Below are 57,671 nucleotides of genomic sequence, written 5' to 3'. Positions count from 1 at the left end.
TCGTCTATGGGAGCCCATGTCTCCATCGTGCCCAATCACCAGACCAATCGTCTGACTCCGTTGAAGACGCGGGGTAATGTCGCCTTTTTCGGTTCCTTTGGCTATGAGCTGGATCTTAATCAGCTAAGCCCAGAAGAATTGGCTGAAGTCAGGAAACAGATAGCTTTTTACAAGCGCCATCGAGAGCTAATTCATAATGGAACTTTTTATCGACTGCAGTCGCCATTTAAGGAAGATGGGCAGACAGCTTGGATGCTTGTCAGTCAGGATCAGAACACTGCACTTTTAGGCACTTTCAAGATCCTCAACCAAGTCAATCGCTCTCATCAGCGTTTGCAACTGAAAGGGCTGGCTGCGGATAAGGTCTATCGGCTAGAGGGGCGTGTCTATACTGGGGCTGAGCTTATGCGAGTTGGGCTGGTTACCACGGACGCTTCCAGCGGTCAGCTTCTGGAGGATTCTGAGCAAAAGCCAAGCTATGACTTTGATTCTAAACTCTGGCTGTTTGAAGCAGAGGATGAGTAGATAAGATGGGGAACGAAAAGAGCAGAAGGAACAAGCTGATTAAAAGCTGTCCTTCTTGCTTTTTTTCTCTGAGAAAAAAGGATAGTACCATTATCTCTGATAATTCTATAGGAAAAGGCTTTTAAATAAGTATATAATAAAAGAAAACTAAATAACTTCACTAAAACAAGTTAATTTAGAGTGAGAACTATACAGATTTTACGTCAAAAACAAGAAAGAGAGAGCCTTATGACAAGAAAAATCATCTTTCTGGATGTGGACGGTACCATCATCGACTATGATAATCATATACCGGAGTCTGCTGTGGTTGCCATTCGACGGGCACGGGAAAAGGGCCATCTGGTCTATGTCTGCACAGGTCGTAGCAAGGCTGAGATGCCGCCGGAAATTTGGGATATTGGCTTTGATGGCATGATTGGGGGCAACGGCTCCTATGTGGAGCATGAGGGGGAGGTTATTCTGCACCAACTGATTCCGCGAGATGTCGCTAAAAGGCTAGTCGACTGGCTTCAGGAGCGGGGGCTAGAGTTTTACCTAGAGAGTAATAACGGTCTATTTGCAAGCAGGGGCTTCCGCGAAGCAGCACGACCAGTGCTTCGGACCTATGTACTTGGAAAAGGTGTCAATCCAGAAAAAGTAGTAAATATAGAGGCTGAAGAAGCTCTTCATGGCCTAGTTTATGGTGGGGAGATCTACCGGGACGACCTGAACAAAGTCAGCTTTATTCTCAGAAGCTATCAAGACCATCTGGACTCCAAACGGGCTTTTCCTGAGCTCAAGGCAGGTACGTGGGGTGGCAAGGGCGAGCATGCTCTCTTTGGTGACTTAGGAGTCAAAGATATTACCAAGGCGCATGCCATTGAGGTTCTGCTGAAGCATCTTCATGCTGACAGGGCAGATACTCTGGCTTTCGGGGATGCCAAGGTTGATATTCCTATGCTAGACTATTGTCAGGTCGGAGTTGCTATGGGAAATGGCGGAGCGGAAATCAAGGCCATGGCCGATCTGGTGACAGATTCGGTCAGCCAAGATGGTCTCTACAAGGCCTTTGAAAAGTTAGAACTCATCTAAAGGAGATGTGAATGATGGCAAAAACTCTTTATCTGATGCGGCATGGCCAAACGCTTTTCAACCTGCGCCACAAGGTGCAGGGCTGGTGTGATGCTCCTCTGACTGATTTTGGCATCTATCAGGCCAAGGTGGCAGGGCAATATTTTAAGGATGCCGGTATTACATTTGATGATGCTTATAGTTCTACTCAAGAGCGGGCCTGTGATACCTTGGAATTGGTAACAGACGGGAAGCTTCCCTATAAGCGTGTCAAGGGACTCAAGGAGTGGAACTTCGGGACCTTTGAAGGGGAAAGCGAGGATCTTAATCCGCCCCTGCCCTATGGAGATTTCTTTGTGACCTATGGCGGTGAATCACAAGATCAGGTGCAGGAGCGTATGGCAGCGACCATTCTCCAGCTCATGCAAGAGACGGATGGTCAGTCTGTGCTCATGGTCTCCCATGGCGGGGCTATGGCCAATTTTGCCAGAGCTTGGCGGAAAAACTGGCGTCTGGATGACCTAGGTCACATGACCAACTGCGGGATTTTGAAGTTTACTTTTGAAGATGACCAATTTTACCTAGAAGAGGCCATTGGCCACGATTTTAGCGAATGGGAGGGAAAATGAAAGATTTATATTTGATGCGGCATGGTCAGACTTTTTTCAATCAAGAGGGCTTGGTACAGGGAGCTTGCGATTCTCCTTTGACAGAACTGGGGCAGGATCAAGCCCGGCAAGCAGGAGCTTATTTGCAAGAGCGGGGCATTCGTTTTGGTCAGCTCTACTCCTCCACCCAGGAGCGGGCTTCTGATACTTTAGAACTTGTCTCCGGTCGGACCGACTATACTCGCCTTAAAGGCATTAAAGAATGGAACTTTGGTCTCTTTGAAGCCCAGCCTGAACGCCTGCAGCCGAAATTTCGACCAGGAGCCACCTCATTTGAAGACCTATTTGTTCCTTATGGTGGAGAAGGAGTGGACCAAGTCGGTGAACGCATGCTGGTCACTCTGACGGAGGTCATGGAGCAGGCAGGAGCAGAGCCAGTCTTAGCTGTTAGCCACGGCGGTGCCATGTGGGCCTTCTATCTCAAGATTGCAGCGCAAGCCTTGGATCCTAAGGTGCGCTTTGGCAACTGCGCCATCTGCCATTACCATTATGAGCCGGGACACTTTAAGCTGGCAGAAGTCATTGATCCGCTAACGGGTAGTGTGTATGAATGTGAATGAAGACTCAGAATGATTATCACTAGAATAAAAACCTCAGATTTTTCTGAGGTTTTTTGGTTTATACTTGGCTGTAGGTTTCACGACGACTTAGTTTTGTATCTTCTTTTTTGCTGGGTATTGGCTGTGCCTGGATTTCTTTATTCCACTCACTTCGAGTAAAGACCATGGAGAGTAGTGCCAGAGCCGCAAAGGCTGCTCCTACGTACCAGTAGGGCATATCCAGCGTCGTTGAGCGACCAGATAGGTTGACGATGCCACGGAAGAGCATGCCGGCTGTCATAATGGCTACAGCTGAGTTCCAGAGGTTGAGGCTGAGCCGAGAGAGATTAGGGATGCCCTTCATAAAGAGCAGGAGGAGGATGCCACCCACCAGAGGAATGGTGAAGAGATAGTGCATATGGCTAGATGTTTCGCCGAAGCTGAAGGATTCATAGATTCTGCTGAAAGCAAAGAAGAAAATAGTTAATAGGGCGTAGATAAGGGCTGTTTTTCTAAAACGCTTTTTGCTGGGATTAGTAACCGATGTAGACAATATCACTCACCGACCTTTCTGAGATAGTGTTTCCGTTGGTGGTAGGTTTGTTAATGACCTGACCGTTAAAGTAAAGTGTAGAGGAGCCGCCGCCATCAAGGTTGTAGGCGGTCTTGACACCGTAAGATTTCATGATTTCTGCCATCTGGTAGAGGGAAAGTCCCTCGCTTTCTGAGGTGCGTCCGTCTGAAACGATGATGATGTAGTGGTTTTCATCAATGATACCGATAGCAGTCCGGGGATTGGAAGACATAGACTGGCCGACTTCGGAGTTGGTATCAACGGCAATCTCACCATTTTCTACAAGAGATGGGCCGAAGGCCAAGAGATTGACCACACCGTCTTTGACCAGTTGATCGGCAGAGACTTGGTCTTCATAGATAATCTTGAAGGAGCCGTCTTTGTAAATAGCCAAATCACCATTGCTGGAGTCTTCTCGGACGGTATCGCGGTAGACGACGCCATTGCGGATGACATAGCCAGTCGTATTGGCTCCATAGTAGTCACCATTGACCGCTAGGATGGCATTGTTGTTGGCGGCCGTTTCTGAGGTCTTGGCGGTGACATTGTTTCCGTAAGTGTTTTGGGCAAAGGCTGTTTTCAGGTATTCTGATGAGCTGACGGTCACATCAGCGATGTAGACCTGGGTGTTGCTGACGGTCTTTTCAGTTAGCGTGACCGAGATGTTGTCGTCTGAATAGCTGGTATCCGTCACAGTTGCTGTTTCGGCAGCCTTGCTGGCAGCCTCGGCATTGGATGACGAACTTGCGCTTGAAACCGTGGAAATGGTCTCTGCGATGACAAAGGTTTTCAGCATGGAGTAGCTGAAAGAAGCTATTAGAAGCAGCCCGAAAATGGAGGCGTAGACATAGCGTTTCTTTAAAAATTTCATGATGCGGTGTGTGTCCTTTCCTTAAAAATAAATCTCTTTTGCACCATCCAGGAGACGGTAAAGAGCAAGATGCCGACAATGATTTTGACAATCAGAAGATTGAGGCCAAAGACAGCATAGAAGAGGCGAATCAGCAGTGTATCTAGGATAAAGAGCACTACAGCTAGGCTGAAATAGCCAGTTCCTGTCTTGAGTATACTGTCGTCGTTCTTAAAGACCAGCTTTTTATTGGTCGAATAGTTAAAGATTGAGCTGGTTACGCGGGCAATCCCATTTGCGAGAAGAATTCTCAGGCTGATTGGCACAGCAGTTAAAAATAAGAGAGCCAGTGCGTAGACGATGTAGTCCACGACGAAGCTGCTGAGAGAAGTCAGGGCAAATTTGAATATATTTTTATAAATCATGAGCCCATCCCGAATCGGCCGGAAGTGCGAGCCTTGATTGTCATTGATATAGACCGTCTCAATAGGCACTTCCAAAATGGGATATTCCTTGCTGGCTTCTAAGAGCATGTTCATTTCATACTCATAGCGCTGCCCCTCTACCTTTAGCATAAATGGAATCATGTTGGTCGTAAAGGCTCGCAAGCCTGTCTGAGTATCGGAGACACCCACGCCAGTCTGAAGCTTGAAGAGAGCCCGAGTCAGACTATTACCGAATCGGCTGCGTAGGGGCACCTTGCCAGTAAAGGCGCGTGCTCCCAGAATCAGCCGATTAGGATTTTCAGAAGCCTTGCTCGCTACACGGAAAATATCCCAGGCCTTGTGCTGGCCATCCGCATCTGCTGTTACAACCGTTCCATAGTTCTTCAGTGTCTGGATAAAGGTAAAAGCAGTTTTTAGCGCTTGCCCTTTGCCTTGATTGACCTGATGACGGAGCACGGTCGCGTATTGCTCTGCCTGTTCAAAGACTATCTGGCATTTGGAAGAGCTGCCGTCATCGATAACAATGATATGAAAATCACTTTTATGGTGAATTTTTTTTATCAGCTTAATAAGATTATAATCAGGCTCATAGGCCGGAATCACTAGATAATCCATATCCATACCTCTTTCTTAGATGATTTGTAGAAAGTATACAGACTGCGGCTTAAAATTTCCTAATATAAGTTAGTTTTAAGAAAATGTTAACATTTCTTTAAGGAAAGAGCATGGAAAGAAGAGGATTAGAGGTGGTTTTGCACAATGAATGTTAGAGTATGACAAAGGGGGTTATGGGGATATTTATAAAAGTGAAAGAAATTATATTGTAGCGAGCTATTAGCAGGGCTTATATGTAAAATATCAAGGTAATATATTTATACAATAAAAAACAACCATGAAGGTTGTCTTTAGGTCGATATTTAATTATTTTACATGTGGTATCAAAATATACAAAGTGAGTGTATTCTGTTATATATTGATTTTTAAATCTAAAGAAAGTCATCATTTAATGAAGATAATTTGGTTATTGATTATTTTCTTGATATAGTCCCAGAAAATCTTGATAAGATTTCAAGAGATGGTCTTGCTTATCAGATGAATAAAAACCATCTAATTTGACATTTGTATAAAGATCTGTCTCCCCTTCATAAGCCAGAAGACTTAGACTTTTTTCATAAGAATCATCACCAGTTATCATTAAGCTCCAACCGGTGCTAATTTTCTTTTCTACATCAGGTAATTCTTTACTTACTTTTAAGCTCTTGATATTTAAATCCTTTTCTCCTTCAATGAGAGTATAGTTATTCGGCTTATTAGCTAAGACCAGTCCGTACTGATTTAGTTTATCATCCAAATCAGTAGCATTATAAATAGGTCGCTTGTCGTGAACTGTCAGAGCTTTGAAATAGTGATTCAGAGAAAAAGTCTGACCATTTTCAATATTAGTATAGAGAGTCTGAATAAGAGTAGTTACTTTCGTTTGTCCCACCTAGTATATACACTTCAAAGGCAAAATATAATTGCCCATCTTGAGGGTCTTGATACAGTTGATGACTTACTTTACCTGGAATGGCTTGGCTATTTATTTTTTGAGTTAACTGAAGCAGGTCATAGTCTTTATAAGTCTCTTCAGACTGGTTTAAAAGACTAATTTTTATATGGTTATTCTTTTTCTCATCTTGGACAAATTTTTGGTAACTATCGTAGTAAAAAGTTGTGTCGGGATAATTCATTTCTTGTTGTAAGATATACTTATCAGACAAGATGGCCAAATTAGGATTTTTGACCGTATAGAGATTATCTCCTAGCTTCTCTATTTTAAATGTCATGTCCTTATCCAGCTTATTTCCATCGACTTCTTGCTGTTTGGTCTGATTTTGTTTAGAGTGTATAGTCGTTTTTTGCTTTTCAGTAACATAAGAGGCTAAAAACAAACCAATTGCAAAGGCTAAAGTATATCCACCAATATTCAAAAAGATTTTATTTCGGAACATTTTTTTTATTTTTGTAACTATCTGAATCACTTATTTTTCCTCCGGAACTTTTACTTGACGAAACTGACCATCTATAAGAACATAAACAATTCGTCCAGACTTAATCATTTCATCATGACTCAAGCTAGGAAGATTATTTGCCTGAAACTGCAGAGGAGGAAGAACCTGGTTGCCATTTTGAACCATTACAGGTGTTTCTCCTGCCACAAGATTGTCAGTAGTTGTAGCCTGACTAATCGTCATTTGTCTGTCTTCCAAACTAAATACAGAGAAGATTTTGTACAAGGGACCCTGCTCCACAATCCCCTTGACTGTATTCATGTCAGATTCAGATAAAGAGGTGTTTGGTTTATATTGGAGCCAATTAATATATAGTGGACCGGTTGTTTTAGTCTGTTTAGACTGCTCAATAAGATTTCTGTAGCTATTTTTAGAATGTATACCTAGCCCATAATTCTTGGACTGGTCGAAACTAGCTTGATTTAGTGAAGTGAACACAGACCGAAAATCAGATAGTTCTCCGATTGCTTTAATATGGCTATATAAGTCAAGATACTGTGTATAAACCGGACCTTTTTTAAAGTCAACAGTAACTATTTCCTCACTATCAATATCAAATCCAATCGGGATAAGTCCTTCTGTCCAATTGAGCTTACCTTCTTCTTTTGCATTCTTTATAAGCAAGCTATAAGTAAGTGGTGTTGAGAGATCTTTCTTCTGTTTTAAGGTTTGTTCTATTTCATAGTCTTGTTTCTTTTGAGCAGACCAAAAAGATTCTTCTCCTGGATAATTAAAGAGGTTCGCAAAAGCGGAAGCTTGTTGAGTTGGATCCTCATTGTATTTAAATAGCGGATAGATAGTAAAACTACCTTTCTTAGCCATTTCGAGGACATGGGGATATTCTTGTTAGAGATTGATTAGTTCCCCACCTTGATAAGGCCTCATCGTAATTACATCGTCTGGGGTTTGAGTTGCTTTTTTATCATAACTGTTTACACCCTTTTGATCTTCAACAACAAAGCTCAAACTCTTTAAACGTTCAGTAAAGACAGGAATCGTTCGAGCAATTGTTAATTCACTATTACCATTAGCAGTTAGAATTTCTTCTTGTGATGCTCCTAGATAGTGGGTAATCAGGCTCTTTAAAGTATTTAAATCAATAATCAGTGAAGATTTTTTTGTAATCACCTTCTATTTCTTCCAGCTCTATTTCTATATAGGGTGCATCTGGAGATGTGTCAAACACGTCTAATTTCGCTGTACTTTTAATGCTATATTTTTTCTTTTCTTTAAGAAGGAGAGTTCGTATATCAACCTTTCTTAATGACTGAATACCTTCGTCCTCTTTGTAAATATCAATCTGATAAAAATACTTCGTATTTTTTTTTATCATAAAAGACCTTCCCTTCGTCTGAATAAGAATCCTTAGGGAGACGGTAATTTTGGGCAATAATATAACCGTCTTTCCTCTGGACTTCTCCAGACTTATCGATTGCCAAAGCAAAATTACCAATTTTCTGAAAATCATTTACCTGACTAGAACCTATTCGATATGTAGATTCTTGCTCAGTCTGATTGATATTTTTGTTGTCCTCAAACTTCTTTACAGAATAGGGATTGAGGGCTTGATAGTATATAATGTAGGTCATCAGAGTCAATAAAAAGAAACTAGAAATTTTTATAATTTTTTTGAGAGGTGTTTGATTCATATTCGCTTCCTTTATAAAAATAGAATAACACCATTTTATCATACTTTTCTTTTACTTTTAGCAGAAATCTTATAAAAAAATGATATAATAGTCCATAATCTATCTAAAAGGAGAATAGGATGAAGAAGCTAGAGAATTTCTCTTGGCAGATGTGGCAGATTTATGCTTTAGCCGCACTGGTCATTTTTTTGGTCGCTGGTACTTGTTCTTTCTTTTTCACAAAAGAAACTGCTTATGTGGCAAAAGAACAAAATTATGTCTATAAAGGAAAGAATCAGCGTTTAACAAATTATACAACTATTGGTGAGACTGAGCCAGAATTCCCTATGATTGCTCTTTCTTTTAAAGAGAGTGACGGGTGGAGTTACTATGATTTCGCTGTCGGACGGAAATTTTTAGCATTTCAGGATTCCAAGCAGTATGGAGGTAGACTGAAAGCAAAGGACAAAGAAGAATACTTCCGAATTCGTTATTATAAACTGGGTCAGGAGCAAGGAGATGGCCAAACGATTGATGTCTTGAAACTCGTTCAAGATATGGGTTATGTCACCATAGAAGGCGAGATGGATAATCTTATGTATTCTGATGGAAAAGATGAATATGTAAAAATCCAGATAAAAGACAATGATGAAATCTATGTAAACCTAACCAGTAAAAAAGCAACAAAAAAACAGCCCAAAGAAGAAATTCGTTTTGGATATGGAGGGTTCTATCGAGTACTTTCAAGTCCAACATTTATTACAGAGGCATATAAGGATGATAGAAAAAATGTATCCATCTATTGGCCCACTTTGTTTAGTTATAAAAAGAACGATTACCAATCACGTTTAACGGATAGTGATAGTAAACCAGAGGATAGCCTGACACTTTCAATATTGAAGAAATACGGCTTTATAGTCGTTTTAAAAGAAAACATGACTCTCAACGATAGCATCACCCTAACAAAAATGTTCTTCCCCGATGCCGACTCTTTTTACTGGAGCATTGACGAGAAGTATACAAAGAGTGGCAAAGAAGAAATAATCCGTACAGAAGAGGACTTCAAGCAAGTCATTAAGGAGGAAGCCATTGAAAAAGAATTTAAAGATTGATACGGACAAGAGAAAAAGTTTCATGGTACTTGTATGTTTTCTAGTAGTCTCAGCTTTATTCTTCTATCGGAATCTAGAAGCTAATCTCAAAGGCTTTTACGCCAATCGTAATTTTTGGGGAGATGTTAAGATAACAGGATTTTCCTGGGCTGAACAAAATTGGGGCATAGATGTCAATTATATCTATACTGAAAAAATTAAGGACAAAACCATCTCTGTTCCTGTAAAAAAATCGGTCCGCTTCAAACAATTAGTCATGCCTTATTTCGACAAGATGGATGTAGACGAGAGGAAGGGCCCTATGTTTGAGTTAGGAGCGACTTATGATGAATCTATGAGAGTATATGCGCCAATTATTGAAAAAACTTTAGAAATCAATCCTGAGCGAATCAAGTTGGAAGAGTCTCTGACGAGAAAGTTAAATCAGGCTTCAGATTTAAGAGGGGTATCTGTTAAGTTAAGAAGCACTCTATCCGACCAAGATATGTTTGTTGAAGGTATACTCTGGTATAGCGATCGTATGAGAGATGCCGTTAGGAATAGACATTCTATTCTTAAAGAATTGTACGATTTGCCTTTAAATGATGCCTTATCACATAGCGCAGTTTATGTTCAAATTATCTTGCCAGAAGAAAGATACAAGGAACATTTTTCTATGAGAGACCAAATCCAACAGTTACTAGAACAATTAAGCTTACCTGATGGAGCCTATGTCTTTGGGACTATTGATGAAACTAACGGTGATTTTGTTGTGGTTGAACAAGGAAAAATTAGAGAAGGGAGATAAAGATGTCAGAGGAAAAAAACGTAGATAAATTAACATTTCCTTGGGAGATTGGACTATTGATTGTACTTTATTTGGCTATTGTTGGTCTACCTTTTTTAAATGATAAAACATCACAAGTTTATCTTTTTCAAAATAACAACTCTATTTTTGGAGGGAAAGAATTTGAAGGTTGGAGCAATTCCTATTTTAAGAATTCTTTTATTTTTCTCTCAGTACTTCCTTCATTAGCCGTTTTATTAAAATTCATTTTAAAAAATAGAGGATATCCTTTTTTAGCTAGTTTACAATCTTTTCTATTTTTCTTAACTAGCTTTACTTTAATGATTTATACTATATTCTCCATCACGATTCAGATAGATATTTATAAACTAGATTGGGGATTTTACTTGTGTCAAATTATTTTTCTTATATACATTTTTAAGGAATTGCATTTTTTAAAAGAAAGAGTTAAGAGAAATAATTAATGCTTTATATCAAAAAGAATATCTTGGATGTCTACTGCAGTGATTGATGATAAAGTTTTTATGTCAATCTCAGATTTGAAATCAGTTGATAGTATTAATCATTCTAATCTGGACTTGCTAGTATCGATGTCATGGTCAATCTCGCTTGTTTTGGTGTTGTTATTTATTCTGAAACGTATTCTACTGCACAAGAACTTAGAATTTTTAGCATTTCTGCAAATGTTTCTTTGTATGATCTATTGCGTCGTGGCTCTCTTCTATTTTAAAAATATTTTTAAAGTATTATTGCATTATAACCAGATTGGTTTATTGTACAATGCCCGTCATTTATGTTTATTAGCCATTTTAATTGTAAATTATCGAAGTTTGAGAAACTTGCATAAACAAGAGAATCAGTATACTAGTTTAGTAGACATGCTTCACCGCATCCTATTTGCTGAAAAATAGTATTGGATAAAGACGTATTTATAATATGTACCCAAAAAACGACCATAACGGTCGTTTTTTTGATCTTACTCCACTTCCAATTCATCTTGGTCAATTTTATGGGCTGTTCGGTAGGCTTGGTAAAAGATAAAGACAGCTAGAGCCGTCATAGCCGGTACAATGATTGGGATATCTGTTTCGATAGCAGTCAGCGGTGAATTCCAGAAGAAGTGGAGAACGAAGGCTGCTAGGAAGTAGAAGAGTCCCACTCGGAAGTAGTTTTTCTGAGTCTTGGCATAGCGCAGCATGAGTGCCAGGCCGAGAGTGGTCAGGGCGGTGTATAGCCAGTGAGAGGCAACGCCGCCAGTAATGCGGCCTAGGATACCAGAGATAGTGAAGGAGAAGCCTTCGGGCAGGTCAGAGAGGATATAAGAGAAATCCTCGCTAATCTGAAAGCCCATGCCAGCTGTAATACCCAGCATCAAGAAGGATTTGAGCTTTTTGACGGGGACTAGATAGACAGCGAAGGCAACTGCCAACAGCTTGAGGGGTTCTTCAACCAGCGGAGCTGCGATAGCATTTTCTAGGTCACTGAGCAGAGTATTGGGGAAGCTGGTGCTGACCCATTCGTGGATATAGGTATTAGCCAAGCCAGAGGTCCAGCCAGAAATGAAAAGGCCACCTAGCAGAGCTACCCCAAGGCTAAGTGCAGGCGTCTGCCATTTTTTACCCAGTTGGCGAATCAAGAGCAGGGCAGGGACGATATAGAGCAGAGCCAAGAGGGCTGACAGTCCGACAATCCCATAGGAAGTACCTGACATACTGCCAGTAGTATAGGCTTGTGTCTCGTATTCTAAGCCAATCGCGCTCAGAAGGAGAAAAATGAAAAGAACAATATTTTTCTTCATAAGTAACTTTCTAAAATTTTATTTTCATCCTAGTATAACAAAAAAATCCTAAATAAAACCAATTTAAAAACTGGAAATTAAGGGCTGGTATAATACTTTACTTGCCAAACTGTCTCTTTTTGTTTATATTAGTTCTATAAGGTTTCTTGGAGGCGTTTGCATGTCGAAAAATCTGTTGAGGTTGAAATTGCTGGGAAGTCCGAGTGTCTTTCTCAATCAAGAGGAAGTCTTTTTTCCTTTTGCCAAAATCAATGCTCTGCTTTACTATCTTCATATCAATGGTGCAGTCAATAGAGAAGAGATTGCAGGAATCCTATGGGAAAATAAGGATAATCAGACCGCCAAAAAGAATCTGCGCAATACAATTTATCAGGCTAACAAGCTACTAGGTGGGGAATGGATTGTCGCTCCTAACCGGACTGTGCTGTCGCTTAATCCCGAGTGTGCGATTGAAAGTGATGTAGAACTTTTTACGGATCATCCTGCAGAGCATCTGTCGCTCTATCAGGGTGATTTTCTGCAGGGCTTCTATCTCAAGGATAGCGAGGCTTTTGATTACTGGGTGTCTAAGATGCGGACCCGATATGAGCAGCTTTATATCCAAGCCTGCTACCAGCAGCTGGAAACAGAAAAAGACCATCTGGATTTGGAAGAGGCTGAGCGGAATTTGCGCCGTTTAATCAGCATTGATGAGTTTGATGAGAAGAACTATCATCTGCTCATGAAGCTCTATCAGGATCATGATCGGCCTGGCAAGGTGATAGAGACTTATTATAAATTGGTCAATATTTTGGATAAGGAACTGGGTATTAGCCCTACAGAACCTATCCAGCAACTATACCATGAGGTGCTAGCCAAGGACCGGAGCGAGCGTAAGACCAAGCAGTTTCTGCGCAATACGGACCACTTTTTCGGGCGGGTCGATGAAATCAAGCGTTTGGAATCTTATTTCTCTAAGGTGATAGAGGCTCAGGAAGCGCGTGCTCTGGTCTTAGTCGGCGGTACTGGTATTGGAAAGCGGACAGTGACTCGTCAAGTACTGGCCAATCAGACCAAGTATTTCCAGATTGTCATGGCTGAGTGCTTCAAGGAAGAGATGAAGGCAGAGCTGCAGCCTTGGCGTGGCTTGCTGGACGGCCTGGGCGACTTGGTCATTCAGCACCAGATTCTTTCTATCAGCCAGTGGCAGGTCATTTTGGAGAGTTATTTTCCCATTTTGACAGGAGGCACTTCTGGTCGTCAGTTAGATGCGGACAAGCTGGCTCAGTTTGTGGTGGATATTCTGCAGAAGATTTCTAAGAAAAAGGCTTTGATTGTCTTAATTGAGGACTGTCACTGGATGGATGAGGCTAGCGTTGCTGTCTTGGAGCAAGTTATGAATCATTTGACTGGCTATCCTGTGGCCTTTGTGCTGACCAAGCATCTGAGCACCCCTTCTTATTTGGAACATTTTTTCAATCACCTGCTGGTACGCAATAAGCTAGGCTTTATTGAGCTGCAGCCGCTGAATTTTAAAGATAGTGTGGCTTACTTGCAAGCCCAGACAGGTCAGTTAGCCATACCTGAAGAACGCCTTGAGGATATTTATCGGGTCAGTCAAGGTATCCCTTTCTTCCTATCGGAATACGCTGAGCAGCTCCTGCGAGGAGAAAAGTTTTATCCGCTGACTTCGGCCATCAAGGCCAAGCTGTCTCTGAAGTTGGATTACCTGAGCAGCCAAGAGGAAGAGTTGGTGGACTATCTGGCTTGCTTTAGGGCTCCTGCCTCGGTTTCTCTCTTAGCCAGACTGCTAGGTCTGCCGATGGAAGAGGTTGTTGAAATCACTGAGGAGTTTGGACAGAAGCAGCTATTGATGGAAGAGGAGCAGGGAGAGGACTTGGTGGTGCGGTTCAGTCAGGAGCTTTTGAGGATTTACGCTTATGAGCGTTTGTCGCTTGCTAAGAAGCGAATGCTGCATCACCAGATTGCCCAAGTCATGGAAGACCAGCTGGGAGACTCTCTCTATCATGCTCAGTTGCTCAATGAAATCGCCTATCACTACAAGATGTCCAAGCAGCCGATTAAGTCTCTGGAGTACGAGCTGCATTATCTTGAGGCTACCTTGCAGTTTCATCACGAGCTCTTTCCGATTTATTCGCGGGAGTTTGGCTTTATCGAAAAGACGGATGATAGCAATCAGTCAGCGGTTTTAGACCAGTTTGACCGTATTCGTCGGGAAATAGAGGGCTTAGAGAGAAAACACCAGAATCACAAAGATTTTCAGCTTTTGCTTCTTCGCTTTCTCTATCTGGAAGGGCGCTATGCTATCCGGACGGGGAATTACCAGCAGGGAATGGACAATATCCAGCAGGTGATTATTTCGGCCAAGGAGCTGCAGCAGATGGATTTTCTCTTAGAAGGCTATCGGCAGATGATTTATTACTGCATCCAGACGGAGAATATCTCTGAGATGCGCTATTATACGGAGTTGGCTCTGGATGCATCGGTCCAGGCCAATAATCACGAGGCCATTGCTATCAACCTCCGGCTCAAGGGGCTCTATCATCTCATGATTGGAGATGAGGAGCAGTCGCTTCACCATCTCTACCAGTCTATTGATTGTTTCAGCTTGACGGCTTCGCTGCGTTCCAAGTACTCAATTCAGATTGCGGCGGCTCTAGACTATCTGGCAGAGATTGAGCAGATTCGCGGAAATTTCACGACTGCGCTGACCCATCAGAAGGAGGCCATTAAGCTGACGGAAAATAAAACAGCAGAGCCTTCGATTTTTGCTTTCTATATCGGCTTGGGTATGACCTATTATCAGCTGAAAGATTATGAGCAGGCGGAGCGAATTTTCCTCAAAGCTAAAACAGCCTTGAAATCTCTCAGCTTCCCTTGGAAAGAGACCCAGTTGGAAGTGTATTTGGCCTTGATTGGCTGTGAGAAGAGAGATTATCTGCCTGTGCTTGATCTGCTGCGGAAAAAGGATAGCCTCATTAGTCGCTATGGCAATCCGCGGGACAAGGGGCTGATCTATTATCTGATGGCTGTGATTAAGTATCGCCTGCTGACTGGCAGCTTGCAGGAAGCAGGCTTTGAAGACTTGCTAGATCAGGACTTTGAGACCTACTATGAAACAGCCAAAAGCCAGCTCAATCCCTACCGAGACCGGCACCAGCTAAAGGAATTAGAAAACTTACGTCAGAACTTGTCTCAGGCATTAAACGCACGATAAAAGAGGATGAAAGCAATGTTCATCCTCTTTTGATGTTTCTAATGAAGTTTTTAAATGCCTATCAGTCATGTGCTTGTGCCCAGACTTGGGTCAGGTAAAAGACAAAGCTGGCTGCCAGATTAGCTGTATGGTTGTCTATATCGTGAGGTGGAGAGACTTCGACAATGTCAAAGCCGATCAGCTTGCCTGAGGCAGCGATGTGCTGGAAGACCAGAACCGCTAGATTGGGATCCACACCGAGCGACTGAATGGCACTGACACCAGGCGCTGCACCAGCTGCAAAGCAGTCAATATCAATGGTCAAATAGACCTGCTCCTTGCCGGCCAAAAAGGTATCGACCACCTTACAGACTTCCTTGTAACCCATTTGGTACATATCCATTCCAGTCAGAAACTGGATAGCCTTGGATTTTGCCACAAAGTCAAAGAGAAAGAGATTGTTATTATGCTCCTGAATCCCTAGGATAAGGTAGTTAAAGGCCTGCTTCTGAGCCAGAGTGTCATCGAACATCTGGCGAAAACCGGTACCAGAGTTAGGACCAGTCTGGTCATAGGGACGCAAATCAAAGTGGGCATCCATATTGATAACGGCCAAGTCTTGGTCAGATGCTAGTGACGACTTAAGTCCCAGATAGTGGCCGTAGGCTGTTTCGTGGCCGCCTCCTAGGACAATGGGCCGGAGATTGAGCTCTCGCAGGCGTTTGACTGCCCGAGCCAAGCTTTGCTGCAGCTGCTCCAGAGAGCGGTTAGGCCCGTCAATATCGCCAACATCAAAGACGCGGACGTTTCTACCAAGATGCCAAGGAAGCTTGGCTAGCTGAGTTCGGATAGCTTGTGGTCCTTCGACAGCCCCCACTCGGCCGTGGTTGATATAAACCCCTTTGTCACTCTTGAAGCCAATCAAAGCAAAGTTGACGCCATCAAAGGGCCTTAAGTTAGGGTCATTTAAGTCCAAAAACTCAATAACCATGCCCCACTTGGCAGCATATAAATCATCATCCAGTCTCTTATGATAGTAGCTGTTATCTAGCTGATAGTAATCTTCTAACATGATTTTATCCTTTTCCATAACGATACTTGCGACTTTATTATAAGAGTTTCCACCAAGCCTGTCAATGACTTTTGGCGGGAAAAGAAGCCCAGCTGAACGAGAGCGGGCTTCTTAGGTTAGCTTTTTTACAGAGTCATCAGCTTTAGAACTGAATGCTCAAGTCTACAGCCTTTTCAACGGCTGCTAGGAATTCTTCGTTTTCAATCAGCTCAGAAGCTTTGTTGAGCTCTTCATAGATTTCGATGTCCTTGTCAAACTCGATAAAGCGGACATGCTGACGGAAGAGGTCGTAGGCTGGCTTGGTTCCTTTACCAAGTTCATGGTTTTCTGGTTTCAGATCCAGAGCTTGGCAGGCTGCCATGATTTCTGTTGCCACGATGCGGCGAGAATTCTTGAGAATTTCAGCTGCCTTACGTGCTGCAGTAGTTCCCATGCTGACAAAGTCTTCTTGGTTTTCACAAGATGGGATAGAGTCTACGCTGGCTGGATGAGACAGAACCTTGTTTTCAGAAGCAAGCGAAGCACAAGCGTACTGGGTAATCATAAAGCCAGAGTTGAGTCCTGGGTGTTTGACCAAGAATGATGGAAGCTTGCTCAGTTGGCTGTTGACCAGACGTTCTACACGACGCTCGGATACATTTCCGATTTCAGAAATAGCGATGCCTAGGAAGTCGAATGGCTGTGCCATTGGTTCTCCATGGAAGTTACCGCCTGAGATGACATGACCTTCTTTGGTAATGATAGGGTTGTCTGTAACAGAGTTGATTTCAATCTCAACCTTGGTCTTGACATAAGCGATAGAGTCCTTGCTGGCACCATGAATCTGCGGAATACAACGCAGGGTATATGGGTCTTGGACCCGCTGTTGAGTGGCTACGGTTGTGTTGCCACTGCCTTCTAGAAGGTTGCGGATATTGCGGGCTGTAGCCAGCTGTCCGCTTTGAGGTCGAATGGTATGCAGGTCTTCTTCGAAAGGACTGGTAATACCATTGTGGACTTCCATGGAAAGAGCGCCAGCGACATCTGACAGTTTAAGCAGCTGGATGGCATCGTAGGTAGCCAGAGCTCCGATACCTGTCAGGACAGTCGTTCCGTTAATCAGCGCCAGCCCTTCCTTGGCTGCTAGAGCAATTTTCTCGATACCAGCCTTGTCCAAAGCTTCTTGTCCAGAGAGTAATTGGCCTTGATAGTAAGCGCGGCCTAGTCCTAACATAGGCAGAACCATGTGAGCCAGCGGGGCCAAGTCACCAGAAGCTCCCAAAGAGCCTTTTTCTGGAATGTAAGGGACAACGCCTTTATTGAGCAATTCCAGGAGCTTTTCGACAGTAGAGAGACGGATACCAGAATAGCCCTTGACCAAGGAATTAATCCGGATTAGCATAATTGCACGGACTGCATCTTCAGGCAGGGGATCGCCGTAGCCTGAAGAGTGCGTACGGATTAGGTTTTCTTGCAGTTGAGTCGTATCTTCTGGTGAGATGCTGACATTGCAGAGAGAGCCAAAGCCAGTTGTAACACCGTATACGACCCGCTTTTCGCGGACGATATCATCCACGATTTTGCGGGAAGCTTCTACAGCTTTCTTAGCTTCTTGGTCGATTTCGCAAGTGGCTCCATGACGAGCTACTGCGATGACGTCTTCTAAAGTAAGGTGTTCGCCATCCAAATTGATTACATGTGTCATAAGATTCATTCTCCTTCTTGTTCAAGAACTTTATTTTTACAAATCAGTACTATATAGATAAAGTATACTGCACTGGCGATAAGGACACCGATGAGGCCGTAGACATAGTTCATTGGGTTTTCACCCCAAATCATGACGAGGCTGACTAGAACCGCCAAAATTGGAATTACTGGACCAAATGGAACACGGAAGACCACTTTCTTATCCGGATATTTCTTTCTTAATACTAGTACAGCTAGAGCAGTTGGGATGTATTGGAAGAAGCGGAAGACCACGCTGAGAGCTGCTAATTCTTCAAATTTACCAGAGAAGAGCAGGGCGATAGCCAGAATTCCTGAAATAATAATGGCAACTATAGGGGCATTTTTAGAGTTGGTTTCTGCAATTTTCTTAGGAAGCAGGCCTTCATTTGCGATAGCTGCACCATAACGCGGAACCATGACGGACTCTCCGATATTAAGACCAGTGATAGAGATGAGTGCTCCAATGGAAATAATCCAAGCACCAGCAGGGCCAATCATCTCAACAAAGGCGTCTTGTACAGAAGCATCTGTTTGCAAGATACGGCTGCCCAGCATGGCAATGGTTCCAGCGATAATCAACATATAGAGAACTGATACAATACTGATAGAGCCTAAGATAGCCCGAGGTACATTCTTTTCTGGGTTGCGCATTTCACCAGCAACGATAGACATGGTTTCAAATCCGATAAATCCGTAGAAGATATAAATGGCTGTACTTGAGATAGCTTTCATGATATCTACTTTAGGATCTAGTTGTAGAAACGGAGTGAAGTTACCTTTATCAATTCCCGATTTAATAAAGAAAATTGCGCATAAACTAAAGGCAACGATTGGAATGAGTTTAGCTACAGTAGCAGTCAAGGTAAATATTTTTGAAGTCTTAAGACCAGATATATTCATCAAGCTGAGCAAAATAATCAGGCTCACACTGAGCAAAAGTTCATAAGGTTCAAAGGCTTTAAAAGTGATGACAAAAAGTCTTGCAAATGCTGCTGCCATAGCGGCCCAAGCGATAATGGTTACGACCCATCCCAGAAAACCGACATTAAAGCCTACAAAGTTTCCGAAGGCCGCTTTGGAATATTGGAAAGCTCCGCCGTTTTTATTAAAATAACCTGCAGTTTCTGCCAAGCAGACGGCTAGGAGAATAACGAGGAGGGCAGTTCCAAGCATGACAGCTAGAGAGGCAGGACCAAGTCCTTTATAAATCTTTTGCGGTAGGAGGAAAATCCCTGAACCGATAACGGCATTGATACCGTAGAGAGTTGCACCGGAAAAGCTGAATTTCGCTTTTTCCTGTTCTTGTTCTTGTGCAGTGAGTTTAGTTGCATCCATAATAATGTTTCTCCTTTAGAGATATGGGATCCTTTCCAAGTAAAGATAGAATGGTGACAAGGCATCATGGTATCTTTACTTAGTAGGGATGTGGGTCAAACCAGCCCATATAGCAAGGGGCGTTCCCTTTGGCTGGTTACTCGAAAACATTATATGCAGCTCAGTTTCCTGAGTCTCTTTTTCCACTATCAGAAGCTGCTCTGCCTCTAGGTTAAGCGATGGCAGATTTGTTCCCGTCACCGTCAGATCCTCTATGGCATAGATAAATTGAATTTCGTCATCTCGGCTAAGCTCTTGCCCATTTGAGATGGCAATCATCTGTCCCTGATAATGGTCGCTGTAGATTAAGTTAAAGTCGGTACAAGTCCCCCGACTTGTGATAGAATCACTCCCTTCAAAGGCGTAGGGAGTAAAGGGAGCTAGAACCGTTTCCTCTTGCCGGCTGGCATTGTGGAGATGGAGTGTGTGGTCCAGGCTCACGAGAATGCGGTGAAAGCCACTGAGGTCAGAAAACTGACTTTCAGCCAACTCCACAGTTGCTGTCGAGAGTCGATAGTCAAAGTTCCGCTTGCCATAGTGGCCAGTTGGCGGGGAAAGATAAAGCTGTTTTGTCTTTCCCCCCGACCAATCGGAAACTTGAAAATCGTTTGCTCTTAAAAGGGTTATATGTGTCATTTTTAATATTTATTAGAACAAACCGCTGATATTGCCGTCTTTGTCAACATCAATCTTTTCGCTGGCTGGTACCTTAGGCAATCCTGGCATGGTCATAATCGCACCAGTCAAAGCAACAATAAAGCCTGCACCAGCAGAAACTTTGAGCTGGCTGATTGTCACAACAAAGTCTTTAGGTGCGCCTAACTTTTTAGCATCGTCTGAGAAAGAGTACTGAGTCTTGGCCATACAGATAGGATAGTTGGAGAAGCCCAGCTCTTCCAGTTGTTTGAGCTCGCGTTTAGCAGCAGGAGTCAGGCGAACACCCTTGCCTCCATAAACCTTAGTAACAATTTTGTTCAGCTTGGTTTCAATAGAGTCCTCTTCATTATATACAAATTGGAAGTGATTGTCTCCTTCGGCCAGTTCCACGACTTTTTCAGCCAATTCTTTACCGCCGGCTCCGCCATTTGCCCAGACATCAGAAATCACGATGTCAACGCCGCGCTTTTGGCAGGCCTCATAAACTGCTTGCAATTCTGCTTCGGTATCCAGCGGGAACTTATTGATGGCAACGACTGCTGGCAGGCCATAAACATCTTGAATGTTTTCCAGATGTTTTTCCAAGTTTGGCAGACCATCTACAACGGCTTGGACATTTTCTTCAGCCAGGTCGCTCTTAGCCACACCACCGTGCATCTTGAGAGCGCGGATGGTAGCAACTAGAACTACAGCGGCTGGACGCAGGCCAGATGTACGACACTTGATATCAATGAATTTTTCAGCACCAAGGTCAGCACCGAAACCAGCTTCTGTGACTGCATAGTCGGCATATTTGAGAGCCAGCTTGGTAGCTAGGACACTGTTACAGCCATGGGCAATGTTGGCAAAAGGTCCACCGTGAATCAAGGCTGGTGTGTGTTCCAGAGTTTGAACCAAGTTTGGATGGATGGCGTCTTTGAGCACAGCAGCCATAGCGCCACCAGCTTTCAGATCCTTAGCAGTTACTGGCTTACCTTCAAAGCTGTAGCCAATGATGATTTTTTCCAAGCGGTTCTTGAGGTCAGTGATATTTTCTGACAGACAGAGAATAGCCATAACCTCAGAAGCAACTGTAATGTCAAAACCATCTTCACGCGGAACACCGTTGACTTTACCTTGCAAGCCGTCTACGATGTGGCGCAGTTGCCGGTCATTCATATCCACTGCCCGCTTCCAAGTGATGCGGCGAGAATCGATACCTAAGGCATTTCCATGATGGATGTGGTTATCAATGAGGGCTGCCAGCAGGTTGTTGGCAACACTGATGGCATGAAAGTCACCAGTGAAGTGGAGATTGATATCCTCCATGGGCACAACTTGAGCGTGCCCACCGCCAGCAGCTCCGCCCTTGATACCAAAGACAGGTCCGAGTGAAGGCTCCCGCAGAGCGATAACGGCTTTTTTACCGATAGCAGCCAGAGCATCGACCAATCCGACAGAAGTCGTGGTCTTGCCTTCTCCAGCTGGTGTCGGAGAAATAGCTGTCACGAGAATCAGTTTGCCGTCTGGCTTGTCTTTTAAGGCTTCCAGTTGGCCGGCACTGATTTTTGCCTTGTAATTTCCATAAAGAGACAAAGCGTCTTCAGCAATTCCTAGCTTTTCTGCCACCTCTTTGATGGGCTTCATTTGAACCGAATTCGCAATTTCAATATCTGATAAAACCATATTGTTACCTCTTGAGAAGAGGAAGTCCATTCATGGGAATGAGCAGACTTCTCTTCCGTTTATCTATTAGACAACTTTCAAAATTTCTTGATAAATTTCATCTGCTAGAGCGCAGCCTTTTTGTAGGAGATCTTCACCCTTGCTCCGGTAGTCTGTGACGAATGTTTCATCCTTGACGCCTGACAGGTTAATGAGGACATTGAGCCAAGCCCCTTGCAGGCCAGCCTTAAGATTGAGAGCTGCTACTCCCAGGTCGCTGGCAGCATTGGTATTGGACTTGCCAACAGCCTTTTGAGTTGTTTGCAGGGCAGCCAAGATGTCTTCCATCATGCCATAAGGTGACTTGGTCGCTTCCTTGAGGGCTTGTTGCATCGCTTCTCGACGGGCAGCCTTGTCTTCGTCTGTTTCCTTAGGCATATCAAAGACGGCGGAGACTAGATTGAAGGCTTCAGTGTCCTTGTCAATAGCTGCGAGCAGACTTTCTTGGAGGCGAGCACTTTCTGTGTGCACTTGAGCAATTTCTGCTTCAAATTCTGCGTATTTTTTCTTGCCAAGGGTCAATTCACAGACCATCTTAGTCAGGGAAATACCGTTCGCTGCGGAAAGAGCAGCGGCAGAGCCGCCTCCTGGTGCAGGAGCATCTGAGCCTAGGACTTGGGCAAATTCTGTCAAGCTTAAATCTACTAATTTCATAGGTTTCTGTCCTCCTAGCCCAGCAAATGGTTTTCCAGAACTTGCTTGCCGTAGTCAAAGTCTTCGATTTGCAGATAGTATTCTGCTGCGTCAATCAAAGCCTTGGCTGGAGCCAAACCGATGACTTCTGATCCGAGGATTCCAACTCCGTAGCGCTTGGCTTCAAAGCGAACAGTTTCAAAGACACGATAGAGTGGGAATTTTTCCAGATTGACCATGTTGATAGAAACCTGAGCAATGTTGCGGTCTTCCAGCATAACGCCAATCGCTTTACAGTACTTGTAGCCACCGCTTGATCCACGGATGATTTTGGCAATATTGTTGGCAATTTCCAGATTGTCTGTATCCAAGTTGATATTGTAGGCGATGAGCGGCATTCTAGCACCGACAGCAGTAACACCAGCGGTTGGGTGAATCTTTCTTTCACCGTAGTCAGGCGCCCAGTCAGGTTCCAATAGTTTTTCTGGCATGCCTTCAAACTGTCCTTTACGAACCTTAGCCAAGTTCTTACGCTCAGGACGAGTCGCCGCATCTTCATAGAGGAAGATAGGGATACCGAGCTCACGATTGATCCGCTCAGATACGGTCTTCGCAATTTCTACGCATTCCTCACTTGTGATGTCCTTGATCGGTACAAAAGGCAGGACATCAGTTGCGCCCATACGAGGGTGTTCACCCTGGTGCTTGGTCAAGTCAATATTTTCAGAAGCGTATTTAACCAAACGGAAGGCAACTTCCTGAATGTTTTGGTCATCACCGACCAAGGTAAAGACGCTGCGATTGTGGCTGGCATCAGAAGAGTGGTCCAAAAGTGTTACGCCTGGCACGCTCTTAGCTGTTTCCACTAGACCGTCGATGACCGCTTGGTTGCGGCCTTCAGAAAAGTTAGGAATACATTCAACAATTTTTGCCATAAGATATTACCTCGTGTTATATGTTATTAAAATTTATAAAGTAGATAAAGTGGAACTTCCGTCTGAGCCAGGTTGATACCCAGCTCAGGTCGGAAGTCGGGGGGACAAGTTTTTCCTATTCGAACAATTTCTTAACAGATTCTTTGACCAAATCTTCGTCAGTTAAGTATGGAATGGTAATGTGGTCTGTTCCTTGGTGGAGGCGGTTGTACTCGATAGCAGTTTCGATGGCATGCTCATTACGTGCCCAGTTACGACGAGCGACTCCTCCGATTGTATCCCAAGCGATAGCAGATTTGATGATTTCATCAATGCGTTCGCTACCGTCCAGTACCAAGCCAAAGCCACCGTTGATTGCTTTACCGATACCAGTTCCGCCACCGTTGTGGAGAGCTACCAGACTCATACCGCGAGCTGCATTACCAGCGTAACATTGCACGGCCATGTCGCAGGTGACATTGGAACCGTCCTTAATATTAGAAGTTTCGCGGAATGGAGAGTCAGTACCGGATACGTCGTGGTGGTCACGGCCAATCATGACAGGACCAATCTTGCCTTCGCGGACTAATTCATTGAACTTGAGGGCGATATTGACGCGTCCCATACAGTCTTGGTAGAGAATCCGAGCCTGAGTTCCAACAACCAGCTGGTTCTTTTCTGCATCGCGGATCCAGTTATAGTTATCGCGATCTTGGTAGCGACGGTTAGGATCGATCACTTCCATAGCTGCATGGTCAGTAGCGACTAGGTCTTCGTGCTTACCGCTCAGACATACCCAACGGAAAGGACCATAACCATAGTCAAAGAGCATTGGGCCCATGATATCTTCTACATAAGATGGCCAAATGAAGCCGTCTTTATCGTCAAAGCCATTCTTAGAAATTTCCTTGATGCCAGAGTCATAGACTGCCTTCATAAAGGCATTACCATAGTCAAAGAAGTAGGTACCATTGCTAGTCAGGGTCTTGATTGCCTTGAAGTGACGTTCCAATGTTTGGTCAACCAAATTAGCAAAGGTTTCCTTGTCTTCAGCCAGGAGGCGAGTCCGCTCTTCAAAGCTAATGCCAGCTGGACAGTAGCCGCCGTCATAGACATTGTGGCAAGAAGTTTGGTCAGACAGCAAATCGACATGGATATTGTTCTCGTTGACGTATTCCAAGAGGTCTACGATGTTACCGTGATAGGCAATAGAAGTTGATTCGCCAGCTTCCAGAGCTTTTTGAGCCAAGTCGATAGCTTCCTTCGGACTTTCAGCCAATTGGCTAATCCAGCCTTGTGAATGACGAGTTTCAATCCGAGATTGGTCTACTTCAGCTACGATTGCCACAGCTTTAGCAATTTCGGCCGCTTTCCCTTGAGCTCCACTCATGCCGCCCAGACCAGAAGAGATGAAGAGTTTGCCAGTCAGGTCGCCATCATCAGCTACACCCAGTTTCAAGCGCCCAGCATTGAGGAGGGTGTTGAAAGTACCATGGACGATGCCTTGAGGGCCGATGTACATCCAGCCGCCAGCTGTCATTTGACCATAGTTGGTCACGCCCATTTCTTCTGCAATTTCCCAGTCCTTCATGTTGTCGTATTCACCGACCAAGAGGCCATTGGTGATGATAACACGCGGAGCTTCTGGTTTAGATTTGAAAAGTCCAAGTGGATGGCCAGATTCCACGACCAAGGTTTGATGGTCGGTCATGATTTCCAAGTATTTCTTGATCAGGTTATACTGCATCCAGTTAGCGCAGACAGATCCAGTTTCTCCGTAGGTAACCAATTCATAAGGATAAAGGGCGATTTCAAAGCTCAGGTTGTTGTCAATCATGACCTGCATAGCTTTGGCCGCAGTACAGTTCCCTTTATATTCATCAATTGGTTTGCCGTAGATGCGTTCTTTTGGACGCCAGCGGTAGCCATAAATCCGTCCGCGAGTCTTCAGTTCTTCTAAGAATTCTGGAATTACTTCCTCATGGAATCTCTTTGGAATATAGCGAAGGGCATTTTTTAAAGCAATTTCGGTTTGAGCTTGAGTCAAACGGAAGCCCCGGTCAGGTGCTCGGCGGATGCCTTCTTGGAAAACTGTTTTTTCAGGCAGTACATCGTCTAATTTGACGGTCATTGCTGCTGCAATTTCATTTTCGCTAAAGTATGACATGAAAAATCCTCCTTTTAGTCAAGTGTAAAATATCTTTCTCCTACATTCTATAAGACTCCCGTCCATAAAGAGTCAAGAAAATGACAAAAACAGTAAAAAAAGTGGGGCTCCTATCTTTTACAAGCTTTTGACTATAATTTGACGATAGTGTATTATGATGAAAAGCAAATATGTCGGAAAATGAAATGGAGGAACAAGCATGACTGCTGATTTACTATTAACTCACTTTAATCAAGTCTTCTGTCCCAAGGACCTCGGCCATCCCCTTTTTGGAGCAGAGATGAAGGAAGCTCAAGTGTTAGAAGACGGCTACATTGCAGTCAAAGACGGCAAAATCCTAGTGGTTGGCAGCGGAGAGCCGGATGCCAGTCTTGTTGGACCAGATACTAAGATTCAGTCTTATGAGGGCAAGATTGCTACACCTGGCTTGATCGACTGTCACACTCACTTGGTCTATGGCGGCAGCCGGGAGCATGAATTTGCTAAGAAATTAGCCGGAGTCCCTTATCTGGAAATTCTTGCCCAAGGCGGCGGTATTCTCAGTACAGTCCGGGCAACGCGAGAAGCTTCTTTTGACACTCTCTATGATAAGTCCAAGAGGCTGCTGGACTATATGCTACTGCATGGGGTAACGACTGTTGAGGCCAAGAGTGGCTATGGTCTGGACTGGGAAACAGAGAAGCGCCAGCTGGATGTCGTTGGGGCTTTGGACCGTGACCACGATATTGATTTGGTTTCGACCTTTATGGCTGCCCACGCCGTTCCACCAGAATACAAGGGACGTTCTCAGGAATATCTGGAACTCATCGTCGAGGAAATGTTGCCTCGGGTAAAGGCAGAAAATCTAGCTGAATTCTGTGATATTTTCTGTGAAAAAGGCGTCTTTACAGCTGACGAGTCACGCTACCTGCTTTCTAAGGCTAAAGAAATGGGCTTCAAGCTTCGTATCCATGCTGATGAAATCGAGTCTATCGGTGGAGTAGATGTAGCAGCTGAACTAGGAGCAACTAGTGCAGAGCACTTGATGGTAGCGACCGATGAGGGCATTTGCAAGATGGCAGAAGCCAAGGTTATCGGGAATCTCCTACCAGCAACTACCTTCAGTCTGATGGAAGATACCTATGCACCAGCTCGCAAGATGCTGGAAGCTGGTATGGCCATCACCCTGACTACCGACAGCAATCCAGGCTCCTGTCCAACAGCTAACCTGCAGTTCGTCATGCAGCTGGGCTGCTTTATGATGCGTCTGACACCAGTAGAAGTTCTCAATGCTGTAACCATCAATGCAGCCTACTCAGTTAACCGCCAAGATAAGATTGGTAGCTTTGATACTGGCAAGCAGGCTGACATTACCATTCTAGATGCTAAGAATATTGACTATCCACTTTATTTCTTTGCGACTAACCTGACCCATCAGGTCTACAAGGCAGGAAAACTGGTCGTCGATCAAGGTAGAATTGTCTAGCGTCTCTAAAAACGAATCGTATTTTTCGGACTCTCTCTGGTGACAGGGAGAGTTTTCTTTATATCAAAATTTTCCCTTGCCATTCTGCTGGAAGTCTGCTATAATAGTTATTTGTGAGCAAACCTCACTTACCCCTTGCAAAGTCTTGGGGTCATTAGACCAAAAGGAGGAAAAATCAATGGCTAAATACGAAATTCTTTATATTATTCGTCCAAACATTGAAGAAGAAGCTAAAAACGCTTTGGTAGCACGCTTTGACTCTATCTTGACTGACAATGGTGCAACTGTTGTTGAATCAAAAGACTGGGAAAAACGTCGTCTTGCATACGAAATCCAAGATTTCCGTGAAGGACTTTACCACATCGTTAACGTTGAAGCTAACGACGATGCAGCTCTTAAAGAGTTTGACCGTCTTTCAAAAATCAACGCTGACATTCTTCGTCACATGATCGTCAAACTTGACGCTTAAGAAGGTAGACTATGATTAATAACGTTGTACTGGTGGGTCGCATGACCCGTGATGCCGAGCTTCGCTATACACCGCAGAACCAAGCGGTCGCAACATTTACTCTGGCTGTCAATCGCAACTTTAAAAATCAAAGTGGCGAGCGAGAAGCAGACTTTATCAATGTTGTCATTTGGCGCCAGCAGGCAGAAAATCTTGCAAACTGGGCTAAAAAAGGAGCCCTAATCGGAATTACAGGCCGTATTCAAACGCGTAACTACGAGAATCAGCAAGGCCAGCGTGTCTATGTCACAGAAGTTGTTGCGGACAATTTCCAACTCTTGGAAAGCCGCTCTAATCGTGAAGGTCAGTCATCTGGCGGTTACGGTGGAAACAGCTTTGGCGGCAGCTCTGCTCCAAGTTATGGCAGTGCAGACTCGTCTAACCAAGTACCGAACTTTTCTCGTGATGAGAGCCCATTTGGCAATTCAAACCCAATGGATATCTCAGACGACGATCTACCTTTCTAAGGATCGAATCTAACTATAATATAAAGGAGAAAACACATGGCTCAACAACGTCGTGGCGGATTCAAACGCCGTAAAAAAGTTGATTACATCGCAGCGAACAAAATTGAATATGTTGATTACAAAGATACTGAGCTTCTTAGCCGTTTCGTTTCAGAACGTGGGAAAATCCTTCCTCGTCGCGTAACAGGAACTTCAGCTAAAAACCAACGTAAAGTAACAACAGCTATCAAACGCGCTCGCGTAATGGCTTTGATGCCTTTCGTAAATGAAGACTAATTAGATTCCCTGCCTCGGCAGGGATTTTTTAGATAATAGAAGAATTGTATAATAAAAAGACAGTTTGATTTGAACTGTCTTTTTAAGTATTTAAAGATTTCTTATCTCGTTGGTCCCATAGTCGCGCTCTTGATGTTGAAGCGTTTTTTGAGATAGAAGCGCAGGGCTAGGGTAATAGCACCGACAATAGCAACTACGATATTGGACAGGCGGGGGTTTAGGAATTCAGGCAGGAGACTGGTCAGGACGATGGACATGCTCCAGAGGAGAATAGCCGCTGCCATGGTAAGGATGGATTTGAGCAGCTTAGGGCGCTGACTGCGGTCCTTATCTGGTCCGTAGAAACGGTAGATAAAGTGGTAGAGGGCATAGAAAGAAAGGCCGCCGACGATGCTTCCAAGAACGAGAGTCGTCAGTCCATAGACAGATGGCTGAGAGGAAGCCAGATTGACGATTGAGGTAAGGAGGGTAAAGAAACCAAAGATAAAGAGGACAGAGTCCAGCATCATCCATTTAGGATCGTCATTTTCCTTTGGATGATCGGCATCATAGCGCTCTTTTGCGGTCAGAGAAGCTGCCCAAGTGGTTGGGGCTCCGTAGAGGCCGCGAGCTGTGATTCCCTTGGTTTGATTTTCCAGGATTTCCGGCAGAATGCCTTCTAATATGGTCTGGATTTCCTGATCAGATTTGCCGTCTTGTAAGAGCTGGTTAGTCGCGATATGGATAAATTCTTTGTTTTTTTTGCTGAGTTTGTCGAGGGATACTTGTGACATAGGCGTTCTTTCTAAAGGTTAAAATAGTTTTTTGTGCATGAGATAGGCCATGACCGAAGCACTCATGGCAAAGGCGATGAACATGATAATCCAGAAGGCATGTGGTTCACCGTTGAGAGGCAGTTCGTTATTTTTGAAGTTCATCCCATAGGCCGAGAAAATCATGGTCGGAATCGACATGACAATGGTCACCAGAGCCAAGGCTTTCATGATATTGTTCTGGTTATTAGAAATGATAGAGGCAAAGGTCTCAGTCATACTGTGGAGGATGTTGCCGTAGATATCAGCCATCTCAATGGCCTGCTGGGTCTCAATCAAGGTATCTTCCAGCAAGTCCTCGTCTTCCAGATATTTCTTGATATTACTAGTAGAGCTGGTCAGCTTCTTAATCACGCGCTCATTTGTCTTAAGGGAGGCCTTGAAATAGACGATGGTCTTTTCCAACTCCATGAGCTCAATCAGTTCTTCATTTCGCGTGGACTTGTGCAGTTGACTTTCAATCTGCTCACTCTTGCGGTCAATGGAGCGCAGGGCTGTCAGATACAGCTCGGCATTGTGGTAGAGAATCTGAAAGATGAAACGTGACTTCATAAAAGTATAGAAGTTGCGCAGGCGCCTATGAATGAAGATGTCCAGCAGAGGTAATTTTTCCAAACAAGTGGTAATAATAGCCTCTTCCGTGATGATAATACCAAGGGGGATCGTGACATAGTAAGTCTGGTTATTCCGCTCCTCAGTGATGGGCACGTCAACGATGATCAGTGTATACTCATCCTCGATCGTAAGTCGGGACATTTCTTCTGCATCGAGCGGTGCTCGCAGGTCGGCGATGTCAATACCAAAGGCGTTGGCGATTTCAATTGATTCACTCTGGGAAGGGTTGACAAGATTGATCCAGGTGCCCGATTCGAGCGAATCAATCTCTTTGAATTCTGTCGTAGTAGATAAAAAGACTTGCTTCATAATCATTTTCCTTTCCAGAGTTTTTTTGCATACCGTACTATTATACTACAAATTCGGGTTTTTGGGGCAAAAGTTTGCAGAAAAATTTGTTATAATGGAGAAGGTTTATAAGTGAAACGAGGTCAAAATGCAAGATAAAATTGTGATTCATGGAGCGCGAGCTCATAATTTAAAAAATATTGATGTAGAAATTCCGCGGGACAAGCTAGTCGTGGTGACGGGGCTGTCCGGTTCGGGCAAGTCCAGCCTAGCTTTTGATACCCTCTATGCTGAGGGGCAGCGCCGCTATGTGGAGAGTCTGTCGGCCTATGCTCGGCAGTTTTTGGGCAATATGGAAAAGCCGGATGTGGACTCGATTGATGGTCTCAGCCCGGCTATTTCCATCGACCAGAAGACGACCAGTAAGAATCCGCGCTCAACAGTGGGAACTGCAACCGAAATCAATGACTACCTGCGCCTGCTCTATGCTCGTGTTGGAACGCCATACTGTATCAACGGTCATGGAGCTATTACAGCTTCGTCTGTTGAGCAGATTGTTGACAAGGTCTTGGAATTGCCAGAGCGTCAGCGGCTGCAGATATTAGCCCCGGTCATCCGCAAGAAAAAGGGCCAGCATAAGACCGTTTTTGATAAGATTCAGAAGGACGGTTATGTCCGTGTGCGCGTGGATGGCGATATTTACGATGTGACGGAAGTGCCAGAGCTTTCTAAGAGCAAGCAGCATGATATTGAGGTCGTAGTAGACAGAATTGTTATCAAGGAAGGGGTGCGCAGCCGCCTCTTTGACTCGGTCGAAGCTGCTCTGCGGATTGCTGAGGGCTATGTGGTGATTGATACTATGGACGGCCAAGAGCTTCTCTTTTCTGAGCATTATGCCTGTCCAGTCTGTGGCTTTACAGTCCCAGAACTAGAGCCACGACTCTTCTCTTTCAATGCGCCCTTTGGCTCCTGCCCGGACTGTGATGGTCTGGGAGTTAAGCTGGAGGTGGATCTAGATGTGGTTGTGCCAGAAGCTGGCAAGACCTTGCGCGAAGGAGCACTAGCGCCTTGGAATCCCATCTCCTCCAACTACTATCCACAGATGCTGGAGCAGGCCATGGCAGCCTTTGGTATTGATATGGACAAGCCATTTGAGGAGCTGACGGAGGAAGAAAAGCAGCTGATTTTCTTCGGCTCAGATGGGCGAGAGTTCCATTTCCACTATGAAAATGAATTTGGCGGTGTGCGCGATATTGATATTCCTTTTGAGGGGGTTGTCACCAATATCAACCGTCGCTACCATGAGACCAATAGTGATTTTACTCGGACGCAGATGCGGGCTTATATGAATGAGCTGACTTGTGCGGCTTGTCATGGTTATCGACTCAGCCCTCAGGCCTTGTCTGTCAAGGTTGGTGGCGAAGATGGCTTGCATATCGGTGAGATTTCAGACTTGTCCATCGCAGATCATTTGGTCCAGTTGGACAAGCTTAGCTTGACTGAAAATGAAGCTACGATTGCGCGCCCTATTCTCAAAGAAATTCACGACCGCCTGACCTTCCTCAATAACGTTGGCCTCAATTACCTGACTTTGTCTCGCTCGGCAGGAACTCTATCAGGAGGCGAGAGCCAGCGGATTCGCTTGGCGACTCAGATTGGTTCTAACTTGAGTGGGGTCCTCTATATCCTGGACGAGCCCTCTATTGGCTTGCACCAGCGTGACAATGACCGCCTAATTGCCAGCCTCAAGAAGATGCGTGACCTGGGCAATACTCTCATCGTGGTTGAGCATGATGAGGATACCATGCGAGAGGCTGACTGGCTGATTGATGTGGGACCAGGAGCTGGTGTTTTCGGCGGTGAAATCGTCGCAGCCGGCACTCCTGCACAAGTGGCTAAGAGCAAGAAATCCATCACAGGCCAATACCTGTCAGGTAAGCGCGAGATCCCAGTACCATTGGAACGCCGTGTAGGCAATGGCCGCTTTATCGAAGTGACAGGTGCTCAGGAAAATAACCTGCAGAATATCACGGCCAGATTCCCCTTGGGCAAATTCATCGCTGTGACAGGAGTTTCTGGGTCTGGCAAGTCAACACTGGTCAACTCTATTCTTAAAAAAGCCATCGCCCAAAAACTCAACCGCAACTCTGCTAAGCCAGGTAAGTTCAAGAAAATCAGCGGCATTGAGCATGTGGACAGACTGATTGATATTGACCAAAGTCCGATTGGTCGGACACCGCGCTCTAATCCGGCCACTTATACTGGAGTCTTTGACGATATTCGCGATCTGTTTGCCAAGACCAATGAAGCCAAGATTCGCGGCTACAAGAAGGGCCGTTTCAGCTTTAACGTCAAGGGCGGTCGCTGTGAGGCCTGCTCGGGTGATGGGATTATCAAGATTGAGATGCACTTCCTGCCTGACGTCTATGTGGCCTGCGAGGTCTGTCACGGCACTCGCTATAATAGCGAAACTCTGGAAGTCCACTACAAGGAGAAGAATATCGCTCAGGTTCTGGACATGACGGTCAATGATGCGGTAGAGTTCTTCCAGCACATTCCCAAGATTGCCCGCAAACTCCAGACTATCAAGGATGTGGGACTAGGCTATGTGACTCTAGGGCAGCCAGCCACAACCTTGTCAGGTGGTGAAGCTCAGCGGATGAAACTGGCCAGCGAACTTCACAAGCGCTCGACTGGTAAGTCCTTCTATATCTTGGATGAGCCGACCACGGGTCTGCATTCTGAAGATATTGCCAAGCTCCTTCAAGTGCTATCACGCTTTGTGGACGATGGCAATACAGTCCTCGTTATCGAGCACAATTTGGATGTTATCAAGACAGCTGACCATATCATTGATTTGGGACCGGAAGGCGGTGTCGGTGGCGGTACGATTATTGCGACGGGGACACCGGAAGAAGTCGCAGCTAATCCAGCCAGCTATACCGGTCAATATTTGAAAGGCAAGCTGCACGTAAAATAATTCATCAAATCCCTGTTTGATATTAAAAACAGGGATTTTTCATGTCAGAGAATGCTCGTTGGATTCTAATTCCTGGATAAGGTTTGTCAAAAAATGTCCTATTTGACTGGTTTTTTGATATAATAAGCTTAGTTATTTCACGGAGGTGCCTCATGTTATCAAGAGTTGAAAAGTTTGAAGCAGCATTGGCTCAGACAGACTGCGATGCTGTTTTAGTAACCAATCTGAAAAATATTTACTACCTGACTGGTTTCAGCGGGACAGAAGCGACAGTTTTCATCAGCAAAACACGTCGGATTTTCCTGACGGATGCGCGCTATACACTGATTGCCAAGGGAGTAGTCCAAGGTTTTGATATTGTCGAAACCCGCGACGCGATTAGAGAGATTGTCAAGATTATTGCGGATGACAAGCTGCAAAAAATCGGTTTTGACGATGAAATTTCCTATGCCTACTTCAAAATGCTGGAAAGTGTCTTCTCGGCCTACGAACTAGTTCCCATGACGGGCTTTATTGAAAATCTGCGCATGATTAAGGATGCTCAGGAAATCGCGACCATTCGCAAGGCCTGTCAGATTTCTGATCAAGCCTTCCTAGATGTACTGGACTTTATCAAGCCTGGTGAGACAACAGAGCTGGCTGTTATGAACTTTTTAGATGCCCGTATGCGCCAGCTAGGTGCTTCAGGTGCCTCTTTTGACTTCATCATCGCTTCGGGTTACCGCTCTGCTATGCCGCATGGTGTGGCTAGTGACAAGGTCATTCAAAAAGGGGAAACCCTGACCATGGACTTTGGCTGCTACTACAATCACTATGTCAGTGATATGACGCGGACTGTTCATGTGGGGCAGGTGACGGATGAGGAGCGGGAGATTTATGATATTGTCCTGCGCAGCAATCAAGCCCTGATAAAAGCAGCCAAGGCTGGGCTTAGCCGAATTGATTTTGACCGGATTCCGCGCCAGATTATTAACGATGCTGGTTACGGTCCTTACTTTAGCCATGGGATTGGCCACGGTATCGGTCTAGACATCCATGAGATTCCTTACTTTGGCAAGTCAGAAAAGCCGATTGAGGCGGGCATGGTCCTGACTGATGAGCCGGGTATTTATCTGGACGGCAAATACGGCGTCCGCATCGAAGACGATCTCCTCATCACAGAAACAGGCTGCGAAGTCCTAACTCTTGCGCCGAAAGAGTTGATTGTTATTTGAGAATTATCAGGCTTTATGATAGAATAAGTAGAAATATAATTTTAAAAAGAGGTAATATAGAATGATTGAAGCAAGTAAGCTGAAAGCTGGAATGACCTTCGAAACAGCTGATGGAAAACTCATCCGCGTTTTGGAAGCGAGCCACCACAAGCCAGGTAAGGGAAATACGATTATGCGTATGAAGCTGCGCGATGTTCGTACTGGCTCTACCTTTGATACCAGCTACCGTCCAGAAGAAAAATTTGAACAAGCCATTATTGAAACTGTTCCAGCTCAATACTTGTACAAAATGGATGACACTGCTTATTTCATGAATACTGAGACTTATGATCAATATGAAATCCCAGTAGTCAATGTAGAAGAAGAATTGAAATTCATCCTTGAAAACTCTGATGTGAAAATCCAGTTCTACGGAACAGAAGTGATTGGTGTGACAGTACCAACAACAGTTGAATTGGTCGTGACTGATACTCAGCCATCTATCAAGGGAGCTACTGTTACCGGATCTGGTAAGCCAGCTACACTGGAGACAGGTCTTGTTGTCAACGTACCAGACTTCATCGAAGTTGGACAAAAATTAATTATCAATACTGCAGAAGGAACTTACGTTTCTCGCGCATAATATAGAAGAGGTAATAACTATGGCAGCTGAACAATTAGGTGAAATCGTCATTGCGCCACGTGTTTTGGAAAAAATCATTGCCATTGCAACAGCAAAGGTAGAAGGTGTTTATTCCTTCGCAAATAAGAGTATGTCAGACAGTCTTTCTATGCGCTCACTCGGTCGCGGAGTGTCACTTCATACCGATGAGACAGGTGATGTGACTGTGGACATCTACCTGTATTTGGAATACGGTGTCAGCGTTCCGACTGTTGCAGTAGCGATTCAGAAGGCTGTAAAAAGCGCTGTTTTTGATATGGCTGAGGTAGAGCTGTCTGCTGTCAATATCCATGTGGCAGGCATTGTTCCAGAAAAGGCACCGAAGCCAGACTTGAAAGATCTATTTGATGAGGACTTCCTCAATGACTGATATACTATTGGAATCCAGAAGAGGTCTGCGCCAGCGGGCTTTTCAGGCCCTGATGAGCCTAGAGTATGAAGGGGATCTTGTGGAAGCTTGTCGCTTTGCCTATTCTTATGATAAGGACGAAGAGGCAGACAAAGTGGCGGAAGCTGATATTCCAGCCTTCCTGCTCAATCTGGTCTCCGGTGTGGTCCAGTCCAAGGACGACTTGGACAAGAAAATTGCCCAGCACCTCAAAAAGGGCTGGACAGTGGATCGTCTGACGCTGGTAGAGAAAAATATCCTGCGTTTGGGTATCTTTGAGATTACAGAGTTTGACACCCCACAGTTGGTAGCAGTCAACGAAGCCATTGAGCTTTCCAAGCAATTCTCTGACGAAAAGTCCAGTAAGTTCATTAATGGGATTTTGAGTCAATTTATCGTTGAATAAGTTGAATAAAATGAAGGTCGAGACAAGTGTCTTGGCTTTTTTTGCTTGTCAATTGTTGTTTGAATCGCAAATAGCTTATCGAATCATCAAAATCCGTACAGAGAGCATGAAGTATCTGAGTGAGAAAAACTCTTATTGAAAGCCTTTACAACTTGAAAAAGAATCGGTATAATAAATACAGAAAACGTTTGCATAGATGTTCTCTATAAGAAAAAATAAAGGAGTTTTCTGTTTATGAAAAATAACGATCACCTACAGTCTCGGATGGGGGAAAAGCGTCATTATTTCGGCATCCGTCGCTTAAAAGTAGGAGTAGCCTCTGTTGTCATTGCCTCAGGATTCCTACTGGGAAATGCCCAATTAGTCCAAGCGGATGAAGCGAGCACATCGGCCAGCCCAGCAACAGAAGCAGTCTCTGATGCAAATGCAGCAGCCCAACCTAATTCAGCAGATGAAGAAAAAACTGGAGAGGCAGATAGTTCAGGAGCGGGGGCTTCAGAGCAGGCTGCTCCAACTGATGTAGTGGCAGATCAAGCTCCAGTTAGTGCAGTTTCAGAAGTAGCTGGTCAAGAAGCTGCAAATCCAAGTGAAAAAGACAAGCATGAAGCAGTTAGTCAGCCGCAAGCTTCAGCGAAAGATGCTATTGAAGAAGGCAATATTCGCTTTCATTTCAAAACCTTACCCTCACAAAATCTAGACAGCTTGGGCCTGTGGACTTGGGATGATGTTGAGACGCCTTCTAGCCAAAAGGGAGCTTGGCCAACCGGAGCGACTAGCTTTGCGACTGCCAAAGAAGATGACTACGGTTATTACCTTGATGTTAAAATGGCTGAGAAAAGAAGCAAAATCAGCCTTTTGATCAACAATACAGCAGGGCAAAATATCACAGGTGACAAGACAGTTGAGCTCCTCAGTCCTCAGATGAATGAGGTTTGGTTTGACACAGACTATCAACCTCATACTTACGAGCCTTTGAAGAAAGGGATGGTTCGAATCAACTACTATCGTACGGATGGCCAGTATGATAAGAAGTCGCTCTGGCTCTGGGGAGATGTTGAAAAACCGAGCAAGAATTGGCCTGACGGAGTGGACTTTGAGAAGACTGGGAAATATGGTCGCTATGTAGATGTTCCCTTGAAAGATGCTGCTAAGATGATTGGCTTTTTGCTTCTAGACGAAAGCAAATCAGGAGATGATGTGAAGATTCAAAATCAGGATTATAATTTCGCTAATTTGGAGAAAAACAGCCAAATTTTCTTGCGTGATGCGGATCCGACAGTTTATACCAACCCTTACTTTGTCAATGATATTCGCATGACGGGAGCCCAGCATATTGGCTTGACCGAGATTGAAGCCAGCTTTTCTACCTTAGAAAATGCCAAAAAAGAGGACATTTTAAAGAACTTAAAGATTACAGACAAAGATGGCAATGAAGTCGCTGTTAAAGATGTGGTTCTGGATCCTAAGACTAAAAGCGCCAAATTCATCGGTGATTTTAACCAAGCTCAGTCACCTTACCTTATCAAATATGGCAATGATCAATTCAAAACCAGCATGAACTGGCAGCTGAAGGATAGTATTTATAAGTATGATGGTGATTTGGGAGCACGTGTTTCTCAAGCGGGCAAACAAGTGGACCTAACCTTCTGGTCACCGAGTGCGGACCAAGTTGATTTGGTAGTCTATGACAAAGAAAATCAGAACAAGGTCGTTGGACGCCTGGCTATGCAGAAGGGTGAGTCTGGCACATGGACTGGCAGCTTGACCCCTGAGAGCGGTCTAGGAATTTCTGACTATCGAGGATATTTCTATCATTATGAAATTAGCCGTGGCGGCAAAAAAGTTCTGGTGCTGGATCCCTATGCCAAGTCTTTAGCTGCTTGGAACAGTGAAGATGGGGACAAGGGGGAAGCTTACAAGATTGCCAAGGCTGCCTTTGTAGATCCAAGTGAATATGGACCGAAAGACCTGACCTATGCTACTATTCCGAACTTTAAGAAGCGGGAAGATGCCTTGATTTATGAGGCACACGTTCGTGATTTTACCTCAGATCCAGCTATTTCAAAGGATTTGAAATCTCAATTTGGAACCTTCTCAGCTTTCATTGAGAAATTGGATTATTTGAAAGACTTGGGAGTGACCCATGTTCAGCTCCTGCCCGTTTTGAGTTATTACTTTGTAAATGAGCTGAAAAATGCTGAGCGCATGGACAAGTACGCTTCCAGCAACAGTAACTACAACTGGGGCTATGACCCGCAAAACTATTTTTCGCTGACAGGTATGTACTCCAGCGCGCCGACAGATCCAGCCAAGCGCATTGAGGAATTCAAAAACCTTGTCAACGAAATTCATAAGCGTGGCATGGGTGTTATCATGGATGTGGTCTATAATCATACGGCTAAGACCTCAATCTTTGAAGATTTGGAGCCCAATTACTACCACTTTATGGATGCGGATGGTACACCGAGATCAAGCTTTGGTGGCGGCCGCTTGGGTACTACTCACTATATGAGCAGACGGGTCTTGGTGGATTCGATCAAGTACCTGACAGAGCAGTACAAGGTAGATGGCTTCCGCTTTGATATGATGGGAGACCACGATGCTGAGTCCATCCAAAAAGCCTTTGAAGAAGCCAAGAAGCTCAACCCAAATCTCATTATGCTGGGTGAGGGCTGGAAGACCTATACAGGTGATGAAAATAAAGCTGTCCAGCCGGCTGACCAATCTTGGATGAAGTCAACAGACACAGTAGCGGTCTTCTCAGATGATATTCGCAACACCTTGAAATCAGGTTATCCAAATGAGGGAACACCAGCCTTTATCACTGGTGGCAAGCGCAGTGTAGAAAATGTCTTCAAAAACATCAAGGCGCAGCCAACCAATTTTGAGGCGGATAGCCCAGGGGATGTGATCCAATACATCGCCGCTCATGATAATCTGACGCTCTTTGATATCATTGCTCAGTCAATCAAGAAAGATCCGGCAGTGGCTGCCAATAATCAAGAGATTCATCGCCGCCTGCGTCTGGGAAATCTGATGATTCTGACTTCGCAAGGAACACCATTTATCCACTCTGGTCAAGAGTACGGCCGGACCAAGCAATTCCGCGATCCTGCCTATAAATATCCTGTCTCAGAAGACAAGGTTCCAAACAAAGCGCATTTGTTGACCAATGAAGACGGCACGCCGTTTGACTATCCATACTTCATTCATGATTCTTATGATTCGAGTGACGCGGTCAACCACTTTGACTGGACCAAGGCGACTGATTCGGAGAAATTCCCTGAAAATGCCAAGAGTCGGGACTATATGAAAGGCTTGATTGCCTTGCGGAAATCAACGGATGCCTTTACCCGTAGTTCCAAAGATGAAGTGGAGCAAAATGTGACCCTCATCACCCAGCCTGACAAGGATGGTGTTGAGAAAGAAGACCTTGTTCTCGGCTACCAAGTAGTTGCGTCGAATGGCGATATTTATGCAGTCTTTGTCAATGCGGACACCAAGGAACGACAATTCAACTTTGGTGAAGCCTACAAGCATCTAGCAGGTGCAGAGGTTGTGGCAGACGGAAATACCGCAGGAGTGACAGCCATTGCTGATCCAGCAGGTGTCACCAGAAACGGCAATGGATTAGCCCTAGCTCCGCTGACAGCGACTATTTTGCGACTTCGAAAAGTTAACCCAGCTCAGGAAGAAAAATCCCAAGCTCCAGCAGCTCAAGAAGAGAAGCTGTCTGCTGCTTCTGTAGCCAATGTTCAGCCTCAGGCTTTATCCTTGGATGCGCAAAAACCTCTGGCTTCAGAAATAAAAGAAGCGAATAACCAAACAGAAAAAACCTTGCCAAAAACGGGAACAAGCACTTCCCTGCTGGCACTTTTAGGTGGCTTCCTTGCTTTCCTGGCCGGTTTGTTAACCTTTAGAAAGAAAGAGTAATAATTGATTATTGCCCTGTGAGAAATTTTTTAGACTATGGCTAAATAAAGACGACTTCCAATAATGGATGTCGTCTTTGCTTGCTTATATCTGTGTTAAACACTCTTACCAGGCAAGAGGCTGACTGGCAGAAAATAGCCAGTCGTTTGGACTTCTTGACCGGCAATTTTTTTGAGGAGTAGGTCTACAGAGAGACGGGCGATATCTTTCAGTGGCTGCTTGATCGTTGCTAGCTGCGGGTAGTAGTTCTCCACAAAGTAGGTGCCATCGTAGCCGATGATTTTCAAATCTTCAGGAATCTGGATGTCCAGCTCCTGAGCGACCTTCATAATTAAAATGGCTGTCAGATCGTCTGATGTAAAAATGCCATCAGGTTTGGTCTGAGTCAGAATTTGCTTAATTTCCATTTCCTTTCGGACGGGAGAAAAATCACTGGAAACATTGATAATCGGTGCGTCCGGCAGGACGGAAGCAAAGCCAGCATGGCGCAGGCCGGTTGGTGAGTTGGAATTGTCATTACCGGTTATCATGATGATGTTTTGAGCTCCAGCCTTGATTAAGGTCTGAGCCGCTAGCACTCCGCCACCATAGTTGTCTGAGGAAACAACTGGGATATCCGGTGAGAGATTCCGGTCAAAGGCAATGATTGGAGCAGTCACGCGATTGTAGTCCTCGATGCCTAGATTGTGGCTGCCAGAAATGATGCCGTCCACCTGATTGGCTTCCAACATCTCAAGGTATTCGCGCTCCTTGTCAGAGTCATGCTCACTATTGCAGATGATGGTTTTATAGCCTTGTTTAAAGAGCTCATGCTCCAACTTGTCAATCAATTCTGCATAAAAGACATTGCTGATATTAGGAAAAATGAGTCCAATTAGCTTGGCCGATTTTCCTTGGAGGCTGCGCGCCAGATTGTTAGGCTTGTAAGCCAACTCTCGCATGGCTGCCTCAACCTTCGAAATCGTTTTGTCGGACAAGTAGCCTTTTCTGTTGATGACGCGGGAAACAGTTGTGGGGCTGACTCCTGCTAGTTTTGCTACATCAGTTAGCTTTGCGACCATAATCTAATTCATAGTAAGTACCGGTTGGATTGCCCGTAGTAATAGCAATACCTGTTTGGTCTTCTCTCGGGAAGACACGGCCGGAAAATACTTTCTCTCCTTTATTGATGAAAATTTCAAAAATCGATTTATCGATGAAGATAGTAGCGCTCGTTGCTTCTTTGTCAATATCACAGCTTCGGCTGGTTCCAAAGTCCAGAGCGAATGGCTCACCCGCTTGACTGCGGTTAACGGTCACTTGACCTGCCTTGAGGTCAAAATTGATGCGTAGGCCCTTGCCATCCTTGTCCGCAAAGAGGACGATTTCATGCTTGGTGTCCGCAGCAAGCTTCAGTTCTAGTTCGTAGCTGTTCTTGCTTTCTGCCAAAGCAGTGAAAGGCTGTTCATCTGTTCGCAAGTTCTTGATAGCAGGCACTGGGTATTGATAGAGTTTTCCGTCTTTCAGACTTAATTCCTTGACGAGGGAGAAGGCACCTTGATGGTCGAAGCGGTCAGATGGGTATTCCACATCAGGCAAGCCCAGCCAGCTGACAGCGAGTGCACGACCGTCAGGCGCGTTAAAGGCTTGGGTCGCGTAGCAGTCGAAGCCATAGTCCAGATTTTGGATAGGACTAGGATTAATCAAAGTAGCGTTACTTGTGTCAAACGATTGACCTATTTTATACATGTTTGGATAAATGTTGCCATAATCTAGTACATCCTTAGACAAGCCTTGAGGGCAATAGAGCAGGATTGGCTGGTCGTTGATAAAGACTAGATTAGGACACTCCATCATATAGGCTGTCTTGTCATTGGCGAAGTCCAAATTGCTGACGACTTCCCAGTTGGTATAGTCGTTATCAACAGCCTTGTAAAGCTTGACATAGCCTTGTTTGTTTAGATTTTGCCCACCGACAATGGCATAGAATTGCCCTTTGTAATTGAAAATCTGTGGATCGCGGAAGTGGTCGGTTGCTTCAGCAGGCTGCTCAATCAAAACCTTGTCAATTTTTTCGAGATTGCCTGATTTGTCTAACAAGGCACCGATTTGATAAGGATGACGCACCCAATTCTCATCACGAACATTGCCAGTGTAGAAGAGAAAGAGCTTGTCGTCAAACTGCATGGCAGAGCCAGAGTAGGCACCGTGGCTGTCCAGAGGAGTATCTGGCAACACCCGAAGGCCAGTTTCCTTGAAGTGGACTAGGTCATCGCTTTCCATCTGGACCCAGCACTTGAGGCCGTGAGCTGCTCCGAAAGGAAAGTTTTGGTAGAAAACTACCCACTTGCCGTCAAAATAAGAAAAGCCATTGGGGTCATTGAGCAGACCAGTCTGAGGCTCCACATGGTAGTTAGCCCGCCAAGGAGATTTAGCGATGTTTTCTTTGATGCGCTGTAGCTCTTCCTGAGTCCAGTCTTCATAGCGTTTGTAGCGTTTTTCAGTCGTCCAAGCCAATCTTTTGTCCTCCGAATCATATTATTTCTTATTACTATAGTAAACGTTTTCCGATGAAAAATCAACATTTAACAGTGAAAAAATATTTTTTCTGCAAAACGCTTGACATATTTTTGAATCATGGTAAAATAATATTCGTAAAGGTGATAAAATCGCTTTCAAAAAAGTTAAAAATATTTATAAGGAGATTTTTGCAAATGAATAATACTGACATTGCAAAAAAAGTCATCGAAGCCCTTGGCGGACGTGAGAATGTAAACAGTGTGGCTCACTGTGCGACTCGCTTGCGCGTGATGGTTAAAGATGAAGGTAAAATCGACAAAAATACTGTCGAAAATCTGGAAAAAGTTCAGGGTGCCTTCTTTAACTCAGGTCAGTACCAGATTATCTTTGGTACCGGTACGGTTAATAAAATCTATGACGAAGTTGTAGCCTTAGGATTGCCAACTTCATCAAAAGATGACATGAAAGCAGAAGCTGCTAAGCAAGGAAACTGGTTCCAACGTGCCATCCGTACATTTGGTGATGTATTTGTACCAATTCTTCCAGCTATTGTTGCGACAGGACTTTTCATGGGAGTTCGTGGAGCAATTGCTCAGGATCAAGTTTTAGCTTTGTTTGGTACTACTGCGGATGCTTTCAAAGCAACTGACTTCTATACTTATACAGTAGTCTTAACTGATACTGCCTTCGCTTTTTTCCCTGCTTTGATTTGCTGGTCGGCTTTTAGAGTTTTTGGCGGAAACCCAATCATTGGTTTGGTTCTTGGTCTAATGATGGTTAACTCAGCACTTCCAAATGCTTGGGAGGTAGCTGGTCAGGCTACTAAATTTGCTGTTGATCCTTCTAAGGACATTTTAGACAAAATTGCTAATATGGATGTTCTAGGAAGTTTGAAATTTACCAGCGAAGTTACAGCAACAAAAGTTCACCCAATTTACTTCTTTGGTTTTATTCCAGTAGTTGGCTACCAAAACTCTGTGCTTCCAGCCTTCTTTGTAGGTTTGTTTGGTGCAAAATTTGAAAAATGGCTGCACAAGAAAATTCCAGATGTTTTGGATCTTCTTCTTGTTCCATTCCTTACTTTCCTTGTCATGTCTATTCTGGGACTCTTTGTGATTGGTCCAGTCTTCCACATTGTAGAGTCATATGTTTTAAATGGAACAGAGTTCCTTCTTAGCCTTCCGTTTGGTCTTGCTGGATTGATTATCGGTGCTGTGCATCAGCTGATTGTCGTAACTGGTGTTCATCACATCTTCAACTTACTAGAATCTCAGTTGGTATCTCAAACTGGGAAAGATCCATTTAATGCGATTATCACTGCTGCTATGACAGCTCAAGCTGGTGCGACTTTGGCTGTAGCTGTGAAGACAAAATCTAAAAAACTCAAGGCTCTTGCTTTCCCAGCAGCACTTTCTGCAGGATTGGGTATTACTGAGCCAGCTATCTTCGGGGTTAACTTGCGCTTTGTTAAACCTTTTGTAATTGGACTGGGTGCTGGTGCCGTTGGTGGTTGGTTAGCTTCTATTATGGGGCTTGCAGGTACAAGTTTCGGTATCACAATTATTCCAGGTACTCTCCTTTACCTGAATGGTCAATTGTTGCAATATATCTTTATGGTTGTTTTGACAACTGGTTTGAGTTTTGTTCTGACTTATATGTTTGGTTACAAAGACGAAGAAACTGCTGAAGAAAAAGCTGAAACTGAAAAACTGGTCGAAGAAGAAATAACTGGTAATGTGCCAGCTGCTCTCCAAGATGAAACGATTATTTCTCCAATTGTTGGTCAGGCAGTTGCTTTGAGCGATGTTGATGATCCTGTTTTCTCTAGCGGAGCGATGGGGCGAGGAATTGCCATCAAGCCTAGTGAGGGTGTGGTTTATGCACCGGCTGATGCTGAAGTGACAATTGCATTCGCGACTGGCCATGCTTATGGTTTGAAGACAGCTAATGGTGCTGAAATTCTGATTCATGTCGGAATCGACACAGTGTCTATGGGCGGCGAAGGTTTTGACCAAAAGGTTGCTCAAGGCGACAAGGTCAAAGCTGGTGACGTCCTGGGAACATTTGAAGCTGAGAAAATTACAGCCGCTGGTCTGGATGATACGACTATGGTCATCGTTACCAACACAGCTGACTACACTTCTGTGACTCCAGTAGCAGAAGGAGCTCTTGCTAAAGGCGACGCAATTATCGAAGTGAAAGCCTAATGGAATTTAGAAAACGAACAAATCAGCTTTTGTTCGTTTTTTATGTCATAAGTACAGTCTTGTTGAAAAAGCTTTAAAAAAACTATTTTTGGCAAGAAGTCTGCAAGAGATATGCTATAATGAATAGAGTAGAAATCAAATATTAAAAGAGGATTTATAATGACAAAATTGTATGGAAGTTTGGAAGCGGGCGGCACTAAGTTTGTCTGTGCTGTAGGTGATGAACGGTTTGAAGTTGTTGAAAAGACACAGTTTCCAACGACCACACCTATTGAAACCCTAGACAAGACGATTGAGTTTTTTTCTCGTTTTGACAATCTAGCTGGTTTGGCTGTTGGATCTTTCGGTCCGATTGATATTGACCCTAACTCAAAGACTTACGGCTTTATCACGACTACACCTAAGCCGCACTGGGCTAATGTGGATATTGTCGGCGCTCTGCGCCGTGCTCTCAATGTGCCCATTTACTTCACGACGGATGTCAATAGTTCAGCTTATGGTGAAGTAGTAGCCCGCAACAATGCTGGTGGCCGTATTGAAAATCTGGTCTATTATACGATTGGGACAGGAATCGGTGCTGGCGCTATCCAGCGAGGCGAATTTGTAGGGGGGACAGGCCACCCAGAGATGGGACATTATTATGTAGCGAAGCACCCTATGGATGTGGAAAAAGAGTTCAATGGCGTTTGTCCTTTCCACAATGGCTGTTTGGAAGGATTGGCGGCTGGGCCAAGCTTAGAGGCACGGACCGGAGTTCGTGGGGAAAACATTAAACTCAATAGTTCTGTCTGGGATATTCAAGCTTACTATATCGCTCAGGCGGCTATTCAGGCGACAGTGACTTTCCGTCCAGATGTCATCGTCTTTGGTGGCGGAGTTATGGCTCAGCAGCACATGCTGGATCGAGTTCGTGAGAAATTCACAGTTCTTCTGAATGGCTATTTGCCAGTTCCTGATGTTCGTGACTATATCGTGACACCGGCTGTGGCTGGAAATGGCTCCGCAACGCTGGGCAACTTTGTACTGGCTAAAGAAGTTAGTGAACGCCACGCAAAATAAGCTTATAGGGTCTGATTTATCAGGCTCTTCTCTATGAGGGAAAGCAATGGAAAAAGCAATTGTCAAAGATATTTTCTTTCTGCAGCAGCTGTCTGAGCGGGCTAGCAGAGAAGACCTTTATCTGGCTCAAGACTTGCAGGATACTCTGCAGGCCAATCGAGAAAACTGTATAGGGCTCGCAGCAAATATGATTGGTGTCCGTAAGCGGGTCATTATCTTTCTATATGGCTTGGTGCCGGTAGTCATGTTTAATCCGGTGCTGCTCTCTAAGTCAGGCCCTTATAAGACAGAAGAGGGCTGCCTGTCCTTGGTTGGAAGCCGTCCCACTCAACGTTATCAGGAAATCACAGTCGATTATCTGGATAAACATTGGCAGCAGCAGACCATGACCTTGAAAGGCCTGCCTGCCCAAATCTGCCAGCATGAATTGGATCATTTGGAAGGGATTATCATTTAGAAAAATTTGACAAAATTGCAAAAAATGTCTAAAATTAGAGATAATTAGCAGAATAATATTGAAGGAGGCAAGATGTAAATGAAAACAAAAACTTTAGCACTGATAAGCGGTCTGGTTGGTTTGATTGGAGGGACTATTTTGCTGCTCTCGAATATCTTTTTTGTTCCTTTTTCAGCCCTACTAGGTGATTCTGGCCTGAATTTACTGGGAGCGGTGATTAAATTGGCAGCTCTGGGCTTGGGAATTACTTCCTTGGCTTATTACAAAGGTCAAATGCGTTTCAGTGTCGCAGCGGGCGTCCTCCTTATCGTCGGAAGCAGCAACATCGCGCCCATTCCATTTATAGGCTGGATTGCAGGCATTCTCCTTATCATTGGAGGGGCTCTATTCCTCGCTTCTTCTTCAAAATTTTAATGCGGGACCAATCAATTTTTAGGCTGTTTGTCAGTTTGAAAGGAAGGGTGAAGAAATTTTCTTCGCTTTTTTTCTTGTTGAAAAAATAGTTCTCATGGAAACTTTTTTCTTGACTTTCTTTTTTCTTGTGTTAAAATAGTTCTCACGAAAACTATTTTTACAAAGGATACAGGTATGGATAAGCCTTTACTGGAATTGAAGCGTTTTGGACGAAAGATTCATCTCATAGCGGAAAAGCTTGCCAAGGAGCAAGGGATTGAGTCCATGGCTGGGCCTCAGGGGCAGGTCTTGCATATTGTCGCCTGTCGTATGGAAGAGGGGAAGGATACCCTTATCAAGGATATTGAGCAGGAGTTGGATATTTCCAAATCGGTGGCCTCTAACTTAATGAAAAGGATGGAGAAGAATGGCTTTATCAAGCTGGAAATGGGCAAGACAGACAAGCGGGCTAAATATATCCGTCTCACTCCGCAGTCGCAGGAAAGAATGAAGAAAATCCGTGACTTTTTTGATGAAATGGATCGTTCTATTTTGAATGGTGTTTCTGAGCAAGAACTGCTGATTTTTTCACAAGTCATGGCCAAGTTTTATCAGAATATCGAAAGTTTAGAACATGGAGGAAAAGATGTTTAAGTTATTTAAACGGCTGACGGCAAGAGAAGTGAGCATGATTGTTCTCAGTGTGCTCTTCACCTTCCTAACAGTATATTTGGAATTAGAAGTTCCGACCTATATTTCGACGATTACAGAGCTATTGCAAACACCAGGAACTGGTTTGGCGGATTTGTGGGAGCCAGGCCTGAAAATGATCGGCCTGTCTTTTGCTAGCTTGTTGTCAGCTATTGTGGTTGGCTTTTTTGCCGCTCGTATAGCAGCTAGCTTTACCCAGAGTTTGCGGAGCGATATTTTCAACCGTGTGCTAGACTATTCGCAGACGGAGATTAAGAAATTTTCGATTCCTAGTTTGCTAACTCGGACAACGAATGACATTACTCAGGTGCAAACTTTAATTACCATGGGACTGCAGGTGGTGACCAGGGGACCGATTATGGCGATTTGGGCTATGACCAAGATTATCGGTAAGTCCGAGAACTGGCTGACAGCAGTGCTTATTGCTGTTATAGTGAATATCCTGCTGACAGTAGTTTTGGTTACATTGGCCTTTCCTAAGCAATCAGTGGCGCAGCGTTTGGTCGATAAGCTAAATAGCGTCACTAGAGAGAGTCTGACTGGGATTCGCGTGGTCCGGGCTTACAATGCTGAGGATTATCAGGATGAGAAGTTTGCGGCGGCCAATGATGAAGTAACCCGACTCAATCTTTTCATCGGTCGTCTGATGGCCATGATGAATCCAGTTATGATGGGGATTTCCAGCGGCTTGACACTGGCGATTTACTGGATTGGTGCTTATTTGATCCAGGAGGCTGGACTGCAGGAGCGTCTCCCGCTCTTCAGTGATATGGTCGTCTTTATGTCCTATGCTATGCAGATTGTGATTGGGTTCTTGCTCATGGGTGCCCTCTTCATCGTCCTGCCTCGGACCATTGTATCGGCTGGCCGGATTAATGAAGTACTGGACCTGCATTCTTCTATCACCAGTCCCGAACATCCAAAGGCAGCAGCGGATAGCAAGGGAGAGGTGGTCTTTCGCGATGTGTCCTTCCGCTATTCCAAGAATTCAGAAGCAGTCATTGAGCATGTTAGCTTTACAGCGCAGGCTGGTGATACCGTGGCCTTTATCGGTTCAACCGGTTCAGGGAAATCCACGCTGGTCAATCTCATTCCTCGTTTCTATGATGTGACTGAAGGAGAGATTCTGGTAGATGGTGTCAATGTTCAAGATTACCAGTTGGAAGACTTGCATAATAAGGTCGGCTACATCCCGCAAAAGGCTGTGCTTTTCTCTGGCGATATTGAGAGCAATCTGGACTTCGGCCAAAGCAAAGAAAGTCCGCTGGATGAGCAGAAAATGTGGGATGCTCTTGATCTAGCACAAGCTAAGCCCTTTGTCCAAGAGAAGGAAAAAGGGCTCAAGTCAGAAGTGGCTCAAAGCGGGACCAACTTCTCTGGTGGTCAGCGTCAGCGCTTGGCCATTGCCAGAGCCTTGGCTCGTAAGCCAGAAATCCTCATCTTTGACGACTCCTTCTCAGCGCTAGACTATAAGACAGACCGCATTTTGCGCAAGGAACTGGCTGAGCGGACGCAGGATATGACCAAACTGATCGTGGCGCAGCGGATTTCTACTATCATGGATGCGGATCAAATCTTGGTCTTGGATGCTGGTAAGGTAGTCGGTCAAGGTACTCACCGAGAACTTTTGGCCAGCAACGAAGTCTATCAAGAAATTGCTTACTCACAACTATCCAAGGAGGAATTAGAAAATGGAAAATAAGAAGCCTTCATTATTTAGCCAGATACGGCCTTATCTCAAAGGCTTCCAGCTTCCTCTTGCTTTGGCATTTGTGGGAGCTGTCTTGTCAAACATTATTACGGTCTATGGGCCAAATAAATTAAAAGAAATTACCAATCTCATTTCTGATGGTCTGGCTACCAGCATTGATTTAAAAGCTGTGTCTCAGATTGCTCTTCTGCTGACCGTGCTCTATGCAGTCGGAGCCCTGCTCAACTACGGCCAGTCCTTTATCATCAGTACGGTTATCCAGTATTTCTCTAAGCGGCTGCGGACGGCTATTGCAGAGAAGATAAATAAGCTGCCGTTAGGCTATTTCGATGGTCATTCTCAGGGAGATACTCTGTCGCGCGTGACCAATGACGTTGATACGGTCGGCCAATCCCTCAACCAGAGTCTGGGTAACGTTATCTCTGCCAGCCTGCTCTTGGTGGCTGTGGTCTTGACCATGTTCTTCATGAACTGGATCTTGGCCTTGGTAACCATCTTAGCTACTGTATTAGGCTTTGTCTTTGTCGGTCTCATCATGGGTAAGTCTCAGGGCTATTTCACTGCCCAGCAAAACAATCTGGCGGCTGTCAACGGCTATGTAGAGGAGATGTACTCCGGTCATAATGTTGTTACCAGCTATAATGCCATTGAGCAGTCTAAGGAGCGCTTTGCGGTTCTCAATCATAATCTCTATAACAGTATTTGGAAGTCTCAATTTATCTCTGGCATGATGATGCCGCTCATGTTCTTTACGGGGAATTTTGCTTATGTGCTGGTTATTTTGGTCGGTGCTGCTCTGGCGATTAACGGCTCTATTAGCATCGGAATTATCGTCGCCTTTATGGTTTATGTGCGGACCTTCTCTCAGCCTTTGTCACAGATTGCCCAAGGTATCACTGTCTTGCAGCAGGCTGGTGCAGCACTGGTTCGTGTCCTTGAATTTCTGGCTGAGCCTGAGATGGAAGACGACCAGCATAAAGAGCGGCAGCTTGCTGCTGTCAAGGGAGATGTTGCCTTTGAAGATGTCTTCTTCGGTTACAAGCCAGACCAGACGATTATTCATGATTTCTCAGCCCAGGCCAAAGCCGGACAGAAGATTGCCATTGTCGGCCCGACGGGTGCTGGTAAGACGACCATCGTGAATCTGCTCATGAAGTTCTATGAAATTAATAAAGGGCGTATCAGCATTGATGGTATAGATATTAAGGATATGAAACGCTCTGAGGTTCACGATGCCTTTTCAATGGTCTTGCAGGATACCTGGCTCTTTGAGGGGACGATTCGGGAGAACTTGATTTACAATCAGGAGCATGTGGCAGATGAAGCAGTTATCGCTGCAGCGAAGGCGGTCGGTGTTCATCACTTTATCATGACTCTGCCGCAGGGCTATGATACAGTGTTGGATGACACGGTCAACTTATCGGTCGGTCAGAAGCAGCTGCTGACCATCGCTCGTGCTCTGCTCAAAGATGCACCGCTCTTGATCTTGGATGAGGCAACTTCGTCAGTCGATACGCGGACGGAGGAGCTCATTCAAAAGGCTATGGACAAACTCATGGAAGGCCGGACTTCCTTTGTCATTGCCCACCGCCTGTCCACTATCCGTAATGCAGATCTTATCTTGGTCATGCGCGATGGAAATATCATCGAGCAGGGCAACCATGATGAACTCATGGAGCAGAATGGCTTCTATGCGGATCTCTATAATAGTCAGTTTGTAGAGGAAGATGCAAGTTGATGCTTAAATAAAACATCAGGAATGTTCGTTTTCCTGATGTTTTTTAAAATTTAACAGAATTGTAAAAAATGCTCAGTTTTCAGTGAAGACGCTCTAAAATTCTGACTTTTTTCGCAGATGCTCTAGGAAAAACTTGACAGCTTTTGTCGTTTATATTAAAATAAATTTAATATAAGAACTGAAAGCGAACACAACGGGGTGTTTGTTCTACATATAAGTGAGCAACGGTGCTACAAAAAAATAAAAATTCCTTATTTTTTTGTAGTACTTTTTTTATCAGCGAATCTGGAGTAAAGCGATGAAGCAATTTATGCTAGCTGGTGTTTCCAGCGGTGTTGGAAAGACTACAGTTACCCTAGGGATTTTGAAAGCTCTGGCAGACAGAGGTTATCAGGTCCAGCCTTATAAGGTAGGACCTGATTATATTGATACAGCTTATCATAGTCGGATTACCAAGCGACCGTCGCGGAATGTGGACAGCTTTATGATACCGGACGATCAGAGTCTGGCTTGGTCCTACTATAAATGGCATGGAGATGCGGATGTGGCAGTGGTCGAAGGAGTCATGGGGCTCTTTGATGGTCTGGGAACAGACAAGGACTGTGCGTCCTCTGCTTCTGTTGCTAAGAAGTTGGGAATTCCGGTTGTCTTGATTATCGATGGAAAGGCGACATCAACCTCGGCGGCAGCTATGGTCCATGGATTTGCGACTTTTGATCCGGACTTGGATATTGCTGGGGTCATTATCAATCGGGTGGCTTCGCAGACTCACTTTGAACTTATCAAGGGCGCCATTGAGCGTTACACGGATGTCGAAGTGCTGGGCTATCTGCCTAAAAATACAACAGCAGAGCTGCCATCGCGTCACCTGGGTCTAATCCCAGACGTAGAAATGGATGATTTGGACCGTCGATTTGAGGAATTGGGAGCGGCAGCAGCCAAACATATAAATCTAGACAGGCTGCTGGAAAAGGCAGAACTTCCCGATAAGCGGATGACAAATCCTTTTCGTATCCGCAATGACCAGCCCTTAACTTTGGCTTATGCTTTGGATGATGCTTTCCACTTTTACTACGAAGATAATCTAGACTTTCTAAGAGAGCTCAATGTCCAGCTGGTACCTTTCAGCCCTCTGAAAGATAAGGAACTGCCAGCTGCAGATGCTTATTATTTTGGCGGCGGTTTTCCAGAAGTCTACGCTCAGGAACTGATGGCAAATGCTGACTTTCGGGCTTCGGTTAAGAAAGCTCACGAGCAGGGCCGGCCAATCTACGCAGAATGCGGCGGCCTCATGTATCTGGGAGAGCTGCTGGAAGTAGAGGGTCAGGTCTATGAAATGGTCGGTATTTTCAAGGGCAAGAGCCTGATGACTCCCGGCCTGAAAAGCTTTGGTTATTGCCAAGCAGAAACGCAGGTAGACAGTCTTTTTGGTCCTAAAGGTACGGCGGTCAGAGGACATGAGTTTCACCATTCAGTCTTTGAGACGGAGGAAGATACGGTCCTCAAGCTAGAGAAGGTCAGAGACGGTCAGGTCGTAGCTGCCTGGACAGGCGGTTATCAAAAGGGCCGGACCTTTGCTAGCTACCTGCATGTTCATTTTTATCAGGATGAGCAGCTGCTAGCCAACTGGCTGGACTATATCAAAGAGGCGAACTGATATGACACTCATTGCAATTTTTTTGGCCGTCTTACTGGACTGGCTCATTGGCGACCCCTATAGCTGGCCTCATCCAGTCAAGTGGATGGGTTCCTATATTTATTTATGTATGCGTTTGCAGGAGAAAAGGCAGTTTTCGCCCTATCTATTTGGCTTCTTCCTCTGGGTGACAACAGTAGGACTGGCACTGGGAGTGAGCTACGGGTTGCTCTGGCTGGCTGGTCTGGTCCATCCCGTCCTCTACTGGATCGTCTGGATCTATCTGGCCTATGCCAGTCTGGCTGCTAAAAGTCTGGCTTTTGAGTCCCAAAAAGTTTACCATACGCTCAAGTTTGGCACTTTGGAAGAAGCTAGAAAGCAAGTTGGTATGATTGTCGGCCGTGAAACTTCCCAGCTGACACCAGAGGAAATCAGCAAGGCGACGATTGAGACGGTGGCCGAAAATACCAGTGACGGGGTTATCGGACCACTGCTCTGCCTCTTTCTGGGCGGCCCCATTCTAGCTATGACCTATAAGGCCATCAATACCTTAGACTCTATGGTAGGCTATAAGACAGAGAAATACCGCAAAATCGGCTTGATATCCGCTAAGATGGATGATCTGGCCAATCTGATTCCTGCGCGTTTGACTTGGTTTTTCTTGATTCTCAGCAGTCAGATTTTACTGCTAGATTTCAAGGGGGCGTTGCGAATTGGCTGGCGGGATCGCTACCAGCATGCCAGTCCCAACAGTGCTTTTTCGGAGGCAGTTGTGGCTGGAGCTCTGGGGATTCAGCTGGGCGGACCGCACGTCTATCACGGAGAGCTGATTGAGAAGCCGACCATTGGAGAGGATTCCAGACCGGTTGAGGCGGATGATATTCAGACAGCCATCTCTCTGCTTTATACAAGCACAATGACAGGTTTAATTTTGTTCACTCTTTTTTATTTAGTAATGCAAGCATATTTCTAGGAGTATACTATGACATATATCCAAAATCCTTCCTCTATTGAGGAAAAGAGCTTTCAAATTATTCAGTCTATGATTACTGAAAAAGATCCTGATTATGTCTTCCATTCGGAAATGGAAGAATCTATCATCAAGAGGGCAATCCATACGACGGGAGATTTTGATTATCTCTATACCATGCGCTTTGAGCACGATGTCCTTAAAAAAATTGAAGAGGTAATCAGAGCTAAGGGGACCATTCTGCTGGACTCTAATATCTCTCTTAACGGTATTAACAAGCGCGTGCTTGACCAGCTAGGTGTGAGCTACCGCTGTTTGATCAGCGATGAAGAAGTGGTTGCGCTGGCCAAGGAAAAGCAGATTACCAGAGCTATGGCGGCTGTTGAGATAGCAGCCAAGATTGAGGGCCCTAAGGTATTTGCCTTCGGTGGTGCTCCTACGGCTCTATCTTATCTGATTGAGCTGGCAGAGCAGGGACTGGTAGAAGCGGATGCAGTGATTGGGGTTCCAGTCGGCTTTATCAATGTTGAAGAATCCAAAGAGGAACTGCTTCAGTCAGGTCTTCCTGCCCTTGTCAATGTCGGCAGAAAAGGTGGGAGTACGATTGTTGTAGCCATTATCAATGCCATTATCTACCAGCTGAGAGAAGTGGTGACGGATGACTATGTCCGCTACTCTACACCATCCAGTAAAGAAGGAGGAAAGAACTAGATGTCCTATCTAAAAGCAGCGCACAAGATTGAAGAAGCTAGTTTCAGCAAGATTCAGGAAATTATTGACCAAGAGCATCCGGATATTCATTTTTCAGATCCTTTTGAAGAGGCAGTGCTCAAGCGGGTTGTCTTTACCAGTGCGGACTTTGACTACCTCTACAATATCAAGTTTTCCAATCAGGTTATTGAGAAAATCCTCTACGTCCTCCGAAATAAGGGTACCATTTTTACGGATACAACTATGGTCTTGGGTGGTTTTAATAAAAAATTGCTGGATGACCTAGGTGTTTCCTATCGCTGTCTGGTCAATGAGCCGGCAGTCTTTCAGGAAGCTAAGGAAAAGGGAATTACTCGCTCCATGGCTGCTGTAGAATATGCAGCTAAAGTGGACGGTCCAAAACTTTTTGTCTTCGGGAATGCTCCAACGTCCATCTTTAAGGTTTTGGATATGGTCGAAGAGGGAAGCTTGCAGCCGGATGCAGTTGTCGGAGTTCCAGTTGGCTTTGTCGGAGCGGCAGAATCCAAGCTCAAACTGCATGAAAGTTCGGTGCCTTCTATCGCGGCACTGGGTCAAAAGGGCGGCAGTACCATTGCGGCAGCAGTCATCAATGCCATTCTCTACCAGCTCAAGCTCGGCACTACAGATTATGAGCGTTACAGTGTTTCAGATAAAAAGCAGGCTCCGGAGAAAGGAGAGGGCTAATGATGGATGAATACGCTTATGTCAATGGAAAGAAATTAAGAAAAGGTTTTACAACTGGTACTTGTGCGACGGCAGCGACTGTTGCAGCCTTGAGTATGATTTTAAATCAGGAAAGGGAAGAAAAGGTCACTGTGCATACGGCTTCAGGTGTGGAAGTGACCATGGATGTTCACAATCCTTCCTTCGGATCAGAAGAAGCGACAGCGGCCATTGAAAAAGATGGTGGTGATGATGCGGATGCAACGCACGGCCTCTTGATTTATTCGACCGTGACCCTTCTGCCAGATCAGACGGAAATCGAGATTGACGGTGGTCAGGGCGTGGGGCGCGTAACCGAAAAGGGACTGGCCTGCGATGTTGGCATGGCAGCCATCAATCCGACTCCTAGACGGATGATTGAGCAGCATGTCCGTGAGATTATCGGTCCCAACTGTGGAGCACGGGTCATCATTTCCGTTCCTGGTGGGGAAGAGACGGCCAAGCTGACCTACAATTCCAGACTAGGTATTGTAGGCGGCATTTCAATCTTGGGAACGACAGGGATTGTCAATCCTATGTCCGAGGATAGCTGGAAGGCGTCCATAACGATCGAGTTAACCATGCTCTATAATCAAGGACATCGCTCAGTCGTCTTGGTGCCAGGGAATTACGGTGAAGATTTTGCTACTAATACTGTGGGGATTCCAGCTGGGCGCATCGTCAATATGAGTAACTTTGTCGGCCATGTCCTCAAAGAAGTGCAGCGAATCGGATTTACCAAGGTTTTGATGATCGGTCACATGGGCAAGTTTGTCAAAGTGGCGGCTGGAATTTTCTCTACCCACAGCAAGGACTCGGATGCCCGTATGGAAACGCTGGTGGCTAATCTAGCCCTGATGGGGGCGCCCATGGAGCTGCTGGGAAAGGTTGATAAGTGCTTGACGACCGAGGCAGCTGGGACAGCCATTAAAGAATTTTCTTATGAGGGTGTCTATCAGGTCTTGGCAGATAAGATCAAGGCTAGAAGTGAGCGCCTGCTCCGCTATCGTAAGCCAGAAGTCAGTATTGAAGTGGTTGTCTTTGGGACTGAGGAAGGCTATTTGGCATCAACCCAGCCTTTAGAGCAGATAAAGGAGGAATGGACATGATTTATGTTATCGGAATTGGTCCGGGAGATCCGAGCTATGGTCTTCTGGGACAGGAAGCCTATTTTGAAAAGGCTGACCGCATTTTAGGCAGTGAGCGGCATTTAGAAATTTTGCCACCGGCTTATAAGGATAAGGGCCTGGTCCCGCCTAAAAAATTAGCCGCGCTGGCAGAATTGCTGGGGAGCTTTGGTGAGGATGAAGAAATTCTATATCTGGCCTCAGGCGACCCGCTGATTTATGGCTTGGGCAAATGGCTATCAGAGAAGTTCAAGGGGCGCGTGGTCATCTCCCCAGGTATCAGCGCCATGCAGTATCTGGCCAGCAGAATTGCCCTGCCCATGAACGATGCTTATCTGACGAGCAGCCATGCTAAGGCACCTAACTTTGACTTGATTATGAGTCTGTCAAAAGTCTTTATGGTGACCGATCAGAAAGTTGGCCCCTACGAGATTGCTCAAGAGGCTGTTAAAAGAGGCTTGGATAAAGTATTAGTCATCGGTGAGCAGCTGAGTTATGAAGACGAGCGTATTACCATTCTGCCTGCGAATGAGGTAGAAGACAGAGAATATGAAATGAATGTGGTGGTGGTGTTAGATGAGGGATTCGGAATTTATCAGGGCTAAGGTCCCTATGACTAAGGAAGAAGTCAGAGCCATCAGTTTGGATAAGTTGGAGCTGCATCGAGCCAAGCGCATGCTGGATGTCGGCTCTGGCACAGGCAGTGTCACGATTCAGGCAGCCCGAACCTATCCAGAACTGGAAGTGGTAGCAGTGGAGCGAAATGAAGACGCGGTGGCCTTGACGCAGGAGAATATCCAGCACTTTGGCTGCCACAATGTCCGTCTCCATCAAGGACTGGCTCCGATTGAGTTGGAAGGCAGCTTTGATGCCATTTTTGTCGGAGGAACTGGGGGCAATATGCAGGAGATTTTTGACTGGTGTGCCCAGCTCATGGAGCCGGGCGGTCGGTTGGTCTTGAACTTTATCCTGCTGGAGAATGCTCTGGAAGCAGCTCAAATAGCGGAGCAGATGGACTGGGAGGATCTAGAGATTGTATCAGTTCAGGCTAGCCGCTGGACAGGTATAGGCAAGGGGCACTACTTCAAGCCCCAAAATCCGACTATTATCGTTTCCTGTAAGAAAAAAGAAAGAGAGGCTAATTGATGTCCAAAGTACATTTTGTTGGAGCAGGCCCAGGTGATGTGGAGCTGATTACGCTCAAAGGTTACAAGCAGCTGTCTGAGGCTGATGTGGTCATTTACGCAGGCTCCTTGGTCAATCCAGACTTGCTGAACTACTGTAAGGAAGGGGCTGAGATTCATGATAGCGCCAGCATGCACTTGATGGAAATCATTGATGTCATGGAGGCTGGAGTCAAGGCTGGTAAAGATGTGGTTCGCCTGCAGACGGGAGATTTCTCCATCTACGGCTCCATTCGAGAGCAGATCGAAGAAATGAAGAAGCGCGACATTGAGTTTGACTGTACGCCGGGCGTCAGCTCTTTTCTGGGAGCTGCTTCCAGTATCGGGGCGGAGTATACTGTACCAGAGGTTTCTCAAAGCCTCATCATCACTCGGATGGCTGGCCGGACGCCTGTGCCAGATCGGGAATCCCTGAAAAGCTATGCTCAGCATCGGACCTCTATGGCCATCTTCCTATCCGTTCAAGGCATTGAAAAGGTCGTCAGTGAGCTGATTGAGGGTGGCTATCCTCCAGAAACGCCTGTGGCTGTCATTTACAAGGCTACTTGGCCAGATGAAAAGAAGGTCTTTGGCGATTTGACAAACATTGCTGAGAAGGTCAAGGAAGCTAAGATTAGAAAGACAGCTTTGATTTTGGTCGGTGACTTTTTAGGTCAGGAATTCTACTATTCCAAGCTCTACCATGCGGATTTCCAGCATGAGTTTAGACGGGGGAAGAGCAGCCATGCCAAGTGATTCTCAAGCCCGCTACGCAATCGCGACAGTGACAGCGGTTGGCAAGGACTTGGCTCTGACTCTGCGGGAGAAGCTGGGCAAGGAAATCCCTATCTATACGACACCTCGATTGGCAGATGACAGGGTCATTGCCATCGAAGGACGAGTGATTGAGGCGCTTGGTCAGCTCTTTCAGGAAGTGGATGTACTCATTTGTATCATGGCTATCGGGGCGGTTGTGCGAGCTATTGCACCAGTCTTGAAAGACAAGGCGAGCGATCCAGCAGTAGTGGTCATGGATGAGAAAGCGACGAATGTCATCAGCCTGCTGAGCGGGCATCTAGGCGGAGCCAATCAAGTGACGCG

At 45.0% G+C, this 57,671-nt stretch carries 55 protein-coding genes (2 of these 55 cut by a window edge); 34 read left to right on the top strand and 21 right to left on the bottom strand.

The window, feature by feature from the left end:
- The 4 genes from J1C91_RS09625 to J1C91_RS09610 all read left to right on the top strand — a co-directional run.
- A protein-coding gene (locus J1C91_RS09625; protein ID WP_002910609.1) for an alpha-galactosidase crosses the window boundary here: on the top strand, positions 1-525 show its final stretch. 1,713 nt of this gene lie to the left of the window's left edge; only the last 525 of its 2,238 coding nucleotides appear in the window; its start codon lies off the left edge, out of view; the stop codon is at positions 523-525.
- Between the two features lie 228 nt (positions 526-753).
- On the top strand, positions 754-1,596 hold the full coding sequence (locus J1C91_RS09620; RefSeq protein ID WP_185761312.1) for an HAD family hydrolase: 843 nt from the start codon (positions 754-756) through the stop codon (positions 1,594-1,596).
- A gap of 11 nt (positions 1,597-1,607) precedes the next feature.
- The gene (locus J1C91_RS09615) at positions 1,608-2,204 is read left to right on the top strand and encodes a histidine phosphatase family protein (RefSeq protein WP_002907237.1); all 597 of its coding nucleotides are present in this window, start codon (positions 1,608-1,610) and stop codon (positions 2,202-2,204) included.
- A complete protein-coding gene (locus tag J1C91_RS09610; protein ID WP_002919643.1) occupies positions 2,201-2,803 on the top strand; it encodes a histidine phosphatase family protein in 603 nt (200 codons plus the stop codon). Before J1C91_RS09615 ends, J1C91_RS09610 begins: the two co-directional genes overlap by 4 nt.
- Before the next feature lie 58 nt (positions 2,804-2,861).
- Here J1C91_RS09610 and J1C91_RS09605 read toward each other — a convergent pair whose 3' ends face one another.
- From J1C91_RS09605 to J1C91_RS09570, 8 genes are all read right to left on the bottom strand, one after another.
- Positions 2,862-3,335 (bottom strand): hypothetical protein, encoded by a 474-nt coding sequence (locus J1C91_RS09605; RefSeq protein WP_002923265.1) that lies wholly within the window; start codon positions 3,333-3,335, stop codon positions 2,862-2,864.
- Positions 3,316-4,227 (bottom strand): phosphodiester glycosidase family protein, encoded by a 912-nt coding sequence (locus J1C91_RS09600; RefSeq protein WP_002907233.1) that lies wholly within the window; start codon positions 4,225-4,227, stop codon positions 3,316-3,318. Before J1C91_RS09600 ends, J1C91_RS09605 begins: the two co-directional genes overlap by 20 nt.
- Complete coding sequence (locus J1C91_RS09595; protein WP_002907232.1) at positions 4,224-5,273, bottom strand: bifunctional glycosyltransferase family 2/GtrA family protein; 1,050 nt, start codon at positions 5,271-5,273, stop codon at positions 4,224-4,226. Before J1C91_RS09595 ends, J1C91_RS09600 begins: the two co-directional genes overlap by 4 nt.
- 400 nt (positions 5,274-5,673) lie before the next feature.
- Entirely contained in the window at positions 5,674-6,138 is a 465-nt protein-coding gene (locus J1C91_RS09590; protein WP_002910600.1) for a hypothetical protein, read from the bottom strand.
- Positions 6,092-6,673 carry a hypothetical protein gene (locus J1C91_RS09585; RefSeq protein WP_002910598.1) on the bottom strand — a complete coding sequence of 194 codons (582 nt, stop codon included), beginning with the start codon at positions 6,671-6,673 and terminating at the stop codon, positions 6,092-6,094. Before J1C91_RS09585 ends, J1C91_RS09590 begins: the two co-directional genes overlap by 47 nt.
- Positions 6,674-7,525, bottom strand: a complete 852-nt coding sequence (locus J1C91_RS09580) for a hypothetical protein (RefSeq protein ID WP_002910596.1) — start codon at positions 7,523-7,525, stop codon at positions 6,674-6,676.
- Positions 7,526-7,549: 24 nt separating this feature from the next.
- Entirely contained in the window at positions 7,550-7,831 is a 282-nt protein-coding gene (locus J1C91_RS09575; protein ID WP_002910594.1) for a hypothetical protein, read from the bottom strand.
- A 167-nt stretch (positions 7,832-7,998) separates the two neighbouring features.
- Positions 7,999-8,352, bottom strand: coding sequence for a hypothetical protein (locus tag J1C91_RS09570; protein WP_227970042.1), 354 nt, complete (start codon positions 8,350-8,352; stop codon positions 7,999-8,001).
- Between the two features lie 119 nt (positions 8,353-8,471).
- Between J1C91_RS09570 and J1C91_RS09565 the strand changes: the two genes are divergently transcribed.
- Genes J1C91_RS09565 through J1C91_RS09555 form a run of 3 tightly spaced genes read left to right on the top strand, consistent with a single transcriptional unit; the run spans position 8,472 to position 10,694 of the window.
- Positions 8,472-9,443 (top strand): hypothetical protein, encoded by a 972-nt coding sequence (locus J1C91_RS09565; RefSeq protein ID WP_002910588.1) that lies wholly within the window; start codon positions 8,472-8,474, stop codon positions 9,441-9,443.
- Positions 9,421-10,230 (top strand): hypothetical protein, encoded by an 810-nt coding sequence (locus J1C91_RS09560; protein ID WP_002910587.1) that lies wholly within the window; start codon positions 9,421-9,423, stop codon positions 10,228-10,230. The genes J1C91_RS09565 and J1C91_RS09560 overlap by 23 nt, the downstream gene beginning before the upstream one ends.
- Positions 10,231-10,232: 2 nt before the next feature.
- Positions 10,233-10,694: a hypothetical protein gene (locus J1C91_RS09555; protein ID WP_002910585.1), complete on the top strand. Its 462-nt coding sequence runs from the start codon at positions 10,233-10,235 to the stop codon at positions 10,692-10,694.
- A 512-nt stretch (positions 10,695-11,206) separates the two neighbouring features.
- Here the strand turns inward: J1C91_RS09555 and J1C91_RS09550 are convergent.
- Positions 11,207-12,028 (bottom strand): PrsW family intramembrane metalloprotease, encoded by an 822-nt coding sequence (locus tag J1C91_RS09550; RefSeq protein ID WP_002910582.1) that lies wholly within the window; start codon positions 12,026-12,028, stop codon positions 11,207-11,209.
- A 160-nt stretch (positions 12,029-12,188) separates the two neighbouring features.
- Here J1C91_RS09550 and J1C91_RS09545 point away from each other — a divergent pair, with 160 nt between their 5' ends.
- On the top strand, positions 12,189-15,245 hold the full coding sequence (locus J1C91_RS09545) for an AAA family ATPase (RefSeq protein WP_125438420.1): 3,057 nt from the start codon (positions 12,189-12,191) through the stop codon (positions 15,243-15,245).
- Between the two features lie 61 nt (positions 15,246-15,306).
- Here the strand turns inward: J1C91_RS09545 and hutG are convergent, their stop codons facing one another.
- The 8 genes from hutG to J1C91_RS09505 all read right to left on the bottom strand — a co-directional run bounded on the left by hutG (position 15,307) and on the right by J1C91_RS09505 (position 25,452).
- A complete protein-coding gene (gene hutG / locus J1C91_RS09540; protein WP_125336415.1) occupies positions 15,307-16,296 on the bottom strand; it encodes a formimidoylglutamase in 990 nt (329 codons plus the stop codon).
- A 142-nt stretch (positions 16,297-16,438) separates the two neighbouring features.
- Positions 16,439-17,980: a histidine ammonia-lyase gene (hutH, locus tag J1C91_RS09535; protein WP_032916282.1), complete on the bottom strand. Its 1,542-nt coding sequence runs from the start codon at positions 17,978-17,980 to the stop codon at positions 16,439-16,441.
- A 5-nt stretch (positions 17,981-17,985) separates the two neighbouring features.
- On the bottom strand, positions 17,986-19,338 hold the full coding sequence (locus J1C91_RS09530) for an APC family permease (protein ID WP_002907227.1): 1,353 nt from the start codon (positions 19,336-19,338) through the stop codon (positions 17,986-17,988).
- A gap of 75 nt (positions 19,339-19,413) precedes the next feature.
- Positions 19,414-20,013, bottom strand: a complete 600-nt coding sequence (locus J1C91_RS09525; protein ID WP_125438417.1) for a HutD/Ves family protein — start codon at positions 20,011-20,013, stop codon at positions 19,414-19,416.
- Positions 20,014-20,025: 12 nt separating this feature from the next.
- The gene (locus tag J1C91_RS09520; RefSeq protein WP_125438414.1) at positions 20,026-21,699 is read right to left on the bottom strand and encodes a formate--tetrahydrofolate ligase; all 1,674 of its coding nucleotides are present in this window, start codon (positions 21,697-21,699) and stop codon (positions 20,026-20,028) included.
- A 66-nt stretch (positions 21,700-21,765) separates the two neighbouring features.
- Positions 21,766-22,392: a cyclodeaminase/cyclohydrolase family protein gene (locus J1C91_RS09515; protein WP_002907223.1), complete on the bottom strand. Its 627-nt coding sequence runs from the start codon at positions 22,390-22,392 to the stop codon at positions 21,766-21,768.
- Between the two features lie 14 nt (positions 22,393-22,406).
- The gene (gene ftcD / locus J1C91_RS09510; RefSeq protein ID WP_002907222.1) at positions 22,407-23,306 is read right to left on the bottom strand and encodes a glutamate formimidoyltransferase; all 900 of its coding nucleotides are present in this window, start codon (positions 23,304-23,306) and stop codon (positions 22,407-22,409) included.
- Between the two features lie 115 nt (positions 23,307-23,421).
- On the bottom strand, positions 23,422-25,452 hold the full coding sequence (locus tag J1C91_RS09505; protein ID WP_125438411.1) for a urocanate hydratase: 2,031 nt from the start codon (positions 25,450-25,452) through the stop codon (positions 23,422-23,424).
- A gap of 199 nt (positions 25,453-25,651) precedes the next feature.
- Here J1C91_RS09505 and hutI point away from each other — a divergent pair, with 199 nt between their 5' ends.
- The 4 genes from hutI to rpsR all read left to right on the top strand — a co-directional run bounded on the left by hutI (position 25,652) and on the right by rpsR (position 28,168).
- Entirely contained in the window at positions 25,652-26,917 is a 1,266-nt protein-coding gene (gene hutI / locus J1C91_RS09500) for an imidazolonepropionase (RefSeq protein ID WP_002910573.1), read from the top strand.
- A gap of 178 nt (positions 26,918-27,095) precedes the next feature.
- Positions 27,096-27,386 (top strand): 30S ribosomal protein S6, encoded by a 291-nt coding sequence (rpsF, locus tag J1C91_RS09495; RefSeq protein ID WP_002896497.1) that lies wholly within the window; start codon positions 27,096-27,098, stop codon positions 27,384-27,386.
- An 11-nt stretch (positions 27,387-27,397) separates the two neighbouring features.
- Complete coding sequence (locus J1C91_RS09490) at positions 27,398-27,892, top strand: single-stranded DNA-binding protein (RefSeq protein WP_002896496.1); 495 nt, start codon at positions 27,398-27,400, stop codon at positions 27,890-27,892.
- Positions 27,893-27,928: 36 nt separating this feature from the next.
- On the top strand, positions 27,929-28,168 hold the full coding sequence (rpsR, locus tag J1C91_RS09485; protein WP_000068664.1) for a 30S ribosomal protein S18: 240 nt from the start codon (positions 27,929-27,931) through the stop codon (positions 28,166-28,168).
- A gap of 101 nt (positions 28,169-28,269) precedes the next feature.
- Here the strand turns inward: rpsR and J1C91_RS09480 are convergent, their stop codons facing one another.
- Entirely contained in the window at positions 28,270-28,941 is a 672-nt protein-coding gene (locus J1C91_RS09480) for a DUF1129 domain-containing protein (protein ID WP_002910572.1), read from the bottom strand.
- Between the two features lie 18 nt (positions 28,942-28,959).
- Positions 28,960-29,904, bottom strand: a complete 945-nt coding sequence (locus tag J1C91_RS09475) for a magnesium transporter CorA family protein (RefSeq protein WP_032912532.1) — start codon at positions 29,902-29,904, stop codon at positions 28,960-28,962.
- A gap of 127 nt (positions 29,905-30,031) precedes the next feature.
- Here J1C91_RS09475 and uvrA point away from each other — a divergent pair, with 127 nt between their 5' ends.
- The 6 genes from uvrA to J1C91_RS09445 all read left to right on the top strand — a co-directional run bounded on the left by uvrA (position 30,032) and on the right by J1C91_RS09445 (position 39,465).
- Entirely contained in the window at positions 30,032-32,863 is a 2,832-nt protein-coding gene (uvrA, locus tag J1C91_RS09470) for an excinuclease ABC subunit UvrA (protein ID WP_002910570.1), read from the top strand.
- A gap of 152 nt (positions 32,864-33,015) precedes the next feature.
- Positions 33,016-34,077 carry a M24 family metallopeptidase gene (locus J1C91_RS09465; RefSeq protein WP_125438408.1) on the top strand — a complete coding sequence of 354 codons (1,062 nt, stop codon included), beginning with the start codon at positions 33,016-33,018 and terminating at the stop codon, positions 34,075-34,077.
- Between the two features lie 61 nt (positions 34,078-34,138).
- Positions 34,139-34,699, top strand: coding sequence for an elongation factor P (gene efp, locus J1C91_RS09460; protein ID WP_002910568.1), 561 nt, complete (start codon positions 34,139-34,141; stop codon positions 34,697-34,699).
- A gap of 19 nt (positions 34,700-34,718) precedes the next feature.
- The gene (locus J1C91_RS09455) at positions 34,719-35,108 is read left to right on the top strand and encodes an Asp23/Gls24 family envelope stress response protein (protein ID WP_002896484.1); all 390 of its coding nucleotides are present in this window, start codon (positions 34,719-34,721) and stop codon (positions 35,106-35,108) included.
- Complete coding sequence (nusB, locus tag J1C91_RS09450) at positions 35,101-35,532, top strand: transcription antitermination factor NusB (RefSeq protein ID WP_002919615.1); 432 nt, start codon at positions 35,101-35,103, stop codon at positions 35,530-35,532. The genes J1C91_RS09455 and nusB overlap by 8 nt, the downstream gene beginning before the upstream one ends.
- 234 nt (positions 35,533-35,766) lie before the next feature.
- A complete protein-coding gene (locus J1C91_RS09445) occupies positions 35,767-39,465 on the top strand; it encodes a pullulanase (protein WP_125438405.1) in 3,699 nt (1,232 codons plus the stop codon).
- Positions 39,466-39,560: 95 nt separating this feature from the next.
- Here J1C91_RS09445 and J1C91_RS09440 read toward each other — a convergent pair whose 3' ends face one another.
- Together J1C91_RS09440 and J1C91_RS09435 are read right to left on the bottom strand one after the other, a co-directional pair.
- Positions 39,561-40,526, bottom strand: a complete 966-nt coding sequence (locus J1C91_RS09440; RefSeq protein WP_002910565.1) for a LacI family DNA-binding transcriptional regulator — start codon at positions 40,524-40,526, stop codon at positions 39,561-39,563.
- The gene (locus J1C91_RS09435) at positions 40,507-41,961 is read right to left on the bottom strand and encodes a sucrose-6-phosphate hydrolase (protein ID WP_002910564.1); all 1,455 of its coding nucleotides are present in this window, start codon (positions 41,959-41,961) and stop codon (positions 40,507-40,509) included. The genes J1C91_RS09440 and J1C91_RS09435 overlap by 20 nt, the downstream gene beginning before the upstream one ends.
- Before the next feature lie 197 nt (positions 41,962-42,158).
- Here J1C91_RS09435 and J1C91_RS09430 point away from each other — a divergent pair, with 197 nt between their 5' ends.
- From J1C91_RS09430 to cbiG, 16 genes are all read left to right on the top strand, one after another.
- A complete protein-coding gene (locus J1C91_RS09430; RefSeq protein ID WP_032912531.1) occupies positions 42,159-44,171 on the top strand; it encodes a sucrose-specific PTS transporter subunit IIBC in 2,013 nt (670 codons plus the stop codon).
- A gap of 159 nt (positions 44,172-44,330) precedes the next feature.
- A complete protein-coding gene (gene scrK, locus J1C91_RS09425; protein WP_002907200.1) occupies positions 44,331-45,230 on the top strand; it encodes a fructokinase ScrK in 900 nt (299 codons plus the stop codon).
- 46 nt (positions 45,231-45,276) lie between these two features.
- Positions 45,277-45,687 carry a peptide deformylase gene (locus tag J1C91_RS09420; protein WP_002910562.1) on the top strand — a complete coding sequence of 137 codons (411 nt, stop codon included), beginning with the start codon at positions 45,277-45,279 and terminating at the stop codon, positions 45,685-45,687.
- Between the two features lie 78 nt (positions 45,688-45,765).
- On the top strand, positions 45,766-46,101 hold the full coding sequence (locus J1C91_RS09415) for a hypothetical protein (RefSeq protein WP_002903845.1): 336 nt from the start codon (positions 45,766-45,768) through the stop codon (positions 46,099-46,101).
- A gap of 174 nt (positions 46,102-46,275) precedes the next feature.
- Positions 46,276-46,734: a MarR family winged helix-turn-helix transcriptional regulator gene (locus tag J1C91_RS09410; protein WP_002910561.1), complete on the top strand. Its 459-nt coding sequence runs from the start codon at positions 46,276-46,278 to the stop codon at positions 46,732-46,734.
- The gene (locus tag J1C91_RS09405; protein ID WP_032912529.1) at positions 46,727-48,493 is read left to right on the top strand and encodes an ABC transporter ATP-binding protein; all 1,767 of its coding nucleotides are present in this window, start codon (positions 46,727-46,729) and stop codon (positions 48,491-48,493) included. Before J1C91_RS09410 ends, J1C91_RS09405 begins: the two co-directional genes overlap by 8 nt.
- Entirely contained in the window at positions 48,483-50,240 is a 1,758-nt protein-coding gene (locus tag J1C91_RS09400) for an ABC transporter ATP-binding protein (protein ID WP_048772413.1), read from the top strand. The genes J1C91_RS09405 and J1C91_RS09400 overlap by 11 nt, the downstream gene beginning before the upstream one ends.
- 298 nt (positions 50,241-50,538) lie before the next feature.
- Positions 50,539-51,897, top strand: a complete 1,359-nt coding sequence (locus J1C91_RS09395; protein WP_048772416.1) for a cobyrinate a,c-diamide synthase — start codon at positions 50,539-50,541, stop codon at positions 51,895-51,897.
- A gap of 1 nt (position 51,898) precedes the next feature.
- On the top strand, positions 51,899-52,849 hold the full coding sequence (gene cbiB / locus J1C91_RS09390) for an adenosylcobinamide-phosphate synthase CbiB (protein WP_048772420.1): 951 nt from the start codon (positions 51,899-51,901) through the stop codon (positions 52,847-52,849).
- A 9-nt stretch (positions 52,850-52,858) separates the two neighbouring features.
- Positions 52,859-53,557 carry a cobalt-precorrin-8 methylmutase gene (locus tag J1C91_RS09385; protein ID WP_125438402.1) on the top strand — a complete coding sequence of 233 codons (699 nt, stop codon included), beginning with the start codon at positions 52,859-52,861 and terminating at the stop codon, positions 53,555-53,557.
- On the top strand, positions 53,558-54,262 hold the full coding sequence (locus J1C91_RS09380) for a cobalt-precorrin-8 methylmutase (RefSeq protein WP_002910552.1): 705 nt from the start codon (positions 53,558-53,560) through the stop codon (positions 54,260-54,262). It begins immediately after the preceding gene.
- Complete coding sequence (cbiD, locus tag J1C91_RS09375; RefSeq protein ID WP_002910550.1) at positions 54,262-55,389, top strand: cobalt-precorrin-5B (C(1))-methyltransferase CbiD; 1,128 nt, start codon at positions 54,262-54,264, stop codon at positions 55,387-55,389. Before J1C91_RS09380 ends, cbiD begins: the two co-directional genes overlap by 1 nt.
- Positions 55,380-56,012 (top strand): cobalt-precorrin-7 (C(5))-methyltransferase, encoded by a 633-nt coding sequence (locus J1C91_RS09370; protein WP_002910548.1) that lies wholly within the window; start codon positions 55,380-55,382, stop codon positions 56,010-56,012. The genes cbiD and J1C91_RS09370 overlap by 10 nt, the downstream gene beginning before the upstream one ends.
- Complete coding sequence (locus J1C91_RS09365; RefSeq protein ID WP_004188187.1) at positions 55,984-56,553, top strand: decarboxylating cobalt-precorrin-6B (C(15))-methyltransferase; 570 nt, start codon at positions 55,984-55,986, stop codon at positions 56,551-56,553. Before J1C91_RS09370 ends, J1C91_RS09365 begins: the two co-directional genes overlap by 29 nt.
- The gene (locus J1C91_RS09360; RefSeq protein WP_002896463.1) at positions 56,553-57,326 is read left to right on the top strand and encodes a cobalt-precorrin-4 methyltransferase; all 774 of its coding nucleotides are present in this window, start codon (positions 56,553-56,555) and stop codon (positions 57,324-57,326) included. The genes J1C91_RS09365 and J1C91_RS09360 overlap by 1 nt, the downstream gene beginning before the upstream one ends.
- Positions 57,316-57,671, top strand: partial view of a cobalt-precorrin 5A hydrolase gene (gene cbiG, locus J1C91_RS09355; protein WP_185761315.1) — the 5' end (the start) only. 706 nt of this gene lie beyond the right edge of the window; 356 of the gene's 1,062 nt are visible here — the first part of the coding sequence; the start codon lies at positions 57,316-57,318; the stop codon falls past the right edge of the window. Before J1C91_RS09360 ends, cbiG begins: the two co-directional genes overlap by 11 nt.

It is taken from the genome of Streptococcus sanguinis (assembly GCF_050222175.1).
In the GTDB taxonomy this organism is placed as follows: domain Bacteria; phylum Bacillota; class Bacilli; order Lactobacillales; family Streptococcaceae; genus Streptococcus; species Streptococcus sanguinis_M.
The sequence above is the reverse complement of the archived record's forward strand: the minus strand, read 5'-3'. Positions and strand labels throughout refer to the sequence as shown.

Coding starts and splice junctions, on each gene's coding strand:
- J1C91_RS09620 (WP_185761312.1), top strand. CDS start 754: ATGACAAGAAAAATCATCTTTCTGGATGTGGACGGTACCATCATCGAC.
- J1C91_RS09615 (WP_002907237.1), top strand. CDS start 1,608: ATGATGGCAAAAACTCTTTATCTGATGCGGCATGGCCAAACGCTTTTC.
- J1C91_RS09610 (WP_002919643.1), top strand. CDS start 2,201: ATGAAAGATTTATATTTGATGCGGCATGGTCAGACTTTTTTCAATCAA.
- J1C91_RS09600 (WP_002907233.1), bottom strand. CDS start 4,227: ATGAAATTTTTAAAGAAACGCTATGTCTACGCCTCCATTTTCGGGCTG.
- J1C91_RS09595 (WP_002907232.1), bottom strand. CDS start 5,273: ATGGATATGGATTATCTAGTGATTCCGGCCTATGAGCCTGATTATAAT.
- J1C91_RS09580 (WP_002910596.1), bottom strand. CDS start 7,525: ATGGCTAAGAAAGGTAGTTTTACTATCTATCCGCTATTTAAATACAAT.
- J1C91_RS09570 (WP_227970042.1), bottom strand. CDS start 8,352: ATGAATCAAACACCTCTCAAAAAAATTATAAAAATTTCTAGTTTCTTT.
- J1C91_RS09565 (WP_002910588.1), top strand. CDS start 8,472: ATGAAGAAGCTAGAGAATTTCTCTTGGCAGATGTGGCAGATTTATGCT.
- J1C91_RS09555 (WP_002910585.1), top strand. CDS start 10,233: ATGTCAGAGGAAAAAAACGTAGATAAATTAACATTTCCTTGGGAGATT.
- J1C91_RS09550 (WP_002910582.1), bottom strand. CDS start 12,028: ATGAAGAAAAATATTGTTCTTTTCATTTTTCTCCTTCTGAGCGCGATT.
- J1C91_RS09545 (WP_125438420.1), top strand. CDS start 12,189: ATGTCGAAAAATCTGTTGAGGTTGAAATTGCTGGGAAGTCCGAGTGTC.
- hutG (WP_125336415.1), bottom strand. CDS start 16,296: ATGTTAGAAGATTACTATCAGCTAGATAACAGCTACTATCATAAGAGA.
- hutH (WP_032916282.1), bottom strand. CDS start 17,980: ATGACACATGTAATCAATTTGGATGGCGAACACCTTACTTTAGAAGAC.
- J1C91_RS09530 (WP_002907227.1), bottom strand. CDS start 19,338: ATGGATGCAACTAAACTCACTGCACAAGAACAAGAACAGGAAAAAGCG.
- J1C91_RS09525 (WP_125438417.1), bottom strand. CDS start 20,013: ATGACACATATAACCCTTTTAAGAGCAAACGATTTTCAAGTTTCCGAT.
- J1C91_RS09520 (WP_125438414.1), bottom strand. CDS start 21,699: ATGGTTTTATCAGATATTGAAATTGCGAATTCGGTTCAAATGAAGCCC.
- J1C91_RS09515 (WP_002907223.1), bottom strand. CDS start 22,392: ATGAAATTAGTAGATTTAAGCTTGACAGAATTTGCCCAAGTCCTAGGC.
- ftcD (WP_002907222.1), bottom strand. CDS start 23,306: ATGGCAAAAATTGTTGAATGTATTCCTAACTTTTCTGAAGGCCGCAAC.
- J1C91_RS09505 (WP_125438411.1), bottom strand. CDS start 25,452: ATGTCATACTTTAGCGAAAATGAAATTGCAGCAGCAATGACCGTCAAA.
- hutI (WP_002910573.1), top strand. CDS start 25,652: ATGACTGCTGATTTACTATTAACTCACTTTAATCAAGTCTTCTGTCCC.
- rpsF (WP_002896497.1), top strand. CDS start 27,096: ATGGCTAAATACGAAATTCTTTATATTATTCGTCCAAACATTGAAGAA.
- J1C91_RS09490 (WP_002896496.1), top strand. CDS start 27,398: ATGATTAATAACGTTGTACTGGTGGGTCGCATGACCCGTGATGCCGAG.
- rpsR (WP_000068664.1), top strand. CDS start 27,929: ATGGCTCAACAACGTCGTGGCGGATTCAAACGCCGTAAAAAAGTTGAT.
- J1C91_RS09480 (WP_002910572.1), bottom strand. CDS start 28,941: ATGTCACAAGTATCCCTCGACAAACTCAGCAAAAAAAACAAAGAATTT.
- J1C91_RS09475 (WP_032912532.1), bottom strand. CDS start 29,904: ATGAAGCAAGTCTTTTTATCTACTACGACAGAATTCAAAGAGATTGAT.
- uvrA (WP_002910570.1), top strand. CDS start 30,032: ATGCAAGATAAAATTGTGATTCATGGAGCGCGAGCTCATAATTTAAAA.
- J1C91_RS09465 (WP_125438408.1), top strand. CDS start 33,016: ATGTTATCAAGAGTTGAAAAGTTTGAAGCAGCATTGGCTCAGACAGAC.
- efp (WP_002910568.1), top strand. CDS start 34,139: ATGATTGAAGCAAGTAAGCTGAAAGCTGGAATGACCTTCGAAACAGCT.
- J1C91_RS09455 (WP_002896484.1), top strand. CDS start 34,719: ATGGCAGCTGAACAATTAGGTGAAATCGTCATTGCGCCACGTGTTTTG.
- nusB (WP_002919615.1), top strand. CDS start 35,101: ATGACTGATATACTATTGGAATCCAGAAGAGGTCTGCGCCAGCGGGCT.
- J1C91_RS09445 (WP_125438405.1), top strand. CDS start 35,767: ATGAAAAATAACGATCACCTACAGTCTCGGATGGGGGAAAAGCGTCAT.
- J1C91_RS09440 (WP_002910565.1), bottom strand. CDS start 40,526: ATGGTCGCAAAGCTAACTGATGTAGCAAAACTAGCAGGAGTCAGCCCC.
- J1C91_RS09430 (WP_032912531.1), top strand. CDS start 42,159: ATGAATAATACTGACATTGCAAAAAAAGTCATCGAAGCCCTTGGCGGA.
- scrK (WP_002907200.1), top strand. CDS start 44,331: ATGACAAAATTGTATGGAAGTTTGGAAGCGGGCGGCACTAAGTTTGTC.
- J1C91_RS09420 (WP_002910562.1), top strand. CDS start 45,277: ATGGAAAAAGCAATTGTCAAAGATATTTTCTTTCTGCAGCAGCTGTCT.
- J1C91_RS09415 (WP_002903845.1), top strand. CDS start 45,766: ATGAAAACAAAAACTTTAGCACTGATAAGCGGTCTGGTTGGTTTGATT.
- J1C91_RS09410 (WP_002910561.1), top strand. CDS start 46,276: ATGGATAAGCCTTTACTGGAATTGAAGCGTTTTGGACGAAAGATTCAT.
- J1C91_RS09405 (WP_032912529.1), top strand. CDS start 46,727: ATGTTTAAGTTATTTAAACGGCTGACGGCAAGAGAAGTGAGCATGATT.
- J1C91_RS09400 (WP_048772413.1), top strand. CDS start 48,483: ATGGAAAATAAGAAGCCTTCATTATTTAGCCAGATACGGCCTTATCTC.
- J1C91_RS09395 (WP_048772416.1), top strand. CDS start 50,539: ATGAAGCAATTTATGCTAGCTGGTGTTTCCAGCGGTGTTGGAAAGACT.
- cbiB (WP_048772420.1), top strand. CDS start 51,899: ATGACACTCATTGCAATTTTTTTGGCCGTCTTACTGGACTGGCTCATT.
- J1C91_RS09385 (WP_125438402.1), top strand. CDS start 52,859: ATGACATATATCCAAAATCCTTCCTCTATTGAGGAAAAGAGCTTTCAA.
- J1C91_RS09380 (WP_002910552.1), top strand. CDS start 53,558: ATGTCCTATCTAAAAGCAGCGCACAAGATTGAAGAAGCTAGTTTCAGC.
- cbiD (WP_002910550.1), top strand. CDS start 54,262: ATGATGGATGAATACGCTTATGTCAATGGAAAGAAATTAAGAAAAGGT.
- J1C91_RS09370 (WP_002910548.1), top strand. CDS start 55,380: ATGGACATGATTTATGTTATCGGAATTGGTCCGGGAGATCCGAGCTAT.
- J1C91_RS09365 (WP_004188187.1), top strand. CDS start 55,984: ATGAGGGATTCGGAATTTATCAGGGCTAAGGTCCCTATGACTAAGGAA.
- J1C91_RS09360 (WP_002896463.1), top strand. CDS start 56,553: ATGTCCAAAGTACATTTTGTTGGAGCAGGCCCAGGTGATGTGGAGCTG.